We start from the raw sequence: 57364 nt of genomic DNA on the forward strand, positions 1-57364 counted from the left end.
CGCGCAGGTACACCGGGTTGTACACATTGATGGTGCCGGCAAATCCCGCGTCCCAGTCCTGATTGAAGGAGGTGCGGTCGTAGCTGGCACCGAACAGCACGGTATTTTCCAGCCCGCCCACCTGGAATTTGCCTTCGAGCTGGTTATCCAGGGAATAGACCATCGACTTGTTGTAGCGATCGTAGGCGGTCATGTTCAATTGTGTGCCGAAACCACCGTTATTCAAGGCACCAGGCCAGGTCTCATGGCGATTGATGCGTGACTGCATGTAGCGCGAATTCTGACGGAACTGCCAATCGTCATTGAAGCTGTGGCTGAATTCGTAACCGGTACTCCAGGCTTCGCGTTCAAAGGTGTTCCAGTCCGGATCGCCGAGCATGGTGTGCTTGGAGAGCTTGCCGTTGGGATTTTTCAGTAACGTGCCGGCGGCGGGCAGGCCGAGTTCCAGGTTGGTGTGGTCCTTCTGATAGTTAGCCAACAGCGTCAGGGTGTTGTAGTCATCGAAGTTCAGGGTCAGGGACGGCGCCAGGTAGAGGCGATCATCTGGCACGTGGTCGGTCTGGGTGTCGGATTTGCGGCCGAGCAACACAACGCGGCCGAGGATATTGTCGCTGTCATTGAGTGGCCCGGAGATATCCACACCCAATTGGCGCCGATTGTTGGAGCCATAGCCCAGTTGCACTTCGCCTTGCGGAGTGGCGGTCGGGTGTTTGCTGACCAGATTGACCAACCCACCGGGCGCGTTTTCGCCGTAGAGCAGTGAAGAAGGCCCGCGGAAAACTTCAACCCGCTCCAGACCATACGGCTCGCTGGTAGTGTCGTACCGATTGCCCTGTACACGCAGGCCGTCTCGCAGCAAGCCGTAGCCATAATCTGTGGCGTTGAAACCGCGAATGAAGAACAGGTCACCGGCCAAGCTATCGCCGGCCGCAAAGGGCGGCGCGAAGATACCCGGGACGTAGCCCAGCACTTCAGTCAGCGTCTGTGACTTCTGGTCTTTGATGCGCTGGCCCGTGACCACCGAGACGGAACGCGGGGTTTCCGACAGGGGTGTACTGGTCTTGGTGCCGATACGGCTGTTTTGCGCCTTGTAACCCACGTCCCGGGCGATGTCCTGATTGAACCCATTCTGTTGATAAGTGCTCACCGTAGTCGGGGCGAGGGTGAGTTGGCCGGAGGGCGCCGCTTGCAGTACATAGCTTCCCGGACCCTGGGCTGCCGCTTGCAACTGAGAATTCTGCAGCAATAGCGCAAAACCCTGTTCCACCGAATAGTCACCCTCAAGGCCTGACGTCGTAAGGCCCGCAGTTTGCTGAGGCGAGAAGGACAGAATCACATTCGCCCTCGCGGCAAACTGGCTCAGAGCAGTGTCCAGGGAGCCGGCAGCAATGGCGTAGTGTTGAACCGAACTGGCAGCCATGGCACCACCGGATAGCATGGTGGCTGCAGTGACGGTGGTGAGCAGCAGACCATAGGTCATGCCATGGCAGGAGAGTCGTTGGCGAAGCGTAGTAGGAAGGCGCATTAGCGGATAAGCCCTGAAGGTAGCGTCGTGATTATCCTTAGGGCCGTGCCAGGTCAAAAAAAGATAACCCTCTTGTGGATTATTTTTTTGATCAAGCGACGCGCTTTACCGAAACCCAATAGCGTGTGAAGTATTTCACCTGAATCGGCAAGGTCGCTTGCAGGTTGGACAGCACGGCATCGGTGGAGTCCAGTCGAAAAGTCCCGGAAACCCGCAGTCGTGCCGAGGCCTGATCGCACTGCAGAACGCCGGGTCGATAGCGCGCCAAATCTTCGAGCAGATCGCCAAGCCGGGTATCCAGTACGATGACTTGCCCATCGACCCAGGCAGCCTGGGTTCCCTTATAGGGCTGGTTGGCCTCCACGGCCTGTCGATTGAAGTCCGCGCTTTCCCCGGCTACGAGCAAGCGAGCCTGATCCGGTTTATCCCCAGGCGACAAACTCACGCGGTCTTCCAGGACTCCGACCCGGGTGGAGTCCGGCAACTGGCGTACCGTGAACCGGGTACCTAATGCCTGTACGCGGCCCTGGCGGGTTTCTACATAGAACGGTGTTTGCCCGCCTGACTTGCCAGTATGGATAAGTACTTCACCTTCGCGCAGGCGGATCAAACGCTGGCGCCCATCAAACACCACATCGATGGCTGTGCGGGTATTCAGGTCTATCCGAGTGCCATCGGCCAGTTCGACGCGGCGGTGTTCGCCCACCCGTGTGCGGTAATCGGCCCAGACATTCCCCATCGACGTGTGTTGCTGGACGTTCCAACCCAGATAACCCGTGCCGCCCAGTGCCAGCATCCACTTGAGCACCTGCCGCCTTTGGTGCGTTGTGGATAACGCACGCCGAGTAAAATCCTGCGGCAGGGTGCCAAGGCTGCGTTGCAACTGCTCCATCTGACTCCAGGCGAGCTGGTGGGAGGGATCGTGGTCAAGCCATTGCTGCCAGGCCTGGCGCTCGGCGGCGGTGGGCGGTTGGGATTGAAATTGCACATACCAGATAGCCGCGGCTTCGAAGGTCTTGCGATCGGGGGCGACCATCACAGGCCTGCCATGATCAGAGTGCATTCAGTCAGGGCACGGATCATGTGTTTTTTAACGGTGGTCAGCGACACCTGCAATTGATCGGCAATCTGTTGATAAGTCAGGCCTTCGATCTGTGAAAGCATGAAAATCCGCCGAGCCCGTTCACCCAGCCCCGACAGGGCTTTATCCACAGCCACCAACGTTTCAATGATGATTGCCCGATCCTCCTCGCTGATCGCGGTGGCTTGCGGGCGCTCGGCCATGGTCTGCCGATAGGCCTGTTCAACGGCATGCCGGCGATATCGATCAATCACCAAACCCCTGGCAATGGTCGCCAGATAATCCCTGGGTTCCAGGATTTGCGCGGCGTTCCGGCCGCCCAGAATACGCACGAACGTATCGTGTGCGACGTCGGCTGCATCGCAGGCGTTATGCAATCTAGCCTTGAGCCAACCCTGCAACCAGGAATGGTGCTGCTCATAGATGTGCTGGACTGAAACCGTGTGTGGAGGAAGGGGCATTAGGCACGACAACACAGGTTAATGATAATCGCTATTATTAACTACGCCGCTGACTTCTCACAATAGCCCGCTATCTGAAGCGTTACTCCCTGCATCGAAGGATCCGGGGGAGCTCTGCCGTGCTCGAAACTTGAGCATATCGGTACTTTTCTGTGAGTTAAGCCCTGTGAATAACCGCCCTTGTGCCCGGTTGATAACAAGGCCTGAAACCTGATTAAAAACCCCTCTGTGGATAACGATGCATTTAATCCACAGGCTTAAAGCAGTTATCCAAGGGCCTCATTGGCACATGACCACAACCTTTTGAATCTCTGTACACCCCATAAATAAAGGGAGACAGAGGTTTATCCACAGAAAGGTACCTCAGTAGAAATAAACATAAAAACAAAGATCTTATAAATTTCTTTCTTTTTAATTTCTTTTGCTCGTGACTCATCCACAGCTGGTTAAATTTTGTGCAAAGGGTTCTTTAGGAAGGGCTAAGTCCCTATACTTGCCGCCAAAGCTCTAAAACCAGCTCAACCAATCAATTCCTAATTACCTACATAAGCAGGCACGAGGTGCGTGGTGGATTTCCCTTCCCGTTTTGAAGTGATCGTCATCGGCGGCGGTCATGCCGGTACCGAGGCAGCACTGGCGTCAGCACGCATGGGTGTAAAAACCCTGTTGTTGACGCATAACGTGGAAACCCTCGGTGCCATGAGTTGCAACCCCGCCATTGGTGGGATCGGTAAAAGCCATCTGGTCAAAGAAATCGACGCCCTTGGCGGCGTGATGGCTATGGCTACTGATAAAGGCGGCATTCAATTTCGCGTGCTCAACAGCCGCAAAGGCCCGGCCGTGCGTGCTACGCGGGCACAAGCTGACCGCATCCTGTACAAGGCGGCGGTGCGTGAAACCCTGGAAAACCAGGCGAACCTGTGGATATTTCAACAGGCAGCAGATGACCTGATCGTTGAACAGAACCAGGTACGCGGTGTTGTCACTCAAATGGGCCTGCGTTTTTTCGCAGAATCCGTGGTGTTGACCACCGGTACCTTCCTCGGCGGACTTATCCACATCGGAATGCAAAACTATTCCGGTGGTCGTGCGGGTGACCCACCCTCGATCGCCCTGGCAAAACGCCTGCGTGAATTGCCGCTGCGTGTCGGCCGCCTGAAAACCGGAACCCCGCCACGTATCGACGGGCGTTCTGTAGATTTTTCGGTGATGACCGAACAAGCCGGTGATACGCCAATCCCAGTGATGTCGTTCATGGGGTCCAAAGAGCTGCACCCGAAACAGGTCAGTTGCTGGATTACCCACACCAATGCGCGTACCCACGAAATCATTGCCGCGAACCTCGACCGTTCGCCGATGTATTCCGGCGTGATCGAAGGCATCGGCCCGCGTTATTGCCCATCGATTGAAGACAAGATCCACCGCTTTGCCGACAAGGAAAGCCACCAGGTCTTTATCGAACCGGAAGGTTTGACCACTCACGAGCTGTACCCGAACGGGATTTCCACTTCGTTGCCGTTCGACGTGCAAATCCAGATCGTGCAGTCGATTCGCGGCATGGAAAACGCCCACATCGTGCGGCCGGGCTACGCCATCGAGTACGACTACTTCGACCCGCGTGACTTGAAGTACAGCCTGGAAACCAAAGTCATCGGCGGCTTGTTCTTCGCCGGGCAAATCAACGGCACCACCGGCTACGAAGAAGCCGGCGCCCAGGGTTTGCTGGCCGGGACCAACGCAGCACTGCGTGCACAAGGCAAAGACAGCTGGTGCCCGCGTCGCGATGAAGCGTACATCGGCGTATTGGTGGATGACCTGATTACCCTGGGTACTCAGGAGCCCTACCGGATGTTCACTTCCCGGGCGGAATATCGCCTGATCCTGCGCGAAGACAACGCCGACCTGCGCCTGACCGAGAAAGGTCGCGAGCTGGGCTTGGTCGATGACGTGCGTTGGGCGGCATTCTGCAAAAAACGCGAGAGCATCGCGCTGGAAGAGCAGCGTTTGAAAAGCACCTGGGTCCGCCCAGGCACCGAGCAAGGCGGTGCGATTGCAGAAAAATTCGGCACGCCGCTGACCCACGAGTACAACTTGCTGAACCTGCTGTCCCGGCCGGAAATCGACTACGCTGGCTTGGTCGAAGTGACCGGACAAGGTGCAGAAGATCCACAAGTGGCCGAGCAGGTCGAAATCAAGACCAAATACGCCGGGTATATTGACCGCCAGCAGGATGAGATCGCCCGCTTGCGCGCCAGTGAAGACACCAAGCTGCCTGTGGATATCGACTACACCGGGATTTCCGGTCTGTCGAAAGAAATTCAAAGCAAGCTGGGGATAACGCGTCCGGAGACCCTGGGCCAGGCTTCACGTATTCCCGGTGTCACTCCGGCAGCGATTTCGCTGTTGATGATTCATTTGAAAAAACGCGGCGCGGGCCGTCAGTTGGAGCAAAGCGCTTGAGTTCGTTGGTCACCGTACAACACGCCGAAGAGTTATCCACAGGTGCACGCCAGTTGGGCGTCGACCTGACCGCCGCCCAGCATGAGTTGCTGCTGGGCTACCTGGCCCTGTTGATCAAATGGAACAAGGCTTACAACCTGACCGCTGTGCGTGATCCCGATGAAATGGTCTCCCGCCACCTGCTCGACAGCTTGAGCGTGATGCCGTTTATCGAAAACGGTCGCTGGCTCGACGTCGGCAGCGGCGGTGGCATGCCCGGTATTCCGCTGGCCATCCTGTTTCCAGAGTCGCAAGTGACGTGCCTGGACAGCAATGGCAAGAAAACCCGCTTCCTGACCCAGGTCAAACTCGAACTCAAATTGGATAACCTGCAAGTTATCCACAGCCGTGTCGAAGCCTTCACACCTGAACAGCCATTCAACGGTATCGTCTCCCGGGCGTTCAGCAGCATGGAGAACTTCAGCAACTGGACCCGCCACCTGGGCGACCGCGATACGCGCTGGCTGGCAATGAAGGGCGTTCATCCAAGCGACGAGCTGTTAGCATTGCCGGCAGACTTCCACCTCGATAGCGAACACGCCTTGGCCGTACCTGGTTGCCAAGGCCAACGCCATCTGCTGATACTGCGCCGCACGGCATGATTGGGAACACAAGCAAGAATGGCTAAGGTATTCGCGATAGCGAACCAGAAAGGTGGCGTGGGCAAAACCACCACCTGCATCAACCTCGCAGCATCCCTGGTCGCTACCAAGCGTCGGGTGCTGTTGATCGATCTTGATCCACAGGGCAACGCCACCATGGGTAGCGGTGTGGATAAACATGGCCTGGAAAACTCGGTCTACGACTTGCTGATCGGTGAGTGCGACCTGACCCAGGCCATGCACTTTTCCGAGCACGGCGGTTATCAACTGCTGCCGGCCAACCGCGATTTGACCGCGGCGGAAGTGGTGCTGCTGGAAATGCAGATGAAAGAAAGCCGTCTGCGCAGCGCACTGGCGCCGATTCGCGAAAACTACGACTACATTTTGATCGACTGCCCGCCGTCGCTGTCGATGTTGACGTTGAACGCGCTGGTGGCCGCCGACGGGGTGATTATCCCCATGCAGTGCGAGTATTACGCACTGGAAGGGTTGAGCGACCTTGTGGATAACATCAAGCGTATCGCCGAGTTGTTGAACCCGAACCTGCAGATCGAAGGTCTGCTGCGGACGATGTTCGACCCACGCCTGAGCCTGATGAACGATGTGTCGGCGCAGCTCAAGGAACACTTCGGCGATCAGTTGTACGACACCGTGATCCCACGCAACATCCGTCTGGCCGAAGCGCCAAGCTATGGCATGCCCGCGCTGGCGTATGACAAATCCTCACGTGGTGCCATTGCCTACCTGGCATTGGCCGGCGAGATGGTTCGCCGTCAGCGCCGCAACTCACGTACCGCTGCAGCTCAGCCAACTTAAGGAATCCCCATGGCCGTCAAGAAACGAGGTCTCGGACGTGGACTGGATGCACTGTTGAGTGGTCCGACCGTCACATCGCTTGAAGAACAAGCGGTGCAGGCCGATGAGCGCGAGCTGCAACACCTGCCGCTGGACCTGATCCAGCGCGGTAAGTACCAGCCACGTCGGGACATGGACCCCCAGGCGCTGGAGGAACTGGCCAACTCGATCAAGACACAGGGGGTGATGCAGCCCATTGTGGTACGCCCCATTGGTGGTGGCCGTTTTGAAATCATCGCGGGCGAACGTCGCTGGCGTGCCAGCCAGCAGGCCGGCAAGGACACCATCCCGGCGATGGTGCGCGATGTGCCGGATGAAGCCGCCATCGCCATGGCGTTGATCGAAAATATCCAGCGTGAAGATCTCAACCCGATCGAAGAAGCGATTGCCTTGCAGCGTTTGCAGCAGGAATTCCAGCTGACCCAGCAACAAGTGGCTGAGGCGGTGGGTAAATCCCGCGTCACCGTTTCCAACTTGCTGCGCCTGATCGCATTGCCGGAAGTCATCAAGACCATGTTGTCCCATGGCGACCTGGAAATGGGCCACGCTCGTGCTTTGCTCGGATTGCCGGAAAATCAACAGGTTGAAGGGGCGCGACACGTTGTCGCACGCGGCCTCACCGTTCGTCAGACCGAGGCGCTGGTTCGCCAATGGCTCAGCGGCAAACCTGCACCGGTCGAAGCGGCCAAACCTGATCCGGATATCGCGCGCCTTGAGCAGCGCCTGGCCGAGCGGCTGGGCTCGGCGGTGCAAATTCGCCATGGCAAGAAGGGCAAAGGGCAACTGGTCATCGGATATAACTCCCTCGATGAGCTTCAGGGCGTCCTTGCCCACATCCGCTGAAACATTTGCTTATGTAGCGCGCGATCGGAAAACACTACCCGACAGTTGAATAGGGGCTGAACCGCCCCTATACTCTGCGCGCATTTTGTCGGCACAAATTATGCCAAGTTATTGATTTCCGGCAGCCGACCATTGAGGAGCAAGAGTGATGGAAACCCGCACGCCAAACACGTTGCCGTTCCATCGCTTGGCCGTTTTCCCGGTTTTATTGGCTCAATTTGTCGTTTTGCTGATCGCCGCATTGGCGCTTTGGTACTGGCATGGAGTCGTAGCCGGATATTCAGGACTCTGCGGAGGCCTGATAGCCTTGCTGCCCAATATGTATTTTGCTCACAGGGCCTTTCGGTTTTCCGGCGCCCGAGCAGCCCAGGCTATCGTCCGGTCTTTTTATGCCGGTGAAGCAGGGAAACTGATTTTGACGGCAGTGCTGTTCGCACTGACCTTTGCAGGTGTGAAGCCATTGGCGCCGCTGGCTGTATTCGGCGCCTTCGTGTTGACCCAATTGGTCAGCTGGTTCGCTCCCCTGCTAATGAAAACAAGACTTTCGAAACCTTAGGGCGTTTGAGGCACACATGGCAGAAACAACCGCTTCGGGCTATATCCAGCACCACTTGCAGAACCTGACTTTCGGTCAGCTTCCCAACGGCGGCTGGGGCTTCGCCCATACCGCAGCTGAAGCCAAGGAAATGGGCTTCTGGGCTTTCCACCTGGATACTCTGGGCTGGTCGGTCGCACTGGGCCTGATCTTTGTCCTGATTTTCCGCATGGCGGCGAAGAAGGCGACCTCCGGTCAGCCAGGTGCATTGCAGAACTTCGTTGAAGTACTGGTCGAATTCGTCGATGGCAGCGTGAAAGACAGCTTCCATGGCCGTAGCCCGGTGATTGCACCGCTGGCACTGACCATCTTCGTCTGGGTGTTCCTGATGAACGCCGTCGACCTGGTACCGGTCGACTGGATTCCTCAGCTGGCCATCCTGATCTCCGGCGACCACCACATTCCATTCCGTGCGGTTTCCACCACGGACCCTAACGCCACCCTGGGCATGGCCCTGTCGGTGTTTGCGTTGATCATCTTCTACAGCATCAAGGTCAAGGGCATCGGCGGCTTCATCGGCGAACTCACCTTGCACCCGTTCGGCAGCAAGAACATCTTCGTTCAAGCCCTGCTGATCCCGGTGAACTTCCTGCTGGAATTCGTGACCCTGGTCGCCAAGCCTATCTCCCTGGCCCTGCGACTGTTCGGCAACATGTATGCCGGCGAGTTGGTGTTCATTCTGATCGCTGTGATGTTCGGCAGCGGTCTGCTCTGGCTTAGCGGCCTGGGCGTGGTTCTGCAGTGGGCGTGGGCTGTGTTCCACATCCTGATCATCACCCTGCAGGCCTTCATCTTCATGATGCTGACCATCGTCTACCTGTCGATGGCGCACGAAGAGAACCATTAAGACCAGTCTCGACTAGTCTGATGTCCTTCCCGGTAATACGGGAAGGTGGCCCTAGCGGGCTATGAAACGATTTGTTTTACCGCTTTAAAATCTAAAAACCTAAACCATACGACGTAAAAGTCGGGAGGAAAGATGGAAACTGTAGTTGGTCTAACCGCTATCGCTGTTGCACTGTTGATCGGCCTGGGCGCTCTGGGTACTGCCATTGGTTTCGGCCTGCTGGGCGGCAAATTCCTGGAAGGCGCAGCGCGTCAGCCAGAAATGGTTCCAATGCTGCAAGTTAAAATGTTCATCGTCGCCGGCCTGCTCGACGCCGTGACCATGATCGGCGTTGGTATCGCTCTGTTCTTCACCTTCGCGAACCCCTTCGTTGGTCAACTCGCTGGCTAATCACTCGAATTTTCGAGTGATTAGGGTGATGGACAACGAATGAGCGAGGTGTTGGCGTGAACATTAATGCAACCCTGATTGGCCAATCCGTTGCGTTCTTCATTTTTGTAGTGTTTTGCATGAAGTTCGTGTGGCCTCCGGTCATCGCGGCTTTGCACGAACGTCAGAAGAAGATCGCGGATGGTTTGGACGCTGCCACCCGTGCAGCTCGCGACCTGGAGTTGGCCCAAGAGAAAGCGGGTCATCAACTGCGCGAAGCTAAAGCACAGGCAGCTGAAATCATTGAGCAAGCCAAGAAACGCGGTAACCAGATCGTCGAAGAGGCTGTTGAAAAAGCCCGCGTCGAAGCTGACCGTGTGAAGGCTTCGGCTCATGCCGAGATCGAACAGGAACTGAACGGCGTCAAAGACGCGCTGCGTGCCCAACTGGGTGCCCTGGCGGTCGGCGGCGCTGAGAAGATCCTCGGTGCCACAATCGATCAAAACGCGCACGCGGAGCTGGTTAATAAACTGGCTGCTGAAATTTAAGCGAGGGCGATCATGGCAGAACTGACCACGTTGGCCCGACCTTACGCCAAGGCAGCCTTCGAGCACGCCCAGGCCCACCAGCAGCTGGCCTCTTGGTCAGCCATGCTCGGCCTGGCTGCAGCAGTGTCGCAAGACGACACCATGCAGCGCGTGCTCAAGGCCCCGCGCCTGACGAGCGCAGACAAGGCCGCCACTTTTATTGAAGTGTGCGGCGACAAGTTTGATGTGAAAGTGCAGAACTTCATCCACGTCGTTGCCGAAAACGACCGTCTCCTGCTTTTGCCGGAGATTGCCGCTCTGTTCGACCTGTATAAGGCCGAAGAAGAGAAGTCGGTAGACGTTGAAGTGACCAGTGCTTTTGCATTGAACCAAGAACAGCAAGACAAACTCGCCAAGGTTCTCAGTGCACGACTCAATCGGGAAGTGCGCCTGCAAGCTTCGGAGGACGCATCACTGATCGGTGGTGTTGTTATCCGTGCCGGCGACCTGGTTATCGATGGCTCGATTCGCGGCAAAATCGCGAAACTTGCCGAAGCATTGAAATCTTGAGTTTGAAGGGGCAGCAGAGCAATGCAGCAACTCAATCCTTCCGAAATAAGTGAAATTATCAAGGGCCGCATCGACAAGCTCGATGTGACCTCCCAAGCCCGTAACGAAGGCACTGTCGTCAGCGTATCTGACGGTATCGTGCGGATTCACGGTCTGGCCGACGTCATGTCCGGCGAGATGATCGAGTTTCCGGGCGGCGTCTACGGTATGGCCCTCAACCTGGAGCAGGACTCCGTAGGTGCCGTTATCCTGGGCGCATACCAGTCTCTGGCTGAAGGCATGAGCGCCAAGTGCACAGGCCGCATCCTGGAGGTTCCGGTTGGTAAGGAACTGCTGGGTCGCGTAGTCGACGCACTGGGTAACCCTGTTGACGGCAAAGGTCCACTGGGCAACACCGAGACCGACGCGGTCGAGAAAGTTGCTCCAGGCGTGATCTGGCGTAAGTCGGTAGACCAGCCTGTACAGACTGGCTACAAGGCTGTCGATGCCATGATCCCTGTCGGCCGTGGCCAGCGTGAGCTGATCATCGGCGACCGTCAGATCGGTAAAACCGCTCTGGCCATCGACGCGATCATCAACCAGAAAGACAGCGGCATTTTCTGCGTCTACGTAGCCATTGGTCAGAAGCAATCGACCATCGCCAACGTGGTTCGCAAGCTGGAAGAAAACGGTGCACTGAAAAACACGATCATCGTGGCTGCCAGTGCTTCGGAATCTCCTGCGCTGCAATACCTGGCACCGTACGCCGGTTGCACCATGGGTGAATTCTTCCGCGACCGCGGTGAAGACGCGCTGATCGTTTATGACGATCTGTCCAAGCAAGCAGTGGCTTACCGCCAGATTTCCCTGCTGCTGCGCCGTCCACCAGGCCGTGAAGCTTACCCAGGCGACGTGTTCTATCTCCACTCCCGTCTGCTGGAGCGCGCATCCCGCGTTTCGGAAGAGTACGTAGAGAAGTTCACCAACGGCGCAGTGACCGGCAAAACCGGTTCCCTGACCGCTCTGCCGATCATCGAAACCCAGGCTGGCGACGTTTCCGCGTTCGTTCCGACCAACGTGATTTCCATCACCGACGGTCAGATCTTCCTGGAATCGGCCATGTTCAACTCAGGCATCCGTCCTGCTGTGAACGCCGGTGTTTCGGTATCCCGTGTGGGTGGTGCCGCTCAGACCAAGATCATCAAGAAGCTCTCCGGTGGTATCCGTACCGCTCTGGCTCAGTACCGTGAACTGGCGGCATTCGCCCAGTTCGCTTCTGACCTGGACGAAGCGACCCGTAAGCAACTTGAGCATGGTCAGCGCGTTACCGAGCTGATGAAGCAGAAGCAATACGCCCCTATGTCGATCGCTGACATGGCGTTGTCGCTGTATGCCGCTGAGCGTGGGTTCCTGACTGACGTCGAAATCGCCAAGGTCGGCAGCTTTGAACAAGCGCTGATTGCTTACTTCAACCGCGATCACGCCGACTTGTTGGCCAAGATCAACGTGAAGGGTGACTTCAATGACGAAATCGACGCTGGCCTGAAAGCCGGTATCGAGAAGTTCAAGGCCACCCAAACCTGGTAAGCCGCAGCGGGAGCCGCAAGGCTCCCGCTTGCTAACCTGATAGGTGTTACATGGCAGGCGCAAAAGAGATTCGCAGTAAGATTGCGAGCATCAAAAGCACGCAAAAAATTACCAGCGCCATGGAAAAAGTGGCGGTCAGCAAAATGCGCAAGGCACAAATGCGCATGGCTGCTAGCCGTCCTTATGCGGAGCGTATCCGCCAGGTAATTGGGCATCTGGCCAACGCCAACCCGGAATACCGCCACCCGTTCATGATCGACCGCGAAGTCAAGCGCGTTGGTTATGTGGTTGTGAGCAGTGACCGTGGTTTGTGCGGTGGTTTGAATACCAACCTGTTCAAGGCCCTGGTCAAGGACATGGCGGTAAACCGCGAAAAGGGCGTCGAGATCGATCTGTGTGTTGTTGGTAGCAAGGGTGCGGCCTTTTTCCGTAACTTCGGCGGTAACGTCGTTGCAGCTATCAGCCACCTGGGTGAAGAGCCGTCGATCAATGATTTGATCGGCAGTGTGAAGGTGATGCTGGATGCATACCTGGAAGGCCGGATTGACCGTCTCTCCGTGGTATCCAACAAGTTCATCAACACCATGACCCAGCAGCCAACCGTGGAGCAATTGATTCCACTGGTGGCGACTCCGGATCAGGAACTCAAGCACCACTGGGACTACCTCTACGAACCAGACGCCAAAGAGCTGCTTGACGGCTTGATGGTGCGCTACGTGGAGTCGCAGGTGTACCAGGCGGTGGTCGAGAACAACGCAGCTGAACAAGCGGCGCGGATGATCGCGATGAAAAACGCTACCGATAACGCCGGTGATCTGATCAGCGATTTGCAGCTGATCTACAACAAGGCGCGTCAGGCTGCGATCACCCAAGAGATCTCGGAAATCGTCGGCGGCGCTGCCGCGGTTTAACGGTTCAAATATTCAGAGGATCCAGCTATGAGTAGCGGACGTATCGTTCAAATCATCGGCGCCGTTATCGACGTGGAATTTCCACGCGACAACGTACCGAGCATCTACAACGCGCTGAAAGTACAAGGCGCGGACACTACTCTGGAAGTTCAGCAGCAGCTGGGCGACGGCGTAGTTCGTACCATTGCGATGGGTTCCACCGAAGGCTTGAAGCGCGGTCTGGACGTTGTCGACTCTGGCGCAGCCATCTCCGTACCGGTCGGTAAAGCGACCCTGGGCCGGATCATGGACGTACTGGGCAACCCGATTGACGAAGCTGGCCCGATCGACACCGAAGAGCGCTGGGGCATTCACCGTCCAGCACCTTCGTTCGCCGAGCAAGCTGGCGGCAACGATCTGCTGGAAACCGGCATCAAGGTTATCGACCTGGTTTGCCCGTTCGCCAAAGGCGGTAAAGTCGGTCTGTTCGGTGGTGCCGGTGTAGGCAAGACCGTAAACATGATGGAACTGATCCGTAACATCGCCATCGAGCACAGCGGTTATTCCGTGTTCGCGGGTGTGGGTGAGCGTACTCGTGAGGGTAACGACTTCTACCACGAGATGAAGGACTCCAACGTTCTGGACAAAGTGGCACTGGTTTACGGTCAGATGAACGAGCCGCCGGGAAACCGTCTGCGCGTAGCACTGACTGGCCTGACCATGGCCGAGAAGTTCCGTGACGAAGGTAACGACGTACTGTTGTTCGTCGACAACATCTACCGTTACACCCTGGCCGGTACTGAAGTATCCGCACTGCTGGGCCGTATGCCTTCGGCAGTAGGCTACCAGCCGACCCTGGCTGAAGAGATGGGCGTTCTGCAAGAACGTATCACTTCGACCAAGGAAGGTTCGATCACCTCGATCCAAGCGGTATACGTACCTGCGGATGACTTGACCGACCCGTCGCCTGCGACCACCTTCGCCCACTTGGACGCCACCGTCGTTCTGTCCCGTGACATCGCTTCCCTGGGTATCTACCCAGCGGTCGATCCACTCGACTCGACTTCGCGCCAGCTGGACCCGAACGTGATCGGCCAGGAGCACTACGACACCGCTCGCGGCGTTCAGTACGTGCTGCAGCGTTACAAAGAACTGAAGGACATCATTGCGATCCTGGGTATGGACGAGCTGTCGGAAGCCGACAAGCAGTTGGTAAACCGTGCTCGTAAGATCCAGCGTTTCTTGTCGCAGCCGTTCTTCGTGGCTGAAGTCTTCACCGGTGCTTCGGGTAAATACGTTTCCCTGAAAGACACCATTGCTGGCTTCAAAGGCATCCTCAACGGTGACTACGACCACCTGCCAGAACAAGCGTTCTACATGGTCGGCGGCATCGAAGAAGCGATCGAGAAAGCCAAGAAACTGTAATCCAGGCGCCCGGAAACGGGCGCTCATCAGGTTGAGGCAATCAGATGGCTATGACAGTCCATTGCGATATCGTCAGCGCGGAAGGGGAAATCTTCTCCGGTCTGGTAGAGATGGTGATTGCACACGGCGAACTCGGTGACCTTGGTATTGCCATGGGTCACGCGCCGTTGATCACCAGCTTGAAGCCAGGTCCGATCACTCTGACCAAGCAAGGCGGGGAAAAAGAGGTGTTTTACATCTCTGGTGGTTTCCTCGAGGTTCAGCCGAACATGGTCAAGGTACTTGCCGACACTGTGCAACGTGCTGGCGACCTGGATGAAGCCTCCGCTCAGGAAGCCGTCAAGGCTGCCGAGAAGGCCCTGAACGAAAAGGGTGCGGACTTCGACTACAGCGCTGCTGCTGTACGTCTGGCCGAGGCTGCAGCTCAGCTGCGCACGCTCCAGCAGATCCGCAAGAAGTAAACGGCCATGCCGTCATGCTTCATGCGCGATTGATTAAAAAGGGTAGCCTCGGCTACCCTTTTTCTTTTTTTGTAAAACACTTCTTTGGTCTGAACTCGGACCGCCCAGGATTGGTAGCCATTCATGTCTCTTGAAATCGTCATTCTCGCCGCAGGCCAGGGCACTCGCATGCGTTCGGCCCTGCCCAAGGTGCTGCACCCGGTCGCGGGGAACTCCATGCTCGGCCATGTTATCCACAGCGCTCGGCAGTTGGACCCGCAGCGGATTCACGTGGTGATCGGGCACGGTGCCGATGTGGTACGTGAACGTCTCGCCGCGGATGACTTGAATTTCGTATTGCAAGACAAGCAACTGGGTACTGGCCACGCCACGGCACAAGCCGTGCCGTTCATCAGTGCCGACACGGTGCTGATCCTCTATGGCGATGTGCCGCTGATCGAAGTGGAAACCCTGCAACGCCTGCTCAAACACGTAGTACCCGGCCAGATGGGCCTGCTCACCGTGGAGTTGGACGACCCTACCGGCTACGGGCGCATCGTGCGTGACGCCGACGGCAAGGTTGCGGCCATTGTCGAGCACAAAGACGCCACCGAAGCCCAGCGTGCTATCACCGAAGGCAACACCGGCATTCTGGCGGTCCCGGCCAGTAAGCTTGCTGACTGGATGAGCCGTCTGTCCAACAACAATGCTCAGGGCGAGTATTACCTCACCGACGTGATTGAAATGGCCGTCAGCGATGGCTTGCTGGTCGCTACCGAGCAACCTCACGACCCGATGGAAGTGCAGGGCGCCAACGACCGCAAGCAACTGGCCGAACTGGAACGTCACTACCAACTGCGCGAAGGTCGCCGCCTGATGGCCCAAGGCGTGACCTTGCGCGACCCGGCGCGATTCGACGTGCGCGGTGAAGTCACCGTGGGCCGAGACGTCCTCATCGACATCAACGTGATTCTGGAAGGTCGCGTCGTGATTGAGGACGACGTGGTGATTGGCCCGAACTGCGTGATCAAGGACAGTACCCTGCGCAAAGGTGTGGTGGTCAAGGCTAACAGCCACCTCGATGGCGCGGTGATGGGCGAGGGCAGTGATGCAGGCCCGTTTGCGCGGTTGCGTCCGGGTAGCGTGCTTGAAGCCAAAGCCCATGTGGGTAACTTTGTTGAACTGAAGAACGCCCACCTGGGCCAAGGCGCCAAGGCTGGTCACCTGACTTACTTGGGTGATGCGGTTATCGGTGCACGCACCAACATCGGCGCTGGCACCATCACCTGCAATTATGACGGCGCCAACAAGCACCAGACTGTATTGGGTGAAGATGTGTTTATCGGTTCTAACAATTCACTGGTCGCCCCGGTGAAAGTTGGTAATGGCGCGACCACAGCTGCAGGTTCCACCATCAACCAGGATGTGGATAACTTGCAGCTCGGCGTAGCCCGTGCCCGCCAGCGCAACATCGACGGCTGGAAACGCCCGGTCAAGATCAAAAAGAGCTGAGTTATCCACAATTTCCCCAGCAACAAGACTCCAGTGTGGGAGGGGGCTTGCTCCCGATGGCGGTTTTCAGTCGATGCCTGAGTTGACTGATCTATTGCTATCGGGAGCAAGCCCCCTCCCACATTTCAAGAAATGTTACTTGACGATCTTTCGGTAATAGGTTTTGATTGCGTCCGTTATCTTTCGAAACGAAACTTATCATCACCATGTCGAAACGAAATACCCCCCAACGACGCCACAATATTCTGACCTTGCTCAATGAGCAGGGCGAAGTCAGCGTGGACGTATTGGCCAAGCATTTCGAAACGTCGGAAGTGACTATCCGCAAGGACCTGGCTGCCCTTGAGAGCAACGGCCTGCTGCTGCGCCGCTACGGTGGCGCTATCACCATGCCGCAGGAACTGGTCGGCGACGCCGCTCAGCCCATCTCGACCTACAAGCGCGCGATCGCCCGTGCGGCCGTGATGCGTTTGCGTGAACACGCACGCATCATCATCGACAGCGGCAGTACGACCGCCGCGATGATTCCCGAACTGGGCCATCAACCCGGCCTGGTAGTGATGACCAACTCCCTCCACGTGGCCCGTGCGTTGAGCGAGCTGGAACATGAGCCGGTGTTGTTGATGACCGGTGGCACCTGGGATCCGCATTCAGACTCGTTCCAAGGCCAGGTCGCCGAGCAAGTGCTGCGTTCCTACGACTTTGACCAGTTGTTCATCGGTGCCGACGGCATCGATCTGGAACGTGGCACCACTACCTTTAACGAATTGCTCGGCTTGAGCCGGGTAATGGCCGAAGTCGCTCGTGAAGTGGTGGTGATGGTCGAGTCCGACAAGATCGGCCGCAAGATTCCCAACCTGGAACTGCCCTGGAGCAGCGTCCATACCTTAATTACCGATGATCGCCTGCCGCCTGAGGCCCGCGACCAGATCCAAGCCCGCGGCATTACGCTGATATGCGCGGCAGTCATCTAGGAGAAATACCATGTGTGGAATTGTTGGCGCAGTCGCTGAACGTAGTATTACGGCCATCCTGATCGAAGGCCTCAAGCGTCTCGAATATCGCGGCTATGACAGTGCCGGTGTGGCGGTTTTCACCAACGCGGGCAAGCTTGAGCGCATGCGTCGCCCAGGTAAGGTCAGCGAGTTGGACCAGGCATTGGCCGGCGAGCCGCTGGTAGGTCGCCTGGGTATCGCCCACACCCGCTGGGCGACTCATGGCGCGCCGTGTGAACGCAATGCTCACCCGCATTTCTCCGGTGACCTGGCTGTGGTGCACAACGGCATCATCGAAAACCACGAAGTGCTGCGCGAACAGCTCAAGGGCCTGGGGTATGTGTTCACTTCGGACACCGACACCGAAGTCATCGCGCACTTGCTGAACCACAAACTCAAGGACCACAGCGACCTGACCAATGCCCTCAAGGCCACGGTCAAGGAACTGCACGGTGCCTATGGCTTGGCCGTGATCAGCGCCAGCCAGCCCGACCGTGTGGTTGCCGCCCGTAGTGGCAGCCCGCTGGTGATCGGCCTGGGCCTGGGTGAGAACTTCCTGGCGTCCGATCAACTGGCACTGCGCCAGGTCACCGACCGCTTCATGTACCTGGAAGAAGGCGATATCGCTGACATTCGCCGTGAAAGCGTGCAGATCTGGGATATCAACGGTCAATCGGTCGAGCGCGAGGCCGTGCAATACCGTGATGGCGCCGAAGCGGCTGACAAGGGCGAATTCCGCCACTTCATGCTCAAGGAAATCCACGAGCAACCGTCCGTGGTGCAACGTACCCTGGAAGGTCGTCTGAGCCAGAACCAAGTGCTGGTCAATGCATTCGGCCCGCAGGCCGCCGAACTGTTCGCCAAAGTGCGCAACGTACAGATCGTCGCCTGTGGCACCAGCTACCACGCCGGTATGGTCGCCCGTTACTGGCTGGAAGAACTGGCCGGCATCCCGTGCCAGGTCGAAGTGGCCAGTGAGTTCCGCTACCGCAAGGTGGTGGTGCAGCCTGACACCCTGTTCGTGACTATCTCCCAGTCCGGCGAAACCGCCGACACGCTGGCTGCACTGCGTAACGCCAAGGAGCTGGGCTTCCTCGGCAGCCTGGCGATCTGCAACGTCAGCATCAGCTCCCTGGTGCGTGAATCCGACCTGACCCTGTTGACCCAGGCGGGTCGTGAAATCGGCGTAGCCTCCACCAAAGCCTTCACCACCCAGTTGGTTTCCCTGCTGCTGCTGACCCTGTCCCTGGGCCAGGTGCGCGGTACGCTCGCTGAAGGTCTTGAAGCGACCCTGGTTGAAGAACTGCGCCGCCTGCCAACCCGTCTGGGCGAAGCCCTGGCGATGGATGCCACCGTGGAAAAAGTCGCCGAACTGTTCGCCGACAAGAACCACACCCTGTTCCTCGGCCGTGGCGCGCAGTACCCGGTAGCGATGGAAGGTTCGCTGAAACTCAAGGAAATCTCCTATATTCACGCTGAAGCCTACCCGGCCGGTGAGTTGAAACACGGCCCGCTGGCCCTGGTCGATGACGACATGCCAGTCGTCACCGTGGCGCCGAACAACGAACTGCTGGAGAAGCTCAAATCCAACCTGCAGGAAGTACGCGCTCGCGGTGGCCAGCTGATCGTGTTCGCCGATGAGAAGGCCGGCATGGCCAACGGTGAAGGCACCCACGTCATCAATATGCCGCACATCCACGACACCCTGTCGCCGATCCTCTACACCATCCCGCTGCAGTTGCTGTCGTACTACGTGGCCGTGCTCAAAGGCACCGACGTGGACCAGCCGCGTAACCTGGCGAAGTCGGTGACTGTGGAGTAACCCGCTGCACCTTGGAGACCCGCCCTGGGTCTCCAGGCTTCCCGCGCAAGGATGCCACTTCGATGCAAACCCCTTCCCAGATTCACCAGCGCTTGAACAACCGCCGATTCACCGTCGCCAATAATGCCCACGGGCTATCCGGCGCGGATACGGTGTTTCATTACCAGGTCGAGGGCGAGGCCATTTCCGGCACCTACCAGGGCGGTCGGATTCGGCTGGGCACGCAAGTCGGGCGAGTGACCGGCCCGGACACTATCGAGTTGCTGTATCAGTGCCTGACTGTGGAAGGTGAGCTGCTGTGCGGTTGGTCGCGTGGCACCCTCGGTGTCGACGCCGCCGGATATACCACGCTGCATTTCAAATGGGGCTGGTTATCGGGGGCGACGGGGGGAGGGGAGTCGAGCTATGTGGAGCTTGTTGCATAGGTTTAAATAATCAGAAAATAAATCGGAAAACTCTCTACTAAATAGTTGTATAAAAATGTCGATTCATCCCGTTATTATTGGAGATTAGGGGAAAATAGATCCGAAAAAAAATCGGAATAAGGTGAGAAAAATGGCGCAGCAATTCATATCCGGAAATCACTGGTTGGAGCCTATCTGGCCATCTCCTGGTTTCCCAGCGTCGATTTTACGTACGGCGGAGACGCTGTCGTTCCGTGCAGGAAAACTCACTGGCTTACTCCCCGAAAACACCGCCACGCGTATCGGCGGGCTGATGCGAATCACCAATAGCTATTACAGCAACCTGATCGAAGGCCAGTATACGGAGCCTGTAACCTTGTCTGCGCGAGTGCCGAGGCGTGACTCAAAAGAGTTGCGCGAATTGGCGGAAAGTCATATCGGCGTTCAGGAGTTGCTAGAGCGGGTGGTGCGACGACCAAAAGCAGTTGACGCGCCTTGGAGCGTTTTCTTTGCCCCTGAATTTATGTCTGTGATACATCGCCGGCTTTTTGTAGGTGCCGGCGATAAGGACTTGCGACTCAGTGACGGTCGATTACTCGCGCCCGGCCAATTGCGGGATACAGCAAAACGTAATGTTCTGGTAGGGGACCATGCTGCGCCTGCGTGGGAGTCAGTCACTCCAATGCTCAAGCGCCTACAGCATGTATACGGCGGGCAACCTGACCTGACTTCACGCATTCTCAGCTCTCTTTCTTATCACCATCGTCTCGCGTTTGTTCACCCATTTGAAGATGGGAATGGCCGAGTGGTGCGCATGATTACGCACTTGCAACTGATGCGTCTGGGGCTCGCATCACCCCTTTGGTCGCTTTCCCGAGGATTGGCGAGAAAACAGGAAGAATATTATGGGCGCTTGCGCGCTGCTGATCAGCCTCGTCGAGGGGACCTCGACGGTCGTGGTCAGTTGACTCAAGGAGGGTTGTTCGAGTTTGTAGAGTTCATGTTGCAAGTCTGTATTGATCAGATGGAGTACGTAGAGAAAGCGATGGACCTTGTAACATTACGCCAGAGACTTGAGAGGGTGATCGGGCTTGAAGGGGTATTCGTAGAGTCCGGGGTGAAACAAGAAATGGCCAAGGCCATCCATATCTTGCTGACTCAGGGCGAAATTGCTCGGGCGGACTTTAAGATTTTCTCTGGTTTGCATGACCGTGTAGCGAGTGATCAGCTTAAGAAGTTGATTGATATGGGGGTGGTTGAAGCGCCTTCGGCAAAGTCGCGTTCGATCTATCCTGGGCTTCCCGTCTGGTTTGCACAGATGATATTTCCGGATCTTCACCGGCGGTTTTACTGAGTCAGGTAACAGAGGTGCCGGTTCACGGCACAAACTCCACCCTCAACCCCCGGCTCGCACTGCGTCCCTGATCATCACTGACCCGCAACCGATACTCTCCCGACTTGCCCGGCCGCCAGTTCAGTGTGGTCTGCGGTGAGCCCTGGCCAACCAACGTCTGGTCGGCAAACCAATACAGCGTCATCGCATCGCTGGCTGCGTTGGCGTTCAGTGGGATGCTTTCCTGTGGTTGGGACAGGCGCAGTTGATAACTGACCTGCGTCAGCGGCGAGCGGATCTGCGGCGCTTCGCTTGAATCACTGATGCGGTTGGGTTGGCAGTTTTTCATCACATTGGGCGGTGTGCGTCGGGGCAGGCCGGCGGCGCGGTACAGGCGCTGTACGTCGCTGGGCCAGAACTCGAAGACTTCTTCACGCGTGTATTGCGGATCGAACGGCGGGCACGCCGCCTTGCCGGTGCGGGTGTCGATCAGCACCGGACGGTGCAGGTTGGAGACGCGAATCGGTGACACGCCAGGGATGTACCAGGTCTTGCGGGTTTGCGGGCACCAGCGGTTGGGCAGTTCGCCGGAGGCTGCGCACACATCGATGCGCACCAGCCCGGCGGGCGGTTTGTCGGCTTTGATCACCACGTTGGGCAAAGCCAGTGGCAGGGCGTCGGCAATGCGGAAGAACAGCGGCGCAGCGGTCTTGGCACCAATAAACGCCGGGTTCGGCCGACCGTCGAAGTTACCGACCCACACCACCAGCACATAGGGGCCGACCAGGCCGGCACTCCAGGCATCGTGAAAACCCCAGGACGTGCCGGTTTTCCACGCGGTGCGCCAATGGCGGCCCGGCAAGCCGTCCGGTCGCGGGTTATGGCGCAGCATGTCGCGCACCATGAAGGCGGCCTGAGGCGTCAGCAGTTGTGCGCCGGTGGTTTGCGGTTGTTCCTGCAGATAGCGCAACGGCCGCAGGTGCCCGTCACCCGCGAGCATCACATACAGGCGTGCCAGCTCTTCGGGCGTCATTTCGCCGCCGCCGAGGGCCAAGGCCAAGCCGTAGTGGCTCTCGTTGCGCAGGCCCTTGATCCCGGCTCGTTGCAGCAAACCGTACAGCGAAGGCGATTTGAGCTGGCTGGCCAGCCAAACAGCGGGAATATTACGACTACGGATCAACGCATCGCGTGCCGTCAGTGGGCCGACAAAACTGCCGTCGAAATTTTCTGGCTGGAAGTAACCGAAGTTACTGGGCAGGTCCTTGACGATGCTCATGGGATGAATCACCCCTTGATCCAGTGCCAGCCCATACAAAAACGGCTTGAGCGTCGACCCTGGCGAACGTCGTGACAACACGCCGTTGACCTGACCATGAATGCCTGTGGATAAGTAATCGGCCGAGCCCACCAGCGCCTTGACACTCTGGTCGCGGCTGTCGATCAGGATCGCCGTGGCATTTTCCACACCGGTGCTGCGCCGCTCGGCGATAAAGCCGCTGATCAGGCGTTCCAGAAGTTGCTGCAAGGGCAGGCTGAGGGTGGTGTTCAACTCATTGCCGTTTTGGGACGCCAGCAATTGTTCACTCAGGTGTGGCGCCAGAAACGGGATCTGCTGGCGGTTGCGCGCTTCCAGGGGCAACTCCAGCAGACTGTCGTTGCGCGGGTCTTGTGGATAAGTCTCGCGCCAGTCGGCCATCAACCGCAGCCGCGCATTTTGCAATGACGGCCCAAAGCGCGCGCGCCGCCCCGGCTGTTGTGGAATCACCGCCAGCGCCAAAGCCTCGGACAAGGACAACTGGGTCGCCGACTTGCCGAAGTAGATACGGCTGGCCGCCTCGGCGCCCTCGATATTGCCACCCATAGGGGCCAGGTTCAGGTAGGCCTCAAGAATGTCGTGCTTGCTGTAACGTGCTTCCAGCCAAACGGCCAGGGCCATCTGCTGCAATTTGCCGGGCACTTGGCGGGTGTTCAAATCCCACAGGCGTCGCGCCAGTTGCATGCTCAAGGTCGAACCGCCCTGGCGCTGTCCGCCGCTGTAGGTGGCCATGGCCGCGCGCAGCAACGCCGGGGGATTGATCCCCGGGTGCCAATAGAAATTGCGGTCCTCCTTGAGCAACAAGGCTTCGACCAGTGACGGTGACATGCGCTCCAGTGGGAGCCACAGGCGATACTGCCCGTCATCCGCCAGGGTCATGCGCAGCAGCGAACCGTCGTCAGCCAATACCACCCGTGACGACGTAACCGCTTGCTCCAGCGAGGCGTGGGGCCACAACCGCAGCCCCGCCAGCCCTCCCACCAATAACGCCGCCGTTGCCAGCAGCGGCGTCACGCGTTTAAGGCTTGGTAATTTCAAGCTGGCCTACTTTGCCGCGCCCTTGCAGGGTGGTTTCGTACATGCCCTCGGCGTAAGCCGGTGGCGTATTGAAGGTACCCGCGTTGGTGGCGCGTACACGGTAGACGAAGGTCCCTGCGTCGCGCAGCGCGGTGCCGTACAACACCACTCGATCATCGCGCACGTCCACGTAGTCGGGCTGCCAGTTGCTCAGCTCGGTTTCGCCGATCGGCGCTTGCCAGGTATCCGCCGCTTCGTCGCCGTCTGCAGTTTCCACGTACTCGGCGTCGTCGCCTTCACTTTCCTCGGTGCTGGCGGGCTCCGGCTCCGGCGGCAGGTTATACACAGGCTCGACGCCACCTGGCAGCAGGTCGACCACGGCCACTTGTTGCACCTGATCACGGTCGGTGGCGCGCAGACGCAGGCGCACCAGGAACTCATCACCCACGGCGACCTTGCTCACCGGCTCACCTTTGAGATCGAGGTATTCGTGGATGATTTCCAGGCCATTGTTGATCGGCTTGAGCTTGGCGCCCTTGTCGAAGCCGGCCTCGCTGAGCATGTAGAACGCGGCCGGGCCGTCGGTTTTCTCCATCACCAGCTTTTGCGTGGTGCGCGGCACGGCAGCGCGGGGCGGTTGGCCGGCCATCTCCAGCAATTGCTGCTGCTTGTCACTCAGCCAGGCGGTGGCCTTGAGGGTCATGTCGCTCTGCGCACGTTGGCCATAGTTATCCAGCGCACGCAACAGCAGTGCCGCCGACAGCGAGTTGTAGCGCTGCTCGTTGAGGCGTTTGCCGAGCTTATCCAGCAAGGCTGTCGGCACCTCGTCCAGCAACTCGGGGAAATGCCGCGCCAGCAGGTGCAGGTGTTCGGCATCGTGTACCAGCGGGTCGTAATACAGGCCGTCGCTGTCCCACTTATCCACAAGCGAGCGCCACGGGATTTTACGGAACAGCGTATCGGCCTGGCGATCCTGCTTGAGCAACTTGTAGCTGGCGGCCAGGTAGGCTGCGCCCAGGTCGTTCTGCCAGCTGTCCTTGAAGTAGCTCTCGTAGCGCTCGCGGATATCGCTCAGGGCGCCGCTTACCAGGATACCCTGCCGACTGAGCAGGTAACTGGCGTAGGCCCGGTTGCGCAATTCCGACAGACCTTCGCTTGGACCATTGGCCAGGTCGGTCAGGTAAGCGTTGGAACGCACCAACAGATCTTCCGGTACGGGCAGCCCGCGCTCCCTGGCTTCGATCAGGAAATCGGTGGCGTACAGGCTGGTGTACGGCGCCACGTCCGGGTTGGCAGCCCACAGACCGAAGCCGCCGGCCGAGTTCTGGCGCTGGCGCAGCATACGCACCGCGCCGCTGAATGCCTGCTCGGCTTCGGGGGCGGTGCCACCCCAGATCAGTGCCGGCATGGCCTTGGACACCAGTTGTTCGGTGCAGGCGTAGCCGTAGTCATCCAGGTAATGCTTGAGCCCGTTGGCCCACACCAGCGGTGATGCCGCTACGCCCAGTTGTACGTCGCGCAACTGGCTGAACAGCTCGCGGGTCGGCTTGAGCTCTTTGCTGGCGCTGTCGAAACGGCCCAGGCTCAGGGCGACGCGGTGTTCACTCAGTGGGCGGATCGACGTGGTTTCGGCGACCTGGATACGCTTACCATTGGGCAACACTGCGACAAAACGCAGGTCCGCTGAGCCGAGGGTTTCGCCGACCTTGATCTTGAACTCGGCGGTGCCTTCCTTGCGTGGTTGCAGCGACAGGGTGCTGCCTTTACCGCCCTGCACCGCCAGGCCGTCGCTGGTCTGCACTTCAAACTTCACATCCGCCGCTGCGTCGAGGTTGCTGAACACCCCGGCGCTGACGTTGAACACATCCCCCGGCGCCACGAAGGCGGGCACGTTCGGCGTGATCACAATTGGGCCACGCACTTCGGTATTGGCCTCGCTGACACCGACACTGTCGCTGTCCACCGCCACTGCGAACAGGTGCAGTTTGCCGTTGAAGCTGTCCGGCACCTGGTAATGCAGCACGGTTTCACCGGCCGGCAAGTCCACCAGGCCGGACCACCATGCCACGGGCGGTTGATGTTTGCGCTTGAACGGGTTCAGGTGGTTGGCCAGCGCGCCTTCGGTATCACCGCCGGGCGCCGCCCCACTGAGCAGGCGGCTGAATTCAGGCAGGATCAGGTCAAGAATCTGGCTCGTACCGACCTCCAGCGCACGCTTCTGGAAGAAGAAGCCCAGCGGGTCCGGCGCCTGATAACGCGCTACTTGCAGGATGCCTTCGTCCACCGCGTACACCACCGCACGGCCTGGTCGGTCGGCGGTGACCTTGATGTCCAGGGTCTGCCCCGGCTCGATCTTCTCCTGGCCTTCTACCTTCAGCGCCATGCGTCGCGCATCCAGGTTGATGCTGAACGGCACCACGCCGTAGGACAGCGGGCTCATGTACACCTCAGCCGAACCCATATCGCGCACAAACTGCACGTTGACGTAGGCATTGCCCTCAAGCCCGGCCGGCACGCGGATATGTTGCACGCTGTTGGTGCTATCGGCCTTGAACCACTGCTGGGTGTAGACCTTGTCACGCTCGATGGTAATCAAACCGGCACCGGTATACGGCGCACGCAGGCTGATGGCGATTTCATCGCCCGTGGCATAGCTGCGCTTGTCCAGGCGCAGTTGCAGTTCGGCGTTGCGCTCCAGGGAACGCGAAGTGTTGCCACGCCCGGCCACGCTGTAGTCGATCTGGTTGAGCAGGTTGCCATTGGCGTCTTTCAACTGCAGGGTGAAATCCCCTGGCGTGCCGGTGTTCAGGGCCTGCTTGGCGCCTTCCTTGGTCATCGTCAGTGGTGAGGCCGGCTGGCTGATGTTCTTGATGCGCGACTCGTACTTGTAGGTGCCATTGGACTGTTTCACCAGTACCGACACATAGCGATGCTCGACCACTTCAGTGGTCAGGCCGTCTACCGCCAGTGGCGTCAGGTCTGGCGCCACGGCCAGCCAATGCACTTCACGCGGGGTGTCCTTGGCGACGTATGACAGTGAATCCTGACTTTTCACACCGACCAGGTAAGGCGCGGGCGACACCAGCAATGCGCTTTGCGCCGCGACGTTACGGCCTCCTTCGGCTTCGAATACCTGGGCCATCACTTGCAAGCGATAGGTACTGTTGGCAAAACGCTGTAGGTTGAGGTCGAGCACGGCCTGGCCGTTGTCGTCGACGGTGGTTTCCGCCAGGTCTTCGGTGCTGGTTTCTTCCAGGCCGTTATTGAGGCGGAAACGGTAGTCGGGGTAACGGTCAAATGCCGCGAGCGTCGGGCTCAGGGACATTTTTGCGGTGACCCGCCGGCCAGCTGCCGGGGCGCCGAACAGGTGCATGGCGGTAACCTTGGCCACCACCTGGTCCGGTGGGATCCAGCCCTGTACCGGGGTGTCGTGCAAACTCAGGTTGACCTTCATGCGGTCGGGCTCGAAATCGCGGACCTTGAAGTTCACGCTGCCCAAATCGGTGCGTGTCTGCTTCTGGCCAATCAACTGCAAGGTCGCGGTGTATTCGCCGGCGGGGGCGACTTCACTGCTGGGGAAATCGAAACTTTCAAAACCGCTGGCGGACAGCTTCAACGGCTGGCGAATCACTTCAAGACCACGGGGATCGGTGATTTGCAGCTCCACCGGCAGCCCCAGCAGAGCACCTTTCCAATTGCCGCTGCGCACGATCATGCCCAGGTGCGCGGTTTCGCCTGGGCGATAGAGCCCGCGATCAGTGAACAGGTAGGCGCTGAGGCGATCAATCGCACCGTCTTCTTGCAAGCCGCCGACATCGAAGCGCGATAAATCCAGCTGCTGGGACTGACGGGCAATCGGCAGGAACGACTGATCGTTGCCGCGAGTGACCACATACATCAGCGGCGTTTTCTCACGACGCAATTCATCCAGCTTGGCGAAATGCGCATGGCCTTCACTGTCGGTATGACCGCTGGCGACCGGCAGGCCGTTGCGACCCATGATGTCGACTTGCACATCGGCCACCGGCGAACCATTGCTGATGGACTGCACATACACATCGTGGCTGCCGTCGCTGGAGCGTTTGGCGATGATGCCCAGATCCGTCACTACGATGAAACGCAGGTCGCTGGTACTGCTGCGGTCGTATTCGAACGTGCGCGTGGCCGGGTCATCCTGCGGGCTGAGCTTGAGCACGAAAATGCCGCGCCGGCCGCCATTGGCGGTGAGGTAGGGGCTGAGGTCGACATTGTCGTAGACGGTTTTCGCCGGGTCATTGGATGACAGGGGAATCTCCAATGCCTGGCGCTCGACCATGCGATCAAAATATTCGTTGCTGAAATTCGGCCGGGCGAAGCTGCCACTGCTCTGATCCACCAGGTGTTGCAACTGGTTGGGCAGCAGGCGGGCGATTTCCACATGGGCGCCGGGTACGCCACGGGCCATGAACCCCAGGCGTTTTTCACCGTTGAGACTGAGCAACGCGCCGTCAGACAGGAACTGCAACGTGCGAGGGTACGCCGGCATGCTGATCAGCGATGCCGTAGGGTTTTTCGCCAGATAGCCGCCGATGGCCTCCAGGTTGGCAGGAACGCGCACATACAGTGCGCGACCGGCCGGAGCCTTGAATTTGAACGCGTGCAGCGTGTTCAGGGGTTCGACGCTGGGCACGTGGGTCAGGTTGACCTTGGTGCTGCGGGCAAGCAGGGCGTCGTCGATGTCGTTGGCGGAATAGGGGCGCGTATCGTCCTGGGCTTTTTCCGGCAACAGCCAAGCCTGGACCTTACCGGCGATGGTTTCGTCGGCCACGGCGCTGGAGCTGCTGAACATTAATACCGGTTCGGGTTCGCCGCGTTGGTTGTCGACAAAACTCACTTCGGCGCCGGTGAAGGTCAGGCGGTAGCGACCGGGTACGGTGACTTCCGACACCAGCGGCGCCGTGCTGGCGTTGCCGCCGTCGCGGGCCTTGATGCCCTCGTCGAGCTTGGCGCTGACCGGCGTACTTTCCAGCGGGGTGGCCAAGGCAGCGGAGCGCACGTAGGCGTTGAGTTTCTTCTCGTCGAAGGTGATTTCCGGGCGGTTGGGCAACTGCGCGTCGCGGTAGGCCAAACCTTTGCCGAGGGTGATCGACACGCGCTTGCGCAGGTTTTCTTCATCTACCGGGTGGGAAAAATGGAAAGTCGCCACCAGCTGTTTCAGTGTCGGGTTGGACGGGTCCTGATACAGCTCGTTTTGCGCCAGGGTGGCGCGGAACGGTTGGGTGGAGAACTGAGTGCTGTATTGGTCCAGCAGCACGCCGTCGGCCAGCAGGTTTTTCTTGCCCATATCGAGGGTGTAGTGAGCATCGATGGGCCAGTCTTTTTCCGGCACGAACAGCAACGTACGGTCATCGGACCAGCGCCAGCTACCCGCTACGTTTGGTTTCAGGGTGATGCCATGGGTCACCGGCTTGCCAATTGCTGCCAGTGGGGCGACGGACTCGGCGAAGCGCACCTGCAAGTTATCCACAACCGGTTGTGGTTGGGTGTAATCGGTCAGGTTCGGTTTGTGCAGCGAGTAACCCACGGTATGGGGTTTGGGCAGATGTGAATACCACTGCCAGCCATAGAAACCGGCACCCGCCAACAACGCCAGACCCACAACTGCTGCACCGGATTGGCGTGGATAAGCGCGAGCCTTGCCGCCCAGGTTGGCCAGGCCTTGACCAATGGCGCGTAGCCAGCGCGGCGGATGCCATTGACCGAAAACGGCCCCCACCACGGTCAATAAGGCACCGGCAATACGGCGGCTGATCGCTTTCAACGAATCGAACATGGTGAGCATCCCTGGCAAAGTGCGGCTATCTTACACGCGTCTTTGAGATAAAAGATGACGTGAATACATCACAAAATTCTACTGTGGGAGCGGGCTTGCTCCCACATGCTTGATCTTCATTTTTGGGCTTCTGGAGCCTGGGGATCAGGTCCACCAATAGCGCACCAGATGAAAGAAAATCGGCGCTGCGAAGCACACTGAATCGAGTCGATCCAGCATCCCTCCGTGCCCTTCGATCATATGGCCCCAATCCTTCACCCCTCGATCGCGCTTGATCGCCGACATCACGATGCCGCCGGCAAATCCGAGCAGATTGATCAGCAGCGCAATCAAGAACGACTGCCAGGGGCTGAACGGGGTGGTCCACCACAATGCCGCGCCGATCAGGGACGAGAGCAGGATCCCGCCGACAAACCCCTCCACCGTTTTCGAGGGTGACAGGTTAGGCGCGATCTTGTGTTTGCCGAACAGCTTGCCGCACACGTACTGCAGCACATCCGACAACTGCACCACGATCACCAGATAGGCGATCAGCAACAGGTTGCGACCTTCGTAGCCGGGGATGTCGAGGGTCAGCAGCGCCGGTACGAAGGACACGCAGAACACGGCGATCATCAAACCCCATTGCACCTTGGAGGCGCGCTCCAGGAAGTGTGTGCTGTCGCCCCCCAGTGAAGCGAGGATCGGCAGCAGCAAGAACACGTACACCGGAATGAAGATCGAGAACAGCCCGTACCAATCCGAATAGATGAGCAGGTATTGCAGCGGCAACGCCAGGTAGAACGCGGCCACCAGGGCCGGGTAGTCGCTGCGGCGAGTCGGCGTGAGGGTCAGGAATTCGCGCAGGGCGTAGAACGACACGGCATAGAACAGCAGGATCACCGCGCCGGTGCCGAGCCAGAAGGCGATGCCGATCACGACCACCATCACCCACCACGCATTGATGCGCGCGTTGAGATTGTCGATCACCGCGTTTGGCGTACCGCGCGTGCGCAGCTTGAGGATCAGGCCGATCAGGGAGGCGAGCACCAGGATCGCGCCGATGCCGCCGAATAACATCAGGGTTTGGCTATCCATGTCAGACGTGCTCCGGGGCAAGGGCGAGCAGGGCGTCGCGGCTGCGGGCGAGGAAGGCGGCCTTGTCTTCGCCGTCCTCCAGTTGCAGCGGCGCGCCGAAGCTGGTGGTGCACAGCAATGGCAGCGGCAGTACGCGGCCTTTGGGCATGACCCGGTTGAGGTTGGCAATCCACACCGGGATCAGTTCGGCCTGTGGGTAACTTTTTGCCAAGTGATACAGACCGCTCTTGAACGGCAGGAGGCCGTCTTCCAGATTACGCGTGCCTTCCGGGAAGATGATCAATGAGTCGCCGCCTTCCAGGGCCGTGAGCATGGGTTGCAGTGGGTTATCCACAGGGTCTTTACGCTCGCGGTCGATCAGCACGCCGTTGAACACGCGGTTGATAATGTAGCGGCGCAAGGCACTGGCGTTCCAGTAGTCACTGCCGGCCACCGGGCGCGTGAATTTGCGCAGGTTCTGCGGCAACGAGGCCCATAGCAGTACGAAATCGCCGTGGCTGCTGTGGTTGGCGAAGTAGATGCGCTGCACCGGCACCGGGGCGCAGCCGAGCCACAGGCTGCGGGCACCGGTGACGGTGCGGGCCATCGAAGTAATCAGCGTGGCGACTACGGGTTCGAACATGGGCGTTCCTTATCCGGCGAAAGGCAGCCAAGGGCTGGCGAGAATCACGGCCAGGGTCAGCAGCGCTTGCGCGCCGAGCAACCAGGCTTGTTTGCGCAGCAATTTCAGCGCGCCACGCCGGCGTTCGGTCCAGGGCCGGCCGACGCGCTTGGCCGATTGCAGGCCCAGGGTCAACAGGGCCTGATCGAGGTCCGGGGTGCGTGCGATATCGCGGGCGAGCAGGGCGAACAGGTCGGCGTCAAACGCCACACGCAGTGCCCAGTACTTTTGCAGCAGCCCCAGGATAATCATCCACAAGGCCAGCAACAGGCAGACGGTCGAGATACTGGCCATCAGCAGCTGCGCCAGGCCGAACAAAAAGCCGAGCACCGTCAGGCCTGTGGATAACTGATCCAGTGAACGCCCACGACGTAGCAGGCTGGCAGTTACCTGGAGTTCCATATCAGCGGGCATCGGGTAAACCCTCCAAAGCTTCACGGTGAGCGGGATGCAGGACCACTTCGGCCCGCGCTGTACGAATGATAGCCAGCGCTTCATCTACCGTAGTGGCACGCCTGCTATGTAGCAGCCAGGCGGCAACGGCGGTGGCGCTGCGCGAGTAACCGAGGGCACAACACACCAGTAATGGGCCGCTCAAGCGCAATTGCTCGATGGCTTGGGCGGCTTGCCGACATTCGGTCGGGGTGGGTGCGATCAGGTCCAGCACAGGGATGGATTGATAGGCGCGGCCCTGTGGATTAATCGGCAATTCGGCGCAGAGATCGACGATGGCCGTGAATGAATCTTGCTCCTGGGTTGTGGGAATTCGCCCAAGCCAAACGTTATCCACAATCAGGTCAGGTTGTGGATGCTTGCGTGTCCACAGGCGTGAGTTTATCCATGCGCCAGCCAGGTAGGGCGCATAGAGCCAGCGTGCCGCCGGGGTCAGCCGACCATCGGAGCGTTTCTGAAAGCCCGGCGCGCCGAGGACGAAGTAATTCGCCTTGACCAGACCCAGGGCTACCGCAGGCCACAGCAGCCACAGCCACGCCCCGCCCAATACAAACGCCAGGATCACCAGCACCACAGCGCCCAGGCCATACCGCACGCCCAGGCGCCAGCGCCGAGGGTCGTGGGTCAGTCGTGCATTCAGCAGGGGGCTGGGATGCTCTACCGGCCATAACCACACACATATCCATCCCGCCAGGGCGCCTGTGGGTAAGTCGATAAAGTGATGTTGATAAGTGGTCAGCACCGAAATGCCGATCAAGGCGAACCAGCCGTGCACCAGCCACCGCCACAGGCCACGGGTATGGCGTTGGTACATGACCCACAAGATCACCAACAAGGCGATATGCAGTGACGGTGCCTGGTTGAACGGCTTGTCGAAGCCGGCGAGCACGGCGAACAGCCAGCCGAATATGCCGTGCAGTTCCGGCCGCTCGAAGGTGAAGCGCAGCGGCCAGATGAGGAAGCAACTGACCGCAATAACCTGGGCGGACAGCAGCCGCAGCGCGTGCTGTTTCAACTCATGCCGACTGTTGGGAAGCAGCAGGGAAAACCCGTAAAGCAGGTCGATCGACCAGTACGGCACGATGGTCCAGGCCCAGAATGGCATGTGGGTTTCCCAGCCGAACACCAGCGTGCCGACGTCGCTGCGTTGGCTGGTCACCCAAGTGGCGAAGCCGTAGGTGCTGAAAAACAGCGGTGCCAACAGCAGCAGCCACAGGACGGCAGGTTTCAGTAAACCGGGCTCGCGCATGTTCAGATCTTCTGTGCCAGGGACACGCTGAAAATGCCCCATTCATCCACGCGTTGGGTGATCTTGCGAAAGCCCGCCGCTTCGACCAACTGATCCATTTCCGCCTGGCTGCGACGGCGCATCACCCAGGCTTGGCCCTGGCGGTGGCTGGTCAGTGCACGCGCGATCAATTCCAGTTGCGGGTGCCACGGTTGGCCGGTGTAGACCAGGTAACCGCCGGGCTCCACCGCTTCGGCAAGGCCGGCCAACGAACCGCCGACCATGGCGTTATCGGCGAACAACTCATACAGCCCCGACACTACCGCCAGGGTTGGCTTGGGGTCCAACGCCGCCAGATCCGCCCGGTCAAAGGCATCGCCTTTGACGAACTGCGCGATATCCCCCAGGCCTTTCTCGCGAATCAGTGCGCCACCATCGCGCACGTTGATGTCGCTGTAGTCACGTAGCAGGATCGATTCCGGCAGCGGCGACACGCCCTGCAAGGCTTCCAGAATATAGCGACCGTGGCCGGCGGCAATGTCCACAATGCGTACTTGGCGATCATCGGCACGCAACTTGGCCATGGCCAAACGCAGCAGTTCCTCGACGTTGAGCTTGCGTTGGCGAATGCCGCGCCAGCCGATGGAGTTGAGGTAGTTGCTGTCGATCATCCGGCCCAGCCCGCCCTTGCCGCTGGGCTTGTTGCGGTACACATAGTCCAGGGTGCTGCCGGAGTCGAAACCGGTGTCGAAGCCCAGTTTCACCCCCTCCGACAGGGTTTTGCCCAGGCCCATGCTGGCGCGGGTCATGCGCCAATACAGGTCGCGCAGGGAATTACGCGGCAGTGGCGCTGCGAGGGCTTCGGACTCGGCGCAGGTGGCGCCCAGCTTATCGGCATCCAGCAATGAGGCGCGGTCCAGCGGCTGGGTGAAGTTTTGCAGGATAAAGCGCTTGGCACTGCTCACGGCCGGGGCGCGGTCGCGTTCGCCAAGGGTGTCGTGGAAGAAGCCTGGGAGGATGTGCAGCTCTTTTTTCAGGCTGCCCAGGCGGTCGAAAAATTGCTGCTGGGGTTTGCGGTGCACCACAAAATCGGAGCCGGAGATCAGCAACTGCGTCGGCACCTGGATCGCCTGGGCATCGGCGACCACCCGATCAGCCGCTTCGTACAGGCCCAGCAGTACATTCACCGAGATGGCCTTGGTGATCAGCAGGTCGCTGTCGTAGGACGCCACGCGCTGCGGGTCGTGGCTGAGGAACTTGGCCTTGACGTAACTGTTGACGAAAAAATTGCCGCGAAACTTGCGCATCAGTGCCAGGCCCGGGCGTGCGAAGGGCACGTAGAGCTTGACCTTGAACGCCGGGGAGGCGAGCACCAGTGCACGGATTTTCGGCGCGTAATCATGGACCCAGGTCGCCGCGATCACCGCGCCGACGCTTTGCGCGATAACGGCGAAGTTTTCTTCTGCAATGCCGTAGGTGGCGCCAATGTGGTCGCAAAAGGTTTGCACGTCACGGGCGCTGGTGGCGAAGCTGGGGCTGTCGCCACGCTCGCCGGGGGACTGGCCATGGCCACGGGCGTCCCAGGCGAAGAAGTCAAAGTGCGGCAGGTCGAGTTCGTCAACCAGATGGGCAATGCGCCCCGAATGCTCATGCCCGCGATGGAACAACAGGATTGCCTTGCGCGGCTCATCACTCGAAGGTGCGCTGGCCGGCCAGTGGCGGTAGAAAAGCTCGACGCCATCATGGGTCGTGAAGGTGTGCTCTTGTTGTTCGCACATCGCAAAAATCCTTATGCAATCGGGGAGGTTTGTGCTTCTTTGAGGCCCTGGCGCACACGGTTGACCAGGGTGTAGGCGAGCAGGGCGGCAACCAGCCACATCAGCGTGTCGACCCAACCGGCGCCGAGCCAGCCGAGCGCCACACCGGTGGCCAGCACGCCCAATACAAAGGCACGGTCGCTCTTGCCCATCGGCCCGTCATAGCGGCGTGACGCACCGACCATCGGCCCCAGGACCCCGGCGTATTCGCTGAATACCGCCAACAGCGCTACCAGCACCACCGGTACCAGACTGACGCCGGGAATCAGCGCGAACGGCAGGATCAGTGCGCTGTCGGCGATCACATCACACAATTCGTTGAGGTAGGCACCCAGGCGCGATTGCTGGCCGAACTCGCGGGCGAGCATGCCGTCGATGGCATTGAGGGCCATGCGCAGGATCATCCACACAGGGATCAGCGCAAACAGCCACAGATGTTGGGCAAAGCCTGCGACCAGCAGGCCGACGAGCAAGGAAACGACCCCGGCCAGTACGGTGATCTGGTTGGCGGTGGTGCCATTGTCGTAGAGACGCTGCACGAGGGGGCGCAGCAGGTTTTGAAAGCGTGGCTTGAGTTGGTAGATGGAAATCATGGGGGGTGACGCTTCCTTGTCCGTTAACCCGTGAAAAACTGTGCTGAAGTGTGCCGATTTCTTGCCGCGGACTCTAGTGATGGCTCACCTTGGCCGCGTGTTTCTTGAGTTTTTGCGAAGTAGGACAAATCCTTTCGGACTGGTTGTCCCAAAAGTCGGGTCAGCAAAAAACAAGTGCCCGAGCGTTCCAAACGAGCGGGCACCGTTGAGAGGGCGGAACCTCAGGTTCGGAGCCCTTTACGCATAAATAATTTCGGAGTCGCGCCCGCTATATTCAATGACCATTCGTTTATTGGGCTTTCCGTATTCCGAATTGGTGATTTCTATGACCCGCAGCGAGTGCTCGTAGGTCTCATCTTCGCGTCGCCATGAAGGTTCCTGGCTGAAGACGCTATCGTTGTTTTTTAATTGGGTCCCCATCCTGTTTATTTTTTCAATAGCTTCTTTTTGGGCGGTACTGTCGATGTTGGAAATAGCCGTGTTCCGATGGTTTTCATCAATGATCGAGTTTGCTTGCGCCTTAGCATCTTCATGTGTTTCAACCAGGATCTCGCGCATGGACTTCAGCCCGTAAAAGCTAAGGAGCATGTCAACCGGAACCTTGTCATCTTTGATCGGCCGAAGTTTAATTCCGGTCTGGAAAGGTGCAACGACTTTGGCAACATCATTCAGCGGGTCAAGAGCTCCGGAATAGGCCGGGAATTGTTTGTCGAACTCATCGGCCGTATAACTTTTTGATTCGTTGCCCACCGTGGCATGGAATGTTCTAGTCTCAGGGTCAAAACTGAATTCACGGGCATTATTTTTTTTAGCCCACTCTGTAAGCGCTTTGTTTTCAAAGGCCTGATTGATTACACCGATCCAACGGTAAAACGAGGTGCCTTTTTCAACTGTTATCTCTGGAAGCGGTTTCGTAAATGCTTCTTCTGTCATCGTGGACATTATGTCGCCGATGGATTGGGAGAGCTCATAATCGGCAGGATTTTTGTGTTTAAGGGGCCATGCATTTAGATCCCGGTGGAGTTGGTCGGCAGACGATTCATATTCCACGACATATTTGGGCTGTGTCACAAAGCCTTCGTTGATATTTTGCAACCTGCGTTGCTGGCGTGAGAGTGCCCAGTCATTCTCCGGAAGGTTCAAGGTGTGTTCCGGGAATGCCTTGATTTTCTGCAGTTCTTTGCCCCATGCCGTGGAAGCCTCCTTGGTTTCTGGCGGCTTGATCCCATAGAAATTCTGAATCACATCAAGCGGTGCCTTGCCCTGTGGCCAGGCCGTGAATTTCACATCACTTCCCTCTGGCGCCAGCTTCTTGCAGGCATCGATCACTGGCTCAAGCCCCTGGCGAGCAGTCGGGTATCGCTCATAAAATTGCTCAAGCGACATGCTCAAGGTCCTTCCATCATTTCTGACAAATTGAACATTTTGGTATTTTGAGTCGTAGCTCAAACTGCCGGGAGTAATTTCATTGGTCTCGTACCACTTTTTCAGGATATTACTGGAGAATGCATTTCTTAATTGATCAAGCCAACCACGAATTGTCGTGTCTTGATTGACGTCAATCATGGGCTGACTGTCAGTGGCCGGGTCGTGCTTTAGCATATGCTTGGATACGGTCTGGCTCAGCTTGTGATCGCCCTCTTCATATTTATGTTCTTGTTCATATTCATCCAAGGTCAACGTAAGGCCGTCGGCGGAGTCGTCTTGATCCGCGACTTTTTGACGAACGGGTGGATTCTCAGGAGGAAGATATCCCCAGAGATTTCCGTAGGTCTGATAGTACTGATCCCATGTCCCTCCTCCATGAAAATGAATGACCGGTTGAGAATTCTCCGGAGGGGTGTTGACGGAGCGTGTCTTGCGTTGGGAAATTTGGTTGAAGTTGTCTTGGGCGTTTCTAGCGTCTATTGCCGATTTATCTTTTGAACGGACTTCAGTCTCATGCTGTGGCACTTCTTGCTTAGAAGGTGTAACTGGATTTGTTGGATAGGAAAAATTTACGTTATGAGATGGATTGAAACTGATGGCCAATTCTCTGCTTCCTGTAGGACTGATAGTTGCGCCTATGTAATAAAATAGACGTGTCTTTGTGTGAAGCAAAGCAAGTGAAGCGTTCCAGCCAACTATTTATCTAAGTGTTTCTTTTACTTGTTTATGCAGTGATCCTGGATTCACAGGGCGGGCTGTGTTGAGAGCCCGTGTTCGATGCCTCATGGCCAAACAGAAATTTCACGTTTTTTGTTATAGGATAACGAACGGTTTTAGGTGGGTGTTGTGGATGCAAGTGGATCTAGAAGCTGACGGCGCTTCGGTTGAGGGCCTGCCGCGTTTTCAACAAGGGCTGTTCCATGCCCGTCGGTTGCGCCAGGCCGGTATCAGCCTGACGACCCTGGCGGTCGCGGGTTGGGTGCTCGCCCTGTTCGTCGCATTGTTCGCCCCGCTATCGATCTGGCCCGTGGTGCTGATCAACTGCTCCTCGGCGTTGCTGGTGCTGGTGGCCGGGTTGCAATCGGCGTGGTGGGTGGCCGATTGGCGCGCCCAGTCGCTGGAAGAGCCGAGCGTCGATGTGCCCGTGGCGGACACGGAAGGTTACACGCGGCTGATCGGGCGTCTGGGTAGTGGCCTGTTGGCGCAGATCGGCACCCCGGTATTGTGGTTATGCGGTTGGTCTCTACTGGTGCTGGTCAGCATCTTCGAGTTCTGGAACCTGGCGTTGCCCGCCGCCGTCGTAGGCCAGTCCGCCAGCATCGGCGCTGCCTTGGCGTTGGCGCTGGCCTTCGGTTTGCTGGTGTTCGAGCGCCGCCTGGCCCAGGAAACGCTGACGCAATGGCCGGAAGCCGCGCAATTGGCGCAATTGAGCCGGGTGGCAATCATCTGCCTGGTGATCAGTGCAATTTGCCTGTTGTTTGCCGGTGCCGAATCGGTCTGGCCGTTGCGCCTGGCGACGCTGATGGGGCTCTTGCCGGCGTTGGTGGCTTTGGAGTTCCTGCTCAGGGGCGTGCTGTCGTTGTTCAGCCCGCGCCAACCGCGCCTCGAACCGCGCTTGATGGCCCAGAGTTTTATTGCCGGGCTGCTGCGCTGGCCGCCGCAACCCCTGCTTGCCTTGCAGCATGAATTGCACAACCGCTTCGGCATCGACCTGCGCCAGATCTGGGCGTTTACCTACATGCGCCGGGCCTTTCTACCAGTGTTGCTGGTGGTTCTCGCCGTGGGCTGGTCGCTGACCGGCGTGCATGAAGTGCCCCTGCAAGGCCGCGGGATTTATGAACGCTTCGGTAAACCTGTTGAAGTCTTCGGCCCTGGCCTGCATGCCGGTTTACCGTGGCCGCTGGGGCGCGTATTGAATGTGGAGAACGGCGTGGTGCATGAGCTGGCAACCAGCGTCAGCGAAGCCGCCACGCCCGAACTGGCTTCTGCCGAAGGCCCGGCGCCGACGATTGCCAACCGGTTGTGGGACGCCAGCCATGTGAATGACAAGTCCCAGGTGATCGCCAGCAGCAGCGGCGACAAGCAGAGCTTTCAGATCGTCAATATGGACGTGCGTTTTGTCTACCGTATCGGCCTGACCGATCAGGCCGCGCTCGCCGCCACTTACAACAGCGCGGATGTGCCGACGCTGATCCGCAGCACCGCCAGCCGTATTCTCGTGCACGACTTTGCTTCCCGCACCCTCGACGAACTGCTGGGTGAGCAACGTACCAGCCTCGCCGATGAAGTGGGCCGGGCGGTGCAGGCAGACCTGAACAAGCTCGACAGCGGTGTGGAAATCCTCGCTACGGTGGTGGAGGCCATTCACCCACCGGCCGGTGCGGCCAACGCCTATCACGGCGTGCAGGCGGCGCAGATCGGCGCCCAGGCACTGATCTCCCGTGAGCGCGGAGCCGCCAGCGAGCAAACCAATCAGGCGCTGCTGCAAGCCAGCACGGTACGCGACCAGGCCCAGGCCAGCGCCCGCGAAGTGAACGCCGGCGCCCAAGCCGCCGACCTGCGTTTTGCCGCTGAACAGAAGGCTTACGCCACCGCAGGCAAAGCGTTCGTGCTGGAACAGTACCTCGGCCAACTCAGCCAGGGCCTGGCCAATGCCAAGCTGCTTATTCTGGATCACCGCCTGGGCGCCGATGGCGCGCCGACGATCGATCTGCGTTCTTTTACGTTGCCGGCCGACCCAATGGCGCCGCGCAAAGCCGTTCAATAAGGAGTTTGTCTGTTGAGCGCTCATTCTCACGATCATGACCACGGTCACCACCACCACCATCATCATGGCCACCACCATCACGGTGATGAACACGCCGCTGGCCCCTTCCCCTGGCGGCGAATGGCCTGGGCCGTGTTGCTGGTGCTGTTTGCGGTGGCGGCGGCGAGCCTGGTGCAGGTGCGTTCCGGCGAAGCCACGGTGATAACGCGCTTTGGCAACCCGTCGCGGGTTCTGCTGGAGCCGGGCCTGGGCTGGCGCTGGCCGGCGCCGTTCGAAGCGGCGATCCCCGTGGACCTGCGCCTGCGCACGACCTCCAGCGGCTTGCAGGACGTGGGCACCCGCGATGGCTTGCGCATCATTGTGCAGGCTTACGTGGCGTGGCAGGTGCAGGGCGATGCCGACAATGTGCAGCGTTTTATGCGCGCCGTGCAGAACCAGCCGGATGAAGCGGCGCGGCAGATTCGCACGTTCGTGGGCTCAGCGTTGGAAACCACGGCGGCGAGTTTCGATCTGTCGAGCCTGATCAACACTGACGCCAGCCAGGTGCGCATCGCCGATTTCGAAGCGCAGTTGCGTCAGCAGATTGATCAACAATTACTCACTACCTATGGCGTGCGCGTAGCGCAAGTGGGCGTGGAGCGTCTGACCTTGCCATCAGTAACCCTCACCGCCACCGTCGACCGCATGCGTGCCGAACGTGAAACCATCGCCACCGAGCGCACTGCCGTGGGCAAGCGTGAAGCCGCGCAGATTCGTTCCGCTGCCGAGCGCGATGCGCGGATCGTGCAGGCTGACGCCACGGTGAAAGCCGCCGATATCGAAGCGCAATCGCGGGTCGAAGCCGCGCAAATTTATGGCCGCGCTTACGCAGGTAATCCGCAGCTGTATAACCTGCTGCGTTCGCTGGATACCTTGGGCACCGTGGTCACGCCAGGCACCAAGATCATCTTGCGCACCGACGCCGCGCCGTTCCGCGCACTGGTCGATGGGCCCAAGGACATCCAGCCATGATCGAGCGTGACAACCCGGACAGCCCATGGATCCAGGCCGGGCGCCTGACCTTCGTGGCGCTGTACGCGGTGACCGTTTTGGCGGCGTTGGCCTGGGCGTTTTCCAACGTACGCCAGATCGACCCGCAGAATCGTGCGGTGGTGTTGCACTTCGGCGCACTGGATCGGATTCAGAATGCCGGGCTGCTGCTGGCCTGGCCGCAGCCGTTCGAGCAAGTGGTGCTGTTGCCGGCGGCGGACCGCGTAATCGAGCGTCGGGTGGAGAACCTGCTGCGCTCCGATGCGGCGACGCAGGCTGATCGCGTGGCCAGTTTCGCCACGCCGTTAAGCGATTCCCTGGCCGGCTCCGGTTACCTGTTGACCGGTGATGCCGGCGTGGTACAGCTGGATGTACGGGTGTTCTACAAGGTCACCGAGCCCTACGCGTTTGTGCTGCAGGGCGAGCATGTGCTGCCGGCCCTGGATCGCCTGGTCACCCGCAGCGCCGTGGCCCTGACCGCCGCGCGCGATCTGGACACGATCCTGGTGGCGCGCCCTGAATTGATAGGCACCGACAACGGCGCCGCCGAGCGCCGCGAGCGACTGCGCGGGGACTTGGTGCAGGGCATCAATAAACGGTTGGCCGAGTTGGCCACTACGGGCTTGGGGTTGGGCATCGAAGTCACTCGCGTCGATGTGCAGTCGAGTCTGCCGGGCCCGGCGGTGAATGCGTTCAACGCGGTACTGACCGCCAGCCAGCAAGCTGATAAAGCGGTGGCCAATGCGCGCACCGACGCGGAAAAACTCACCCAGACCGCCAACCAGACGGCTGACCGCCTGGTGCAGGTTGCCCATGCCCAGGCCAGCGAACGCCTGGCCAATGCCCAGGCGCAAACCGCCACCGTCGCCAGCCTGGCCCAGGTGAAAGACCCCGGCTTACTGCTGCGTCTGTATCGCGAGCGGTTACCGAAAATTCTCGGCCAGGCCGGCTCCGTGACCACGGTCGATCCTAAAGACGACTCCCGCTTGATTATCCAGGGAGCCGAACAATGAGCGCACCCATGCTGACTTCAGCCGAGCAGCGCAGTGCTGCCCGGCAATTGACCTTGGCCATGCTGGCCCTGGGGTTGTTGATATTGGGCTTGGTGTGGCGCTGGCTGGCGCCGGACCAGACAGGCGTGAGTCAGTTGTTGCTGGGCGTGGCATCGTTGCTGGTGGCCGTACCCGTGATGCGTTCGGCTTGGTACAGCCTGCGTTTTCCCAGCCTGCACGGGATCACCGATCAACTGATCGCCCTGGCCATGCTCGGTGCCTGGGCCACGGGCGATCTGCTGACGGCTGCGTTGCTGCCGATCATCATGATCTTCGGTCATGTGTTGGAGGAGCGCAGCGTGATCGGCTCCCAGGAGGCGATCCATGCCCTGGGCAAACTGACCCGCAGCCATGCGCGGTTGGTGCAGGCCGACGGCAACATTGTCGAAGTGGATAACGGAACGCTGAACACTGGCGATATCGTCGAAGTGCGCGCCGGTGATCGAGTGCCGGCTGATGGCGTGGTGCTGTCGGGGCAGGCGAGCCTGGATACGGCGCCGATCACTGGTGAGTCGGTGCCGCTGGAAGCCAGCGTGGGTGTGCAGGTGTTTGGTGGGGCGATCAACCTCGATGGCTTGCTGCGCCTGGAAGTGACCCGCACCGGTAACGAGTCGACCTTGGGCAAGGTGATCGCGCTGATGCAGAACGCCGAACGCTCCAAGCCGCCGATCACACGGCTGCTGGAGCGTTATGCCGGCAGTTATATGGTACTGGTGCTGTTGTTGGCGGCGGTGACCTGGTTTGTGACCAATGACGCCCAGGCAATGCTGGCGGTGCTGGTTGCGGCGTGCCCGTGTGCCTTGGTGCTATCAGCACCGGCCACGGCGATTGCCGGGATCGCCGTGGCGGCTCGGCATGGGATTTTGATCCGCAGCTCGGCGTTCCTGGAGGAATTGGCGGACCTGACCTCGTTGGTGGTCGACAAGACCGGCACGCTGACCTTCGGCACCTTGCGTCTGCAATCGATCGAAACCACCGCACCGGATCGGCAGGTGTTGTTGAATCTGGCGGCCAGCCTGGGTTCGGCCAGCAGTCATCCGGTCAGCCGTGCCTTGGCGGGCCTGGCGGCCCAGGAGCAAATGCTCGCACTGACCGACATCCGCGAACGCCAGGGCCTGGGCGTGGTGGCGCAGACCGAACAGGGCGAAGCCGCGCTGGGCCGGCCGGAGTTGTTCGAACAATTGGGTATCGCGACAACGTCCGTTCCGAACCACGACGGCCCGATTGCCGGGTTGGCGTTGAATGGGCGGTTCCTGGCCTGGCTGCTGCTGGCCGATAGCGTCAAGCCGGAAGCACGCCAAGCGCTGCAAGAGCTGCGCGAGCTGGGCCTGGGACGCCAACTGCTGCTGACCGGCGACCGTCAAAGCGTCGCCGACAGCCTGGCGTTGGACGTGGGCATCAGCGATGTCGAGGCGCAAGCCTTGCCGGAGGACAAGCTCAACCGTGTGCTGGGCGAGATCGGCAGTGGTTTCCGCCCGATGGTGGTGGGCGACGGTATCAACGACTCCCTGGCACTGAAGGCCGGTGTGGTCGGCGTGGCGATGGGCGCCGGTGGCGCGGACATCGCCCTGGCGTCGGCGGATGTGGTGCTGATCGGCAGCGACTTGCGGCGTCTGGGCACCTGTGTGCGCTTGAGCCGCCAGTGTCGACACACTTTGCAGGTCAACGTCGTCATCGGCCTGGGGTGGACCCTGGCGATCGTGGTGTTCGCCGCCTTTGGCTGGCTGGGGGCCGCAGGCGCAATGATTGCAGCGGTATTGCATAACCTCAGTACGTTGTTGGTGCTGGGCAATGCTGGGCGTTTATTGCGTTTCCAGGAGCCGCTTTTGAAGCTCGAGGAATAATTTCCGGAAGTTTTTTCAAAAGGCTGTAACGCCGCCAAGGGACCTCACTCTAGTGGTGTGTCGAGACTGAACAAACCGTTCAGACCGGCACCCACTATCGAACTCTGAGGAACCAAAAATGAACATCAAGAATGCCGTTTCCGGTGCTGCCCTGGCCATCGCTGCCGCCACTATGTTTGCTGGTGTTGCTACCCAGGTACAGGCCGCCGACGCTACTGTTCATTGCTACGGTGTGACTTCTTGCAAAGGCATGAATGACTGCAAAACCGCTGAAAACGCTTGCAAAGGTCAGGCGGTCTGCAAAGGCCACGGCTTCAAGGCCATGAGCAAGGCAGCGTGTGACGCGGCTGGCGGCAAAGTCGGCGAGTAACCGGCAACCGAGTGCAACCGCAGCGGATGCCTTTTCCGCTGCGGACACTTTGCCCAGGAGTGCATCATGTCCGCTTCCTTTCCGAGTCTGGGTTACGGCCTGGGCCTGCGCAGTGAGTACTACCAGCAGATCCTTGAACAATCACCGGCGGTGGATTGGTTCGAGGTCATCTCCGAGAATTATCTGGTCCAGGGCGGTAAAGCCTTGTATTACCTGGAGGCGATAGCCGAGCGCTATCCCCTGGTGATGCATGGCGTGTCCTTGTCCATCGGTGGGCCGCATGCCCTCGATACCGATTACCTGAAGCAAATCAAACAGCTCGCCGTACGTCTGCAACCGGCGTGGGTTTCCGATCATCTGTGCTGGAGCCGCGGCAGCGCGCATCAGTTGCATGACCTGCTGCCGTTGCCCTACACCGAGGAGAGCCTTTACCACGTGGCAGCCCGTGTTCTGCAAGTGCAGGACATACTGCAGCGTCCACTGGTGCTGGAAAACGTCTCCAGCTATGTGCGTTCCAAGGCGGATGAATTTACCGAGTGGGAATTCCTCAATGCCTTGACCCACCTGACGGGCTGCCAGTTGTTGCTGGACGTCAACAACGTCTACGTCAGCTCGCGTAATCACGGCTTCGATGCCTGGACTTTCATCCGCAACCTGCCGCCACACAGCATTCGCCAACTGCATCTGGCCGGGCATATGGACTACGGCGACTATGTCGTCGATACCCATGACCATCCCGTGTGCGATCCGGTGTGGGCGCTGTATCAACAAACCCTGGAACACCTGGGGCCGATCTCGACGCTATTGGAGCGCGACGATCATTTTCCTCCGTTTGAAGAGTTGCTCACCGAGCTGGGCAAGGCTCGTGAACTGGGCGCTGCTGCGCTGGCCAGGAGGTCGCTATGCGCCTGACCGACTGGCAATTGGCCTTTGAGCAGCATCTGTTATCCGCAACCCCGGCGGCCAACAGCGGTTTTGCCGACACGTTGCTGGGGGGGCCGACGCTGGATGTCGACACGGGCCTGGCGATCTATCACAACGCCTACCTGGCGCGGCTGCAGGAAGTGCTGCGGCATGACTTCGGCGCCATCTGGTATTGGCTGGGGGATGAAGAGTTTGCGTCTCTGACCGAAGCCTACGTGCGTCGTTATCCGTCTGCCCATTACAGCTTGCGCTGGCTGGGCGAGCGGTTCCCTGCGTTTATCGTCGAGCATTTGGTGGCTGAACAGAGCGCGCCGCTGGCCGAACTGGCGCGGCTCGAATGGGCGTTTACCCTGGCATTCGATGCGCCACAGGGTGAGCCGCTTGGCTTGGATGACATGGCGCAGCTGCCGCCTGCAGACTGGCCGGGTTTACAGGTCGCCCTGGTACCTTCGGTGCAGCAGATGCCGTACCATTTCAACAGCGTGGCGATATGGCGCGCGAGCAAGGATCAGTCGGACTTCCCCGGCAGTCACGCACTGGCGCCGGCACACATCTGCCTGGTATGGCGGCACCAGAACGTGTGCCACTACCGCAGCCTTGAACCTGATGAAGCGTTTGCCCTGGCCGGAATGGTGACCACCGGCTGGAATTTTTCAGAACTGTGCGCGCAATTGGTAGTCACCTATGCAGAGGGTGCGCCACTGCAGGCGGTTACGTGGCTTAAGCAGTGGGTCCAGGATGGTTTGCTCGAACGTAGAGCCCCATAGAAGAGCACTATCAATTCGATAGCCTCCTACTTTGTCTTCTGATGGTCTACCCTCACTCCAGACGTCTGAAACAAGGGGGGACTACTCATGCTCGCGCAACTTCCACCGGCCTTACAGAATCTTCAGCTACCGCTGCGTCTTCGACTCTGGGACGGCCATGAATTCAACCTGGGCCCTGCGCCCAGTGTGACCATCGTGGTGAAGGACCCCACGGTCGTGTCCCAACTGACCCATCCAACGCTCGATTCACTGGGCGAAGCCTTCGTTGAGGGCAAATTGGAGCTGGAAGGCTCCATTTCCGAGGTCATCCGGGTGTGTGACGAGCTCAGTCATGCCCTGATCGACGACGACGAGGGGAGTCGTCCGGTGCGCTCGATCCACGACAAGGCCACCGACGCTGCGGCAATTTCCTACCATTACGACCTGTCCAACGAGTTCTACCAGCTGTGGCTGGATCAGGACATGGCGTACTCCTGCGGTTATTTCGAAACCGGCAGCGAAACCCTCGACCAGGCCCAACAAGACAAATTTCGCCACCTGTGCCGCAAACTGCGGTTGCAGCCGGGTGAGTATTTGCTCGACGTAGGCTGTGGCTGGGGTGGGCTGGCGCGCTTTGCGGCGCGGGAGTTCGGGGTCAAAGTATTTGGCATCACCTTGAGCAAGGAGCAGTTGGCGCTGGCCCGGGAACGGGTGAAAGCCGAGGGCCTGGAAGACCAGGTTGACCTGCAATTGCTCGACTACCGTGACCTGCCTCAGGATGGCCGGTTCGACAAGGTGGTGAGCGTGGGCATGTTCGAACACGTCGGCCACGCCAACCTGGCGCAGTACTGCCAAACCCTGTTTGGCGCGGTGCGCGAGGGCGGTTTGGTGATGAACCACGGTATTACCGCCAAGCACACTGACGGTCGTCCTGTCGGCCGCGGCGCCGGGGACTTCATCGAGCGTTATGTCTTCCCCAACGGCGAGTTGCCGCACCTGGCGATGATGACCGCCGAGATCAGTGAAGTCGGGCTGGAAGTGGTCGACGTCGAAAGCCTGCGCCTGCATTACGCACGCACCCTGGACCACTGGAGCGAGCGCCTTGAGGACAACCTTGAAGCGGCGGCGCAGATGGTGCCGGAGCAGGCCTTGCGGATTTGGCGCTTGTACCTGGCAGGCTGCGCTTATGCGTTTGCGCGGGGCTGGATCAACCTGCACCAGATCCTGGCGGTGAAACCCCATGCCGATGGCAGCCATGAACTGCCGTGGACACGGGAAGATCTCTACCGCTGACGTTCAAGACACCGGAGTTCAAGTGTGGTGAGGGGTTTGCTCCCTCCCACATTTAGAGAATCGGGGAGATCAGTCGTGCGACCCGCATGCCCAGTTGTTGCAGGCGGCGGGTCTCGCGGCTTTCTTCCTGGCTGACTTCATGGGCCAGGGCGAAGTCGTCCATCAGCATTTGCTCAACTTCGCCGGCAAACGCCTCATCCACCGTCAGTAACATCACTTCAAAATTCAGTCGGAACGAACGGTTATCCATGTTCGCACTGCCGATCGCGCTGATTTCGCTGTCCACCAACACCACTTTCTGATGCAGAAAGCCCGGCGTGTAGCGGAACACGCGCACCCCGGCGCGTACGGCTTCGATCGCATAAAGGCTGGACGCAGCGTAGACGATGCGGTGGTCGGGACGTGAAGGCAGCAGCAGGCGTACGTCGACGCCGCGCAGCACGGCCAGGCGCAGCGCGGAGAACACGGCCTCATCGGGGATGAAATACGGGCTGGTGATCCACACCCGCTCGGTCGCCGCGTGGATGGCTTCGACGAAAAACAGTGAGCAGGTTTCATACGAGTCGGCCGGCCCACTGGCGAGCAGTTGGCAGAGTACGCCGTCTTCGGGGTAGGCGTCAGGCAGGATCAGCGGCGGCAACTTGCGCGCGGCCCAGAACCAGTCTTCGGCAAACGACTCTTGCAGGCACGCCACCACCGGGCCGGTCACCTGTACGTGAGTATCGCGCCACGGGGCCAGGGGCGGCTTTTTGCCCAGGTATTCGTCACCGACGTTATGCCCACCGACAAACCCGGTGATGCCGTCCACCACCACGATCTTGCGGTGGTTGCGGAAGTTGACCTGGAAACGGTTGAGCCAGCCGCTGCGCGTTGCGAACGCCTTGACCTGTACGCCTGCGTCGCGCAGCGATTGCACGTAGTGATGGGGCAGGGCATGGCTGCCGATGCGGTCATACAGCATATATATGGCTACGCCCTGGGCAGCCTTTTCCTTCAACAGGGCATGCAACTGCCTACCTAGTTCGTCGTCATGAATGATGAAAAACTGGAACAGCACGGCGCTCCTGGCACTGCGGATCGCGTCGAAGATTGCACTGAAGGTGGCATCACCATTGATCAACAAGCGCACTTGGTTGTTGGCCAGGCACGGCATGCGTCCCAGCTTGGGCATTGCGCGCAGCGACGCGTAGGCGCTGGAATTGCGTGCGGCGAGGGCTTCTTCGACCCAAGGGCGCCAGTTCAGCTCGGCAATGGCGGTGTGCATTTCCTGGTTGGCCTGGCGGCGTGCCTGGATATAAGCGTCGAAGGTGCTGCGGCCGAAGATCAGATAAGGGATCAACGTGAGGTAGGGCATGAACATCAACGACAACGCCCAGGCGATCGAGCCTTGGGCGGTCCTGACAGTCAGCACAGCGTGGATCGCGGCGAGAGTCCCGAGAAAATGCAGCGTGGCAATGAAGTAGGCGAGCAGGTGCGGGCCAAAAAAATCCATGGACGACATATCTCCAGACAATCGACTGCCTAACAGACCATGAACGGCTGCGAATGTCGCTATTTTATTTGCCGTGCAACACTGGCGCCTTTGCGGCGTCTAACGCCCACAATTACCCAGGAGTTACTCGATGAATGCTCGTCTGCTTGGTTTGGCCATGGTTGTTGGATTGTCGCTGCCCGTGGCGGCTCAGGCGCAGATGCTGGCGCCGGGGTTGTGGGAATTGACTACCAGCAATATGAAAGTTGATAACCAGGACTTGCCGGACCTTTCGCTGATCCTCGGTCAGCTCAAGCAACAGATGACTCCCGAACAACGTGCAATGCTGGAAAAACAGGGCATCACCATGGCCGGCAAAGGCGTGCAGGTGTGCCTCACGCCTGCTCAGGTCGCCTCCGATTCGATCCCGCTGACCGACCCGCAATCGGGCTGCAGGCAGGAAGTGACCGACAAGACCGGCAACCAGTGGAAATTCCGTTTCAGTTGCCCGAAAGCCCAAGGCAGTGGCGTCGCCACCTTCCAGAGCCAGAAGGAGTTCACCACCACCGTCAACGGCACCTTCAATGCCACTGGCATCCAGCAGAAGGGCAGCCTCGACACCCATGCCCAGTGGCTGGGCAACGACTGCGGTACGGTCAAACCCCGCGCTTAACGCAAAAAATGCAGGGGCAAGCCCTGGCAACTGTCGACGACCTGGCCGTTGTGCCACGCCAGGTGGCCGGACACCAATGTGGTGCTGACGCTGTGGCGAAAGCTGCGTTCGGCAAACGGTGTCCAGCCGCAGCGTGCCAGGATCGGTTGACTGCTGACGGGTTTGCCTTTGGGCTCGGGTTGGATCAGCACCAGGTCGGCCCAATAGCCTTCGCGTAAGTAGCCGCGTTCGGGAATGGCAAACAGGTCAGCCACTCGGTGGCTGGTCTTCGCCACCAGCGTGGTGAGCGGCAGGTGCCCGTCAGCCACCAACTCCAGCAACGCCGGCAACGCATGCTGCACCAGCGGCAGCCCGGACGGCGCCTCTCGATAGCCCAGCTGTTTCTGCGCCCAAGTATGCGGGGCATGGTCGGTGCCGATGACATCCAGGCGATCACTCAAAAAGGCACGGCGCAGAGCGTCGCGGTCGGCGCGGGTCTTGATGGCCGGGTTGCATTTGATCTGGTGGCCGAGACGGTGATAGTCGCGGTCATCGAACAACAGGTGGTGCACGCAGACCTCGGCGGTGATGCGTTTTTCAGACAAGGGTTTGTCTTCGAACAGAGCCAGTTCGAGCGCGCTGGTCAGGTGCAACACATGCAACCGCGTGCCGTGACGTTGGGCCAACTCCACGGCAAACGAAGACGAGCGGTAACAGGCCTCGGCATCGCGGATCAGTGGGTGGGCAACGGCGGGAATCCGTTCGCCGAAGCGCTCGCGCAGACGCTGTTCATTGGCCAGGATGCTGGGCGTGTGTTCACAGTGGGCCAGCAGGAGGGTCGGCACTTCGGCAAACAGTCGCTCCAGAATACGCGGGTCGTCCACCAGCATATTACCGGTGGAGGCCCCCATGAACACTTTGACCCCGGCGACTTCCCGTGGGTCGAGGGCGGCCACGGTATCGAGATTGTCGTTGCTCACACCAAAGTGAAAGCCGTAATTGGCCACCGAATTCAAGGCGGCGCGGCGCTTTTTATCGGCCAGCGCCTCCAGGGTCAGGGTGGCAGGGTGGGTGTTGGGCATGTCCATGAAACTGGTGATGCCGCCGGCCACCGCTGCGCGGGACTCGCTGTAGAAGCTGCCTTTGTCCGGTGCGCCAGGTTCGCGAAAGTGCACCTGGTCGTCGATCATGCCTGGCAGCAGCCATTGACCCTGGGCGTCGATCTCTACCGGCTCGTTGCCGCCTTCGATGCTGCCGGCGATTTTCTCGATACGGCCATTGGCGACCAGCACATCGGCGTCGAACTCCAGGCCTTCATTGACCAGGCGGGCATTGCGGATCAGCAGGCGGCTCATGGCTCAGAACTCGTTTTGCAGGGCTTTGTAACCCCGCACCAGGTCGACGTTGGTGCGGGCCACGTCTTCGGAAAACTCCGAGGCGCTGACACTGACCGGCGGGAACTGCGACAGGTCGGTGTGAGGCCCGATGCGCGTGGTGGACGGCACGTAGAAGGCGGCGGGCAAGTCGCGGCCGTCGACCACCGAGTTGTGGCGCACCACACAACCGTCGCCCACGGCGCAGTTGAACAGCACGCTGTTGAAGCCAATGAACACTCGGTCGCCGACGGTGCAGGGGCCGTGGACGATGGAGCGGTGCGCGATGGAACTGAACTCACCAATCGTCACCGCCGCGCCGGATTTGGAGTGGATGACCACGCCGTCCTGGATGTTGGAGTTGGCGCCGATGGTGATGGGGTCCATGTCGCCGGACGCGTCGACTTCGTCGGCGCGGATCACGGCATAGGGACCGACGAACACATTCTCGCCGATGATGACTTTGCCGCAGATGATTGCGGTCTTGTCGACGTAGGCCGATTCGGCGATCACTGGGAGATCGCCGGAAGGGTTCTTGCGGATCATGCGTCTGGCTCCGTAATGATAGGGACGTAATTGCCAGGGGCCGTCTTTTCCCGGTCGAGCATGCTCAAGGTCATGGTTTGCTCAGGGCGGCGCACAGGGTGTTGAGGTTGTATTCGAACAGCCCGGTGAAGGTGCTGGCCGGGCCTTCTGCGGCGAGGGCGTCGGAGTACAGCGTGCCGCCGATCTGCGCGCCGCTTTCGTCTGCAATCTGCTTGAGCAGGCGCGAGTCCTTGATGTTTTCCATGAACACGGCCTTGACCTTGTCTTTGCGGATCTGGGTGATCAGCGCGGCCACTTCGGCGGCCGAAGGCTCACGTTCCGTCGACAGGCCCTGAGGTGCCAGGAACTGGATGCCGTAGGCCTGGCCCAGGTAGCCGAACGCGTCATGGGAAGTGACGATGCGACGGTTGCCCGCTGGCAGTGCGCCGAATTTGGTTTTGGCTTCGGCCAGCAGGCGGTAGATCTCTTTCAGGTACGCCTGGCTGTTGCGCAGGTAATCGGCCTTGTTGGCCGGGTCGGCTGCCACCAGCGCCTTGGTGATGTTGTTCACGTAGATTTCGGCGTTGGCCAGGTTGTGCCAGGCATGTGGGTCGGGGATGGTTTCACCGTCTTCTTCCATGGTGTGGGAAATCACGCCTTTGCTGGCGGTGACCACGGTCGCCTTGGTTTCGGTGCTGGTCACCAGGCGGTCAAGCCACGGCTCGAAACCCAGGCCGTTCTTGATGATCAGCTTGGCCTTGAGCAGCGCCTTGGCGTCATCCGGGGTGGGCTCGTAGGTATGGGCGTCGGCGTCGGGGCCGACCATGTTGCTGATCTGGATATGATCGCCACCGATCTGGTGGGTGATGTCATCGAGAATACTGAAGCTGGTAACCACCTGGAGTTTGTCGGCGGCCTGGACCATCGACAGCGGTAGCAGCAGGCTGAACAGCACGAGTAGAGCGCGCATCGGGAAACACCTCATTGGGATGTAAGCAAAGGCGGGCGGCGCAGCAAGCCGTGCACCGGACCGAAGACCACGGACAGCAGGTACCCGCCGCCAGCCACCAGCACGATGGCCGGGCCGCTGGGTAGCGAGTAGTAGAACGACAACAACAGGCCCAACCACACCGACAGGCATCCCAGCACCGCCGAGACGGCGATCAACACCGGCAGGCGCCGGCTCCAGAAGCGTGAAGCGATGGCCGGCAGCATCATCAAGCCCACCACCATCAATGCGCCGATGGCCTGGAAGCCGATCACCAGGTTCAGCACCACCAGGGTCAGGAACAACCCGTGTGCGAGGGGGCCGAGGCGACTGACGGTTTGCAGGAACAGCGGGTCGAGGGTGTCCAGCAGCAGCGGCTTATAGATCATTGCCATGGCGACCAGGCTGAAACCGGAGACCCAGAGCATGCCTGTCAAAGTGGTTTCATCCACGGCCAGGGCGGAGCCGAACAGCAGGTGCAAGAGGTCCAGGCGCTTGCCGGCGAGGCCGAGGATCAGCACGCCGGCGGCGAGTGAGATGGGGTAGATGGCGGCGAGGCTGGCATCTTCACGCAGGCCGGTGCGGCGGGTGATCCATGCGGATAAACCCGCCATGCTCAGACCTGCGCCGAGGCCGCCGATGGTCAAGGCAGGCAGGCTGAGGCCGGCGAACCAGAAGCCCAGCGCGGCGCCGGGCAGGATGCCGTGGGCGACGGCGTCGCCGATCAGGCTCATGCGCCGCAGGATCAGGAATACCCCGAGCGGCGCTGTGCTGCAGGCGAGCACCAGGCCGCCGATCAGCGCGCGGCGCATGAAGACGAAGTCATGGAAGGGCATCCACAGGTGGGCGGTGAAATGCATCAAGCCACCTGCATGTGCGGTTGTGGGCGGATCAGTTCCTGGCTCGACCCGAACACGCAGCCAGTGCTTTTGATCTGCACCACTTGCTGGGTGTGATGGCGCACGGAGGCGAGGTCGTGACAAACGATAACCACGGTGCGGCCTTCCTCATGCCAGGCATGTACATGTTTCCAGCACAGCGCCTGGCCTTCTTCATCGAGCGCCGCGTGAGGCTCATCCAGCAGCAAGACTGGCGCCTCAGCCAGGCTCATGCGAGCGAGCAGTGCACGCTGCAATTCGCCACCCGACAACGCCATCAATGGGCGGTGCTCAAGGCCGCTGAGGCACCAGTCTTTCAGTACTGTTTGCAGACGCTGGCTGCGTTGCTGCGGGCTGAGCTGGGTGCCCCAGAAGCCGGCGGCGACCAACTCTTGCAGGCTGATGGGGAACTGGCGATCGAGGTGTTGTTGCTGGGGCAGGAACGACAAGCCGCCGCGGCGTGGCACCTCCACGCTGACTTTGCCGGCCAGCGGCTTTTGCAGGCCGGCGATGACTTTGAGCAGGCTGCTTTTGCCAGTGCCGTTGGCACCAATGATCCCTGTAAGGCTGCCTTTTGCCAGCGTGAGATCCAGGGCGGGCGTCAGTGGCTGGCCGGGAGCGCCCCAGCGTAAGGCGGTGCAGGTGATCATGCAGAGGGTCTCGTCCAGCGGCTTTCAGCCACGGCATCATGCGCGTGCAGGCTTTCGGCGTGGATCACTTTCAGGTGGAAGGCTTTGACGGCATCCGAGCGTTTCAAGGCGAGGTTCAGGCGGCGGGCGGCGTCTTCGCAGAACATCAGGTTCTGCCCGTTGGCCAGGGCGAAGGCTTGTTCGTCCGCTCGTTTCACTGCGGTCTGTACGGCGGTGCCCAGGGCGGCTTCTGCGTCATTGATCAGGTCAGTGAAGGGCAGGTGCTCGCCTTGCAGTTGAACGTGCAATTGGGCGCTGCTGCGTTGGCTATGGGGAGTGGCAACGATGCCGCTGGCGCTGCCGAGCCAGGTCAACACGTCCGCATGCTGCAACTGGGTATTGGCAAAATCCTGGAGAAATTGCTGCTGAATCAACTGCCTGGCGAGGGCTGCCGAGCATGGACAGGTTGAGGAGTAGGTAACGTCAATTTTTAGTTCCACGTGGAACATCTGGTTTTCCAGACGCGCTTCGATGCTCACCGGGTAGCTTTTCCAGCCGGCCAATGGACTGACGAGAGCCGGGCGTTTCAACAGCAGATCCGTGTGAATACGCAAGTAAGCGTTCTTAGATAATCCTTCATGACTGTCGAGAAAACGTTGAAGTACATTACGCAGAAGTGCAGGCGTAAGAAGCTGCTGATCCAGCATTTCCAGGGCCAGGTACAAGCGTGACATGTGAATGCCACGGGCCGCGCCATCGTCCAGGCTGACGCCGGCGTCGGCAATGGCGGTCAGACGTTGGCCATCGATAAGGATGGGCAGGGCGATGCCGCACATGCCCACCCAATCGAGTGGCAAGGCTTGGCGTGAAGCCTGCGCGGCAATATCCGGCAGAGTCAGCGCATTCATGGGCAGGTCCATCGTTGGAAATAAAAAGACATGTTATATTATAACTATTGAGTCGACGATGATTTTTCTGCTTCACCCTTTCTTCAGTCAAGTCGAGCAGGGACGCTCCTTTATTTGCGGTATTTGCCATGCACAGACGTCAGCTCCTTAACTTGCTGTTGGTCAGTCCCCTGTTCACCTTGCCTTTGGGGGCTTACGCCACGCAGATTCGCAATGCGCGCCTGTGGCGCTCGGATGACAAACTGCGGTTGGTGCTGGATCTCAGCGGTCCGGTGCAATACAAGACCTTTTCCCTGACCGCACCGGAACGGGTGATCATCGACCTGAGCGGTGCCGGGCTCGCGGGGGATTTTTCTCAGCTGGCATTGAAAAACAGCGGGATCACCTCGATCCGCTCCGGGCATTTCGGCAAAAACGACACCCGTATCGTGCTGGACCTGGCCGCGCCGATGCAGCTCAACAGCTTTCTCTTACCGCCGCAGGATGGCCAAGGTCACCGCCTGGTGCTGGACCTGACTAATGCCACCCACGCGCCTCGCCTGATTGCCTCAGAAACGGCGCCCCCAGCAGTTGCATCAGCGGCGACGGTAGATAAAGCGCACCCCAAGCGTGACATCATCGTGGTGGTTGACCCCGGCCACGGCGGCAAGGACCCAGGTGCCGTTGGCTCCAAAGGCCAGCGCGAAAAAGACGTGGTGCTGTCCATCGCGCAGTTGCTGGCTAAACGCTTGAAGCGCGAGAAGGGCTTTTCCGTGAAGCTGGTGCGCAATGACGACTTCTTCGTGCCGCTGCGCAAGCGCGTGGACATCGCCCGTCAGCACAAGGCCGATATGTTCATCTCGGTGCATGCCGATGCCGCGCCACGGCTGACGGCCTCCGGCGCGTCGGTGTATGCACTCTCCGAAGGGGGGGCTACCTCTGCCACGGCGCGCTTCATGGCTCAGCGCGAAAACGGCGCGGACCTGCTCGGCGCCACCACGTTGCTCAATCTCAAGGACAAGGATCCGATGCTGGCGGGGGTGATTCTTGATATGTCGATGAACGCCACCATCGCGTCCAGTCTGCAATTGGGCAGCTCGGTATTAGGCAGCCTGCAAAACATCACCACACTGCACCAGAAACGCGTCGAGCAGGCAGGCTTTGCAGTGCTCAAGTCACCGGATGTACCGTCGATCCTGGTGGAAACCGGGTTTATCTCCAACACTCAGGACGCTCAGCGGCTGGTGACGGCGCGTCATCAACAAGCGGTAGCAGATGGCCTGTTCGAAGGCTTGAAAAAATACTTCCAGAAGAACCCGCCGATGAACAGCTATATGGCCTGGGTTCAGGAGCAAAAGAACGGCCAGGTCTAACAACCGGTGATACGGCTGCACGTGAACTTGGCGCTGGCGCCACCTGAACTGGAGAACCGGTTGAGGGTGGTCCAGCCCACGCGCCGGGTGTAGCCGACCCACGCCTCACCATCGGACGCCAAACCGGTAAAGAACGTCAGCTGGCCGTAACGGCTGTTGGTCTGCGCCCAGTAGCGTTTGCCGATCACTTCGAACCCGCGCAAATACGTGGTGCTGCCGACAGTCGCCACGCTATAGGCGTTCCCCAATGGGTCCACACAGGCCAGCAAGTTGGCGCTGCGCGTGCAGTTGGCCAGCAGGCTCGGCGTTTGAGCGTGGGCTTGGCCTGCCGCAGCCAACAAGAGCGCGCACAACAGGTATTTCATCGGGGTTCTCGCAACAAGAGAGTGTTTCAGCATTGCGCCCTTCGTCGTAACGAGCAAGGGGGATTGGCTTATTTGTGTTGTTATACTATAACATTAAAAACCGCCTGACCCATGAACCGTTTCCCATGACTGAGCAAGACCTCCTGGCCCAACCGCCCGCCGATTACATGAATGAGGCCCAGCAAGGCTTCTTCCGCGAGCTGTTGCTGGCCCAGCGCAATGAGCTGCAAGCGCGTATCGACGCCGAGTTCCTGGCGTTACGCGAGCAGGAAACCAACAGCGACCCGGCGGATGTCGGCAGCGCCGAAGAACAGCGCCAATGGCAACTGCGCCTGCTGGAGCGCGAAAAGAAGCTATTGGACAAGATCGACGACGCCTTGGAGCGGCTGGCCCGCGGCGAATACGGCTGGTGCCGTGAAACCGGCGAGCCCATCGGCCTGCAACGTCTGCTGCTGCGTCCCACGGCCACCCTGTGTATCGAAGCCAAAGAACGTGAAGAGCTGCGCGAACGCCATAAACGGGCGATTTGACCGGCCACCCCTGATGAGGATTACCTGATGACCCACCGTCTTCCCGTTACTGTGTTGTCCGGCTTTCTCGGCGCCGGTAAAAGCACGCTGCTCAATTACGTCCTGCGCAACCGCGAAAACCTGCGGGTAGCCGTGATCGTCAACGACATGAGCGAAATCAACATTGATGGCAGCGAAGTTCAGCGTGACGTCACGCTCAATCGTGCCGAAGAAAAACTGGTGGAAATGAGCAACGGCTGCATCTGCTGCACCTTGCGTGAAGACTTGCTGGAAGAAGTCGGAAAACTCGCCAAGGAGGGTCGGTTCGATTACCTGCTGATCGAATCCACCGGCATTTCCGAACCGTTGCCCGTGGCTGAAACCTTCACCTTTCGCGATGAAAACGAGCAGAGCCTGGCCGATATTGCCCGCCTGGACACCATGGTCACGGTGGTCGACGGCATGAACTTCCTGCTCGACTACCAGGCTGCCGAAAGCCTGGCCTCGCGGGGCGAAACCCTGGGTGAAGAGGATGAGCGCTCCATCACCGACCTGTTGATCGAGCAGATCGAGTTCGCTGACGTGATCCTGATCAGCAAGATCGACTTGATCAGCAGTCGCGAGCGCGAAGAGCTGATGGCCATTCTTGAACGCCTGAACGCCCACGCGGAAATCATCCCGATGGTCATGGGCGAAGTGCCGTTAGCCAAGATCCTCAACACCGGCCGCTTCGACTTCGAGCGCGCCTCCCAGGCGCCGGGCTGGTTGCAGGAAATGCGCGGTGAGCATGTGCCAGAGACGCAGGAGTACGGCATTGCGTCCACGGCATACCGCGCGCGTCGTCCGTTTCATCCGCAGCGTTTTTTCGACTTTATCGACCGTCCGTGGGTCAACGGCAAGCTGCTGCGTTCCAAGGGTTTTTTCTGGCTGGCCAGCAAACATCAGGATGCAGGCAGTTGGTCTCAGGCGGGAGGGTTGATGCGCCATGGTTTCGCCGGTCGCTGGTGGCGTTTTGTGCCGAAAAGCCAATGGCCTCAAGATGAAGAAAGCATCGCGGCGATCATGGGCAACTGGCAATTGAGCACCGGCGACTGTCGCCAGGAGCTGGTCTTCATCGGCCAGAACAT

At 59.5% G+C, this 57364-nt stretch carries 50 protein-coding genes (2 of these 50 only partly in view); 30 read left to right on the forward strand and 20 right to left on the reverse strand.

Annotated features, from left to right (window positions below; all coding sequences use genetic code 11):
• From ACQRBV_RS09220 to ACQRBV_RS09230, 3 genes are all read right to left on the reverse strand, one after another.
• Positions 1-1525: the 5' portion of a TonB-dependent siderophore receptor gene (locus tag ACQRBV_RS09220; RefSeq protein WP_411984875.1), read on the reverse strand. Its footprint begins 911 nt before the window's first position; the window shows 1525 of its 2436 coding nt (coding positions 1-1525); it begins with the start codon at positions 1523-1525; its stop codon lies beyond the left edge, outside the window.
• 91 nt (positions 1526-1616) lie between these two features.
• On the reverse strand, positions 1617-2561 hold the full coding sequence (locus tag ACQRBV_RS09225) for a FecR domain-containing protein (protein ID WP_090367806.1): 945 nt from the start codon (positions 2559-2561) through the stop codon (positions 1617-1619).
• Positions 2561-3067 carry a sigma-70 family RNA polymerase sigma factor gene (locus ACQRBV_RS09230; protein WP_060756569.1) on the reverse strand — a complete coding sequence of 169 codons (507 nt, stop codon included), beginning with the start codon at positions 3065-3067 and terminating at the stop codon, positions 2561-2563. Before ACQRBV_RS09230 ends, ACQRBV_RS09225 begins: the two co-directional genes overlap by 1 nt.
• 567 nt (positions 3068-3634) lie before the next feature.
• On the opposite strand from ACQRBV_RS09230, the gene mnmG reads away from it, so the two are divergent.
• The 18 genes from mnmG (at position 3635) to ACQRBV_RS09320 (ending at position 21182) form a co-directional block, all read left to right on the forward strand.
• Complete coding sequence (gene mnmG / locus ACQRBV_RS09235; RefSeq protein ID WP_411984876.1) at positions 3635-5527, forward strand: tRNA uridine-5-carboxymethylaminomethyl(34) synthesis enzyme MnmG; 1893 nt, start codon at positions 3635-3637, stop codon at positions 5525-5527.
• Positions 5524-6168 (forward strand): 16S rRNA (guanine(527)-N(7))-methyltransferase RsmG, encoded by a 645-nt coding sequence (gene rsmG / locus ACQRBV_RS09240; protein ID WP_060756571.1) that lies wholly within the window; start codon positions 5524-5526, stop codon positions 6166-6168. Before mnmG ends, rsmG begins: the two co-directional genes overlap by 4 nt.
• Before the next feature lie 18 nt (positions 6169-6186).
• Positions 6187-6984 carry a ParA family protein gene (locus ACQRBV_RS09245; protein WP_060756572.1) on the forward strand — a complete coding sequence of 266 codons (798 nt, stop codon included), beginning with the start codon at positions 6187-6189 and terminating at the stop codon, positions 6982-6984.
• 9 nt (positions 6985-6993) lie between these two features.
• A complete protein-coding gene (locus ACQRBV_RS09250; RefSeq protein WP_411984877.1) occupies positions 6994-7866 on the forward strand; it encodes a ParB/RepB/Spo0J family partition protein in 873 nt (290 codons plus the stop codon).
• A gap of 148 nt (positions 7867-8014) precedes the next feature.
• Complete coding sequence (locus ACQRBV_RS09255) at positions 8015-8422, forward strand: F0F1 ATP synthase subunit I (RefSeq protein ID WP_090367811.1); 408 nt, start codon at positions 8015-8017, stop codon at positions 8420-8422.
• A 16-nt stretch (positions 8423-8438) separates the two neighbouring features.
• Positions 8439-9308 (forward strand): F0F1 ATP synthase subunit A, encoded by an 870-nt coding sequence (atpB, locus tag ACQRBV_RS09260; protein WP_024078254.1) that lies wholly within the window; start codon positions 8439-8441, stop codon positions 9306-9308.
• A 132-nt stretch (positions 9309-9440) separates the two neighbouring features.
• Entirely contained in the window at positions 9441-9698 is a 258-nt protein-coding gene (gene atpE / locus ACQRBV_RS09265; protein ID WP_002555987.1) for a F0F1 ATP synthase subunit C, read from the forward strand.
• A 56-nt stretch (positions 9699-9754) separates the two neighbouring features.
• Positions 9755-10225 (forward strand): F0F1 ATP synthase subunit B, encoded by a 471-nt coding sequence (locus ACQRBV_RS09270; protein WP_060756576.1) that lies wholly within the window; start codon positions 9755-9757, stop codon positions 10223-10225.
• A 12-nt stretch (positions 10226-10237) separates the two neighbouring features.
• Positions 10238-10774, forward strand: a complete 537-nt coding sequence (locus tag ACQRBV_RS09275; RefSeq protein ID WP_060756577.1) for a F0F1 ATP synthase subunit delta — start codon at positions 10238-10240, stop codon at positions 10772-10774.
• 21 nt (positions 10775-10795) lie between these two features.
• Positions 10796-12340 (forward strand): F0F1 ATP synthase subunit alpha, encoded by a 1545-nt coding sequence (atpA, locus tag ACQRBV_RS09280; RefSeq protein ID WP_060756578.1) that lies wholly within the window; start codon positions 10796-10798, stop codon positions 12338-12340.
• A 50-nt stretch (positions 12341-12390) separates the two neighbouring features.
• Positions 12391-13251, forward strand: coding sequence for a F0F1 ATP synthase subunit gamma (gene atpG, locus ACQRBV_RS09285; protein WP_010207685.1), 861 nt, complete (start codon positions 12391-12393; stop codon positions 13249-13251).
• Positions 13252-13278: 27 nt separating this feature from the next.
• On the forward strand, positions 13279-14655 hold the full coding sequence (gene atpD / locus ACQRBV_RS09290; RefSeq protein ID WP_060756579.1) for a F0F1 ATP synthase subunit beta: 1377 nt from the start codon (positions 13279-13281) through the stop codon (positions 14653-14655).
• A 44-nt stretch (positions 14656-14699) separates the two neighbouring features.
• Positions 14700-15116, forward strand: coding sequence for a F0F1 ATP synthase subunit epsilon (locus tag ACQRBV_RS09295; RefSeq protein ID WP_003177061.1), 417 nt, complete (start codon positions 14700-14702; stop codon positions 15114-15116).
• A 123-nt stretch (positions 15117-15239) separates the two neighbouring features.
• Entirely contained in the window at positions 15240-16607 is a 1368-nt protein-coding gene (glmU, locus tag ACQRBV_RS09300) for a bifunctional UDP-N-acetylglucosamine diphosphorylase/glucosamine-1-phosphate N-acetyltransferase GlmU (RefSeq protein WP_104995073.1), read from the forward strand.
• A 206-nt stretch (positions 16608-16813) separates the two neighbouring features.
• Entirely contained in the window at positions 16814-17581 is a 768-nt protein-coding gene (locus ACQRBV_RS09305) for a DeoR/GlpR family DNA-binding transcription regulator (RefSeq protein WP_090367817.1), read from the forward strand.
• A gap of 10 nt (positions 17582-17591) precedes the next feature.
• Positions 17592-19424 carry a glutamine--fructose-6-phosphate transaminase (isomerizing) gene (gene glmS / locus ACQRBV_RS09310; protein WP_090367819.1) on the forward strand — a complete coding sequence of 611 codons (1833 nt, stop codon included), beginning with the start codon at positions 17592-17594 and terminating at the stop codon, positions 19422-19424.
• Positions 19425-19486: 62 nt separating this feature from the next.
• A complete protein-coding gene (locus ACQRBV_RS09315; protein ID WP_104995072.1) occupies positions 19487-19849 on the forward strand; it encodes a hypothetical protein in 363 nt (120 codons plus the stop codon).
• 130 nt (positions 19850-19979) lie between these two features.
• Positions 19980-21182, forward strand: a complete 1203-nt coding sequence (locus tag ACQRBV_RS09320) for a Fic family protein (RefSeq protein WP_081087084.1) — start codon at positions 19980-19982, stop codon at positions 21180-21182.
• A gap of 22 nt (positions 21183-21204) precedes the next feature.
• Here the strand turns inward: ACQRBV_RS09320 and pbpC are convergent, their stop codons facing one another.
• From pbpC to ACQRBV_RS09365, 9 genes are all read right to left on the reverse strand, one after another.
• Positions 21205-23514: a penicillin-binding protein 1C gene (gene pbpC / locus ACQRBV_RS09325; RefSeq protein ID WP_411984878.1), complete on the reverse strand. Its 2310-nt coding sequence runs from the start codon at positions 23512-23514 to the stop codon at positions 21205-21207.
• Positions 23495-29305 (reverse strand): alpha-2-macroglobulin, encoded by a 5811-nt coding sequence (locus ACQRBV_RS09330; RefSeq protein WP_411984879.1) that lies wholly within the window; start codon positions 29303-29305, stop codon positions 23495-23497. Before ACQRBV_RS09330 ends, pbpC begins: the two co-directional genes overlap by 20 nt.
• A gap of 144 nt (positions 29306-29449) precedes the next feature.
• Complete coding sequence (locus ACQRBV_RS09335) at positions 29450-30382, reverse strand: phosphatidate cytidylyltransferase (protein WP_060756585.1); 933 nt, start codon at positions 30380-30382, stop codon at positions 29450-29452.
• A gap of 1 nt (position 30383) precedes the next feature.
• On the reverse strand, positions 30384-31004 hold the full coding sequence (locus ACQRBV_RS09340; RefSeq protein ID WP_060756586.1) for a lysophospholipid acyltransferase family protein: 621 nt from the start codon (positions 31002-31004) through the stop codon (positions 30384-30386).
• Positions 31005-31013: 9 nt separating this feature from the next.
• Positions 31014-31457, reverse strand: a complete 444-nt coding sequence (locus ACQRBV_RS09345; protein ID WP_411984880.1) for a hypothetical protein — start codon at positions 31455-31457, stop codon at positions 31014-31016.
• The gene (locus tag ACQRBV_RS09350; RefSeq protein WP_411984881.1) at positions 31447-32745 is read right to left on the reverse strand and encodes a phosphatase PAP2/dual specificity phosphatase family protein; all 1299 of its coding nucleotides are present in this window, start codon (positions 32743-32745) and stop codon (positions 31447-31449) included. The genes ACQRBV_RS09345 and ACQRBV_RS09350 overlap by 11 nt, the downstream gene beginning before the upstream one ends.
• Positions 32746-32747: 2 nt before the next feature.
• On the reverse strand, positions 32748-34502 hold the full coding sequence (locus ACQRBV_RS09355; protein WP_411984882.1) for a bifunctional alpha/beta hydrolase/class I SAM-dependent methyltransferase: 1755 nt from the start codon (positions 34500-34502) through the stop codon (positions 32748-32750).
• Positions 34503-34513: 11 nt separating this feature from the next.
• Positions 34514-35134 (reverse strand): CDP-alcohol phosphatidyltransferase family protein, encoded by a 621-nt coding sequence (locus ACQRBV_RS09360; protein WP_090367847.1) that lies wholly within the window; start codon positions 35132-35134, stop codon positions 34514-34516.
• 237 nt (positions 35135-35371) lie between these two features.
• Positions 35372-37165 carry a hypothetical protein gene (locus tag ACQRBV_RS09365; protein ID WP_411984883.1) on the reverse strand — a complete coding sequence of 598 codons (1794 nt, stop codon included), beginning with the start codon at positions 37163-37165 and terminating at the stop codon, positions 35372-35374.
• A gap of 247 nt (positions 37166-37412) precedes the next feature.
• Here ACQRBV_RS09365 and hflK (ACQRBV_RS09370) point away from each other — a divergent pair, with 247 nt between their 5' ends.
• The 8 genes from hflK (ACQRBV_RS09370) (at position 37413) to cfaB (ending at position 46587) form a co-directional block, all read left to right on the forward strand.
• The gene (gene hflK / locus ACQRBV_RS09370; RefSeq protein ID WP_411984884.1) at positions 37413-39329 is read left to right on the forward strand and encodes a protease modulator HflK; all 1917 of its coding nucleotides are present in this window, start codon (positions 37413-37415) and stop codon (positions 39327-39329) included.
• 9 nt (positions 39330-39338) lie between these two features.
• Positions 39339-40340: a protease modulator HflC gene (gene hflC, locus ACQRBV_RS09375; protein WP_161548619.1), complete on the forward strand. Its 1002-nt coding sequence runs from the start codon at positions 39339-39341 to the stop codon at positions 40338-40340.
• On the forward strand, positions 40337-41371 hold the full coding sequence (hflK, locus tag ACQRBV_RS09380) for a protease modulator HflK (RefSeq protein ID WP_060756593.1): 1035 nt from the start codon (positions 40337-40339) through the stop codon (positions 41369-41371). Before hflC ends, hflK (ACQRBV_RS09380) begins: the two co-directional genes overlap by 4 nt.
• Positions 41368-43254 carry a cation-translocating P-type ATPase gene (locus tag ACQRBV_RS09385; protein WP_104995063.1) on the forward strand — a complete coding sequence of 629 codons (1887 nt, stop codon included), beginning with the start codon at positions 41368-41370 and terminating at the stop codon, positions 43252-43254. Before hflK (ACQRBV_RS09380) ends, ACQRBV_RS09385 begins: the two co-directional genes overlap by 4 nt.
• 118 nt (positions 43255-43372) lie before the next feature.
• On the forward strand, positions 43373-43624 hold the full coding sequence (locus ACQRBV_RS09390; protein WP_060756595.1) for a hypothetical protein: 252 nt from the start codon (positions 43373-43375) through the stop codon (positions 43622-43624).
• 66 nt (positions 43625-43690) lie between these two features.
• Complete coding sequence (locus ACQRBV_RS09395; RefSeq protein ID WP_411984885.1) at positions 43691-44536, forward strand: DUF692 domain-containing protein; 846 nt, start codon at positions 43691-43693, stop codon at positions 44534-44536.
• Positions 44527-45315: an HvfC/BufC family peptide modification chaperone gene (locus tag ACQRBV_RS09400; RefSeq protein WP_411984886.1), complete on the forward strand. Its 789-nt coding sequence runs from the start codon at positions 44527-44529 to the stop codon at positions 45313-45315. The genes ACQRBV_RS09395 and ACQRBV_RS09400 overlap by 10 nt, the downstream gene beginning before the upstream one ends.
• 87 nt (positions 45316-45402) lie before the next feature.
• The gene (gene cfaB, locus ACQRBV_RS09405; protein ID WP_060756598.1) at positions 45403-46587 is read left to right on the forward strand and encodes a C17 cyclopropane fatty acid synthase CfaB; all 1185 of its coding nucleotides are present in this window, start codon (positions 45403-45405) and stop codon (positions 46585-46587) included.
• Positions 46588-46639: 52 nt separating this feature from the next.
• Here the strand turns inward: cfaB and cls are convergent, their stop codons facing one another.
• Positions 46640-48079 carry a cardiolipin synthase gene (cls, locus tag ACQRBV_RS09410; protein WP_411984887.1) on the reverse strand — a complete coding sequence of 480 codons (1440 nt, stop codon included), beginning with the start codon at positions 48077-48079 and terminating at the stop codon, positions 46640-46642.
• A 130-nt stretch (positions 48080-48209) separates the two neighbouring features.
• Here cls and ACQRBV_RS09415 point away from each other — a divergent pair, with 130 nt between their 5' ends.
• On the forward strand, positions 48210-48731 hold the full coding sequence (locus tag ACQRBV_RS09415) for a DUF3617 domain-containing protein (protein WP_161548549.1): 522 nt from the start codon (positions 48210-48212) through the stop codon (positions 48729-48731).
• Here the strand turns inward: ACQRBV_RS09415 and ACQRBV_RS09420 are convergent.
• From ACQRBV_RS09420 to folE2, 6 genes are all read right to left on the reverse strand, one after another.
• On the reverse strand, positions 48728-50065 hold the full coding sequence (locus tag ACQRBV_RS09420) for a dihydroorotase (RefSeq protein ID WP_411984888.1): 1338 nt from the start codon (positions 50063-50065) through the stop codon (positions 48728-48730). The two genes, ACQRBV_RS09415 and ACQRBV_RS09420, sit on opposite strands and share 4 nt — an antisense overlap.
• Positions 50066-50068: 3 nt before the next feature.
• Positions 50069-50629 (reverse strand): DapH/DapD/GlmU-related protein, encoded by a 561-nt coding sequence (locus ACQRBV_RS09425; RefSeq protein ID WP_060756602.1) that lies wholly within the window; start codon positions 50627-50629, stop codon positions 50069-50071.
• 70 nt (positions 50630-50699) lie between these two features.
• Positions 50700-51578: a metal ABC transporter substrate-binding protein gene (locus tag ACQRBV_RS09430; protein WP_060756603.1), complete on the reverse strand. Its 879-nt coding sequence runs from the start codon at positions 51576-51578 to the stop codon at positions 50700-50702.
• Positions 51579-51589: 11 nt separating this feature from the next.
• On the reverse strand, positions 51590-52456 hold the full coding sequence (locus tag ACQRBV_RS09435; protein ID WP_411984889.1) for a metal ABC transporter permease: 867 nt from the start codon (positions 52454-52456) through the stop codon (positions 51590-51592).
• The gene (locus ACQRBV_RS09440) at positions 52456-53124 is read right to left on the reverse strand and encodes a metal ABC transporter ATP-binding protein (protein ID WP_060756605.1); all 669 of its coding nucleotides are present in this window, start codon (positions 53122-53124) and stop codon (positions 52456-52458) included. The genes ACQRBV_RS09435 and ACQRBV_RS09440 overlap by 1 nt, the downstream gene beginning before the upstream one ends.
• Positions 53121-54011 (reverse strand): GTP cyclohydrolase FolE2, encoded by an 891-nt coding sequence (folE2, locus tag ACQRBV_RS09445; protein WP_411984890.1) that lies wholly within the window; start codon positions 54009-54011, stop codon positions 53121-53123. The genes ACQRBV_RS09440 and folE2 overlap by 4 nt, the downstream gene beginning before the upstream one ends.
• A gap of 128 nt (positions 54012-54139) precedes the next feature.
• On the opposite strand from folE2, the gene ACQRBV_RS09450 reads away from it, so the two are divergent.
• Positions 54140-55363 carry an N-acetylmuramoyl-L-alanine amidase gene (locus ACQRBV_RS09450; protein WP_198761054.1) on the forward strand — a complete coding sequence of 408 codons (1224 nt, stop codon included), beginning with the start codon at positions 54140-54142 and terminating at the stop codon, positions 55361-55363.
• On the opposite strand, the gene ACQRBV_RS09455 is transcribed toward ACQRBV_RS09450, so the two are convergent.
• The gene (locus tag ACQRBV_RS09455; RefSeq protein ID WP_244384804.1) at positions 55360-55728 is read right to left on the reverse strand and encodes a glutamine synthetase; all 369 of its coding nucleotides are present in this window, start codon (positions 55726-55728) and stop codon (positions 55360-55362) included. The genes ACQRBV_RS09450 and ACQRBV_RS09455 overlap by 4 nt on opposite strands.
• 125 nt (positions 55729-55853) lie before the next feature.
• Here ACQRBV_RS09455 and dksA point away from each other — a divergent pair, with 125 nt between their 5' ends.
• Positions 55854-56258, forward strand: coding sequence for an RNA polymerase-binding protein DksA (gene dksA / locus ACQRBV_RS09460; RefSeq protein ID WP_060756609.1), 405 nt, complete (start codon positions 55854-55856; stop codon positions 56256-56258).
• A gap of 27 nt (positions 56259-56285) precedes the next feature.
• Positions 56286-57364, forward strand: partial view of a zinc metallochaperone GTPase ZigA gene (gene zigA, locus ACQRBV_RS09465; protein ID WP_411984891.1) — the 5' portion only. It continues 130 nt past the right edge of the window; only the first 1079 of its 1209 coding nucleotides appear in the window; it begins with the start codon at positions 56286-56288; the stop codon falls past the right edge of the window.

It is taken from the genome of Pseudomonas sp. R11F (assembly GCF_050312575.1).
Classification (GTDB): Bacteria; Pseudomonadota; Gammaproteobacteria; order Pseudomonadales; family Pseudomonadaceae; genus Aquipseudomonas; species Aquipseudomonas palleroniana.

What these genes read in the sequence shown, in the direction of transcription:
- ACQRBV_RS09225 (WP_090367806.1), bottom strand. Translation starts at nt 2,561, where the DNA reads ATGGTCGCCCCCGATCGCAAGACCTTCGAAGCCGCGGCTATCTGGTAT.
- hflK (WP_060756593.1), top strand. Translation starts at nt 40,337, where the DNA reads ATGATCGAGCGTGACAACCCGGACAGCCCATGGATCCAGGCCGGGCGC.
- glmU (WP_104995073.1), top strand. Translation starts at nt 15,240, where the DNA reads ATGTCTCTTGAAATCGTCATTCTCGCCGCAGGCCAGGGCACTCGCATG.
- ACQRBV_RS09255 (WP_090367811.1), top strand. Translation starts at nt 8,015, where the DNA reads ATGGAAACCCGCACGCCAAACACGTTGCCGTTCCATCGCTTGGCCGTT.
- atpE (WP_002555987.1), top strand. Translation starts at nt 9,441, where the DNA reads ATGGAAACTGTAGTTGGTCTAACCGCTATCGCTGTTGCACTGTTGATC.
- dksA (WP_060756609.1), top strand. Translation starts at nt 55,854, where the DNA reads ATGACTGAGCAAGACCTCCTGGCCCAACCGCCCGCCGATTACATGAAT.
- ACQRBV_RS09340 (WP_060756586.1), bottom strand. Translation starts at nt 31,004, where the DNA reads ATGTTCGAACCCGTAGTCGCCACGCTGATTACTTCGATGGCCCGCACC.
- atpD (WP_060756579.1), top strand. Translation starts at nt 13,279, where the DNA reads ATGAGTAGCGGACGTATCGTTCAAATCATCGGCGCCGTTATCGACGTG.
- cfaB (WP_060756598.1), top strand. Translation starts at nt 45,403, where the DNA reads ATGCTCGCGCAACTTCCACCGGCCTTACAGAATCTTCAGCTACCGCTG.
- ACQRBV_RS09315 (WP_104995072.1), top strand. Translation starts at nt 19,487, where the DNA reads ATGCAAACCCCTTCCCAGATTCACCAGCGCTTGAACAACCGCCGATTC.
- ACQRBV_RS09385 (WP_104995063.1), top strand. Translation starts at nt 41,368, where the DNA reads ATGAGCGCACCCATGCTGACTTCAGCCGAGCAGCGCAGTGCTGCCCGG.
- ACQRBV_RS09250 (WP_411984877.1), top strand. Translation starts at nt 6,994, where the DNA reads ATGGCCGTCAAGAAACGAGGTCTCGGACGTGGACTGGATGCACTGTTG.
- cls (WP_411984887.1), bottom strand. Translation starts at nt 48,079, where the DNA reads ATGGATTTTTTTGGCCCGCACCTGCTCGCCTACTTCATTGCCACGCTG.
- atpB (WP_024078254.1), top strand. Translation starts at nt 8,439, where the DNA reads ATGGCAGAAACAACCGCTTCGGGCTATATCCAGCACCACTTGCAGAAC.
- ACQRBV_RS09275 (WP_060756577.1), top strand. Translation starts at nt 10,238, where the DNA reads ATGGCAGAACTGACCACGTTGGCCCGACCTTACGCCAAGGCAGCCTTC.
- ACQRBV_RS09350 (WP_411984881.1), bottom strand. Translation starts at nt 32,745, where the DNA reads ATGCGCGAGCCCGGTTTACTGAAACCTGCCGTCCTGTGGCTGCTGCTG.
- hflK (WP_411984884.1), top strand. Translation starts at nt 37,413, where the DNA reads ATGCAAGTGGATCTAGAAGCTGACGGCGCTTCGGTTGAGGGCCTGCCG.
- ACQRBV_RS09320 (WP_081087084.1), top strand. Translation starts at nt 19,980, where the DNA reads ATGGCGCAGCAATTCATATCCGGAAATCACTGGTTGGAGCCTATCTGG.
- ACQRBV_RS09430 (WP_060756603.1), bottom strand. Translation starts at nt 51,578, where the DNA reads ATGCGCGCTCTACTCGTGCTGTTCAGCCTGCTGCTACCGCTGTCGATG.
- atpG (WP_010207685.1), top strand. Translation starts at nt 12,391, where the DNA reads ATGGCAGGCGCAAAAGAGATTCGCAGTAAGATTGCGAGCATCAAAAGC.
- ACQRBV_RS09360 (WP_090367847.1), bottom strand. Translation starts at nt 35,134, where the DNA reads ATGATTTCCATCTACCAACTCAAGCCACGCTTTCAAAACCTGCTGCGC.
- ACQRBV_RS09435 (WP_411984889.1), bottom strand. Translation starts at nt 52,456, where the DNA reads ATGCATTTCACCGCCCACCTGTGGATGCCCTTCCATGACTTCGTCTTC.
- ACQRBV_RS09395 (WP_411984885.1), top strand. Translation starts at nt 43,691, where the DNA reads ATGTCCGCTTCCTTTCCGAGTCTGGGTTACGGCCTGGGCCTGCGCAGT.
- ACQRBV_RS09450 (WP_198761054.1), top strand. Translation starts at nt 54,140, where the DNA reads ATGCACAGACGTCAGCTCCTTAACTTGCTGTTGGTCAGTCCCCTGTTC.
- ACQRBV_RS09345 (WP_411984880.1), bottom strand. Translation starts at nt 31,457, where the DNA reads ATGCCCGCTGATATGGAACTCCAGGTAACTGCCAGCCTGCTACGTCGT.
- glmS (WP_090367819.1), top strand. Translation starts at nt 17,592, where the DNA reads ATGTGTGGAATTGTTGGCGCAGTCGCTGAACGTAGTATTACGGCCATC.
- ACQRBV_RS09230 (WP_060756569.1), bottom strand. Translation starts at nt 3,067, where the DNA reads ATGCCCCTTCCTCCACACACGGTTTCAGTCCAGCACATCTATGAGCAG.
- atpA (WP_060756578.1), top strand. Translation starts at nt 10,796, where the DNA reads ATGCAGCAACTCAATCCTTCCGAAATAAGTGAAATTATCAAGGGCCGC.
- folE2 (WP_411984890.1), bottom strand. Translation starts at nt 54,011, where the DNA reads ATGAATGCGCTGACTCTGCCGGATATTGCCGCGCAGGCTTCACGCCAA.
- ACQRBV_RS09245 (WP_060756572.1), top strand. Translation starts at nt 6,187, where the DNA reads ATGGCTAAGGTATTCGCGATAGCGAACCAGAAAGGTGGCGTGGGCAAA.
- ACQRBV_RS09330 (WP_411984879.1), bottom strand. Translation starts at nt 29,305, where the DNA reads ATGTTCGATTCGTTGAAAGCGATCAGCCGCCGTATTGCCGGTGCCTTA.
- ACQRBV_RS09355 (WP_411984882.1), bottom strand. Translation starts at nt 34,502, where the DNA reads ATGTGCGAACAACAAGAGCACACCTTCACGACCCATGATGGCGTCGAG.
- ACQRBV_RS09390 (WP_060756595.1), top strand. Translation starts at nt 43,373, where the DNA reads ATGAACATCAAGAATGCCGTTTCCGGTGCTGCCCTGGCCATCGCTGCC.
- ACQRBV_RS09295 (WP_003177061.1), top strand. Translation starts at nt 14,700, where the DNA reads ATGGCTATGACAGTCCATTGCGATATCGTCAGCGCGGAAGGGGAAATC.
- ACQRBV_RS09415 (WP_161548549.1), top strand. Translation starts at nt 48,210, where the DNA reads ATGAATGCTCGTCTGCTTGGTTTGGCCATGGTTGTTGGATTGTCGCTG.
- ACQRBV_RS09440 (WP_060756605.1), bottom strand. Translation starts at nt 53,124, where the DNA reads ATGATCACCTGCACCGCCTTACGCTGGGGCGCTCCCGGCCAGCCACTG.
- ACQRBV_RS09455 (WP_244384804.1), bottom strand. Translation starts at nt 55,728, where the DNA reads ATGAAATACCTGTTGTGCGCGCTCTTGTTGGCTGCGGCAGGCCAAGCC.
- ACQRBV_RS09335 (WP_060756585.1), bottom strand. Translation starts at nt 30,382, where the DNA reads ATGGATAGCCAAACCCTGATGTTATTCGGCGGCATCGGCGCGATCCTG.
- ACQRBV_RS09420 (WP_411984888.1), bottom strand. Translation starts at nt 50,065, where the DNA reads ATGAGCCGCCTGCTGATCCGCAATGCCCGCCTGGTCAATGAAGGCCTG.
- ACQRBV_RS09400 (WP_411984886.1), top strand. Translation starts at nt 44,527, where the DNA reads ATGCGCCTGACCGACTGGCAATTGGCCTTTGAGCAGCATCTGTTATCC.
- ACQRBV_RS09305 (WP_090367817.1), top strand. Translation starts at nt 16,814, where the DNA reads ATGTCGAAACGAAATACCCCCCAACGACGCCACAATATTCTGACCTTG.
- ACQRBV_RS09425 (WP_060756602.1), bottom strand. Translation starts at nt 50,629, where the DNA reads ATGATCCGCAAGAACCCTTCCGGCGATCTCCCAGTGATCGCCGAATCG.